Annotated in this window: 52 protein-coding genes, 2 rRNA genes and 1 riboswitch (1 of these 55 only partly in view); of the genes, 49 read left to right on the top strand and 5 right to left on the bottom strand. The window is 39.5% G+C overall.

Features of this window, described 5'->3' with window-relative positions; genetic code table 11:
* Window positions 1–275: 275 nt before the first annotated feature.
* Window positions 276–887: a 30S ribosomal protein S4 gene (rpsD, locus tag IGI46_RS01735; protein WP_429964587.1), complete on the bottom strand. Its 612-nt coding sequence runs from the start codon at window positions 885–887 to the stop codon at window positions 276–278.
* A gap of 377 nt (window positions 888–1,264) precedes the next feature.
* On the opposite strand from rpsD, the gene IGI46_RS01730 reads away from it, so the two are divergent.
* The 11 genes from IGI46_RS01730 to IGI46_RS01680 all read left to right on the top strand — a co-directional run bounded on the left by IGI46_RS01730 (window position 1,265) and on the right by IGI46_RS01680 (window position 13,301).
* Window positions 1,265–2,044 carry a Cof-type HAD-IIB family hydrolase gene (locus IGI46_RS01730; RefSeq protein WP_429964586.1) on the top strand — a complete coding sequence of 260 codons (780 nt, stop codon included), beginning with the start codon at window positions 1,265–1,267 and terminating at the stop codon, window positions 2,042–2,044.
* A 437-nt stretch (window positions 2,045–2,481) separates the two neighbouring features.
* A complete protein-coding gene (locus IGI46_RS01725; RefSeq protein ID WP_429964585.1) occupies window positions 2,482–3,978 on the top strand; it encodes a DUF805 domain-containing protein in 1,497 nt (498 codons plus the stop codon).
* A 170-nt stretch (window positions 3,979–4,148) separates the two neighbouring features.
* The gene (locus IGI46_RS01720; RefSeq protein ID WP_429964584.1) at window positions 4,149–4,943 is read left to right on the top strand and encodes a TIGR00282 family metallophosphoesterase; all 795 of its coding nucleotides are present in this window, start codon (window positions 4,149–4,151) and stop codon (window positions 4,941–4,943) included.
* 13 nt (window positions 4,944–4,956) lie between these two features.
* Window positions 4,957–5,319 carry a YlbF family regulator gene (locus tag IGI46_RS01715; RefSeq protein WP_207701609.1) on the top strand — a complete coding sequence of 121 codons (363 nt, stop codon included), beginning with the start codon at window positions 4,957–4,959 and terminating at the stop codon, window positions 5,317–5,319.
* Window positions 5,319–7,874 (top strand): DNA mismatch repair protein MutS, encoded by a 2,556-nt coding sequence (gene mutS / locus IGI46_RS01710; protein WP_429964583.1) that lies wholly within the window; start codon window positions 5,319–5,321, stop codon window positions 7,872–7,874. The genes IGI46_RS01715 and mutS overlap by 1 nt, the downstream gene beginning before the upstream one ends.
* Window positions 7,875–7,892: 18 nt before the next feature.
* The gene (gene mutL, locus IGI46_RS01705; protein ID WP_429964582.1) at window positions 7,893–9,929 is read left to right on the top strand and encodes a DNA mismatch repair endonuclease MutL; all 2,037 of its coding nucleotides are present in this window, start codon (window positions 7,893–7,895) and stop codon (window positions 9,927–9,929) included.
* A 14-nt stretch (window positions 9,930–9,943) separates the two neighbouring features.
* Window positions 9,944–10,501, top strand: coding sequence for a Maf family protein (locus tag IGI46_RS01700; protein WP_207701569.1), 558 nt, complete (start codon window positions 9,944–9,946; stop codon window positions 10,499–10,501).
* Between the two features lie 62 nt (window positions 10,502–10,563).
* On the top strand, window positions 10,564–10,992 hold the full coding sequence (gene msrB / locus IGI46_RS01695) for a peptide-methionine (R)-S-oxide reductase MsrB (RefSeq protein WP_429964580.1): 429 nt from the start codon (window positions 10,564–10,566) through the stop codon (window positions 10,990–10,992).
* 85 nt (window positions 10,993–11,077) lie between these two features.
* Window positions 11,078–11,671: a Holliday junction branch migration protein RuvA gene (gene ruvA, locus IGI46_RS01690; RefSeq protein ID WP_207701567.1), complete on the top strand. Its 594-nt coding sequence runs from the start codon at window positions 11,078–11,080 to the stop codon at window positions 11,669–11,671.
* A 39-nt stretch (window positions 11,672–11,710) separates the two neighbouring features.
* A complete protein-coding gene (ruvB, locus tag IGI46_RS01685) occupies window positions 11,711–12,727 on the top strand; it encodes a Holliday junction branch migration DNA helicase RuvB (RefSeq protein WP_207701608.1) in 1,017 nt (338 codons plus the stop codon).
* Between the two features lie 4 nt (window positions 12,728–12,731).
* Window positions 12,732–13,301, top strand: a complete 570-nt coding sequence (locus IGI46_RS01680; RefSeq protein WP_207701566.1) for a TetR/AcrR family transcriptional regulator — start codon at window positions 12,732–12,734, stop codon at window positions 13,299–13,301.
* Here the strand turns inward: IGI46_RS01680 and IGI46_RS01675 are convergent.
* Window positions 13,292–14,266, bottom strand: a complete 975-nt coding sequence (locus tag IGI46_RS01675; RefSeq protein ID WP_429964579.1) for a 2-hydroxyacid dehydrogenase family protein — start codon at window positions 14,264–14,266, stop codon at window positions 13,292–13,294. The genes IGI46_RS01680 and IGI46_RS01675 overlap by 10 nt on opposite strands.
* A 70-nt stretch (window positions 14,267–14,336) precedes the next feature.
* Here IGI46_RS01675 and IGI46_RS01670 point away from each other — a divergent pair, with 70 nt between their 5' ends.
* From IGI46_RS01670 to thiT, 3 genes are all read left to right on the top strand, one after another.
* Complete coding sequence (locus IGI46_RS01670; RefSeq protein WP_429964578.1) at window positions 14,337–14,795, top strand: low molecular weight protein-tyrosine-phosphatase; 459 nt, start codon at window positions 14,337–14,339, stop codon at window positions 14,793–14,795.
* Between the two features lie 62 nt (window positions 14,796–14,857).
* Window positions 14,858–15,223, top strand: a complete 366-nt coding sequence (locus IGI46_RS01665) for a hypothetical protein (protein ID WP_429964577.1) — start codon at window positions 14,858–14,860, stop codon at window positions 15,221–15,223.
* Window positions 15,224–15,284: 61 nt separating this feature from the next.
* Window positions 15,285–15,383, top strand: a riboswitch (TPP riboswitch).
* A 49-nt stretch (window positions 15,384–15,432) separates the two neighbouring features.
* Window positions 15,433–16,020 carry an energy-coupled thiamine transporter ThiT gene (gene thiT, locus IGI46_RS01660; RefSeq protein WP_429964576.1) on the top strand — a complete coding sequence of 196 codons (588 nt, stop codon included), beginning with the start codon at window positions 15,433–15,435 and terminating at the stop codon, window positions 16,018–16,020.
* Window positions 16,021–16,061: 41 nt separating this feature from the next.
* Here thiT and IGI46_RS01655 read toward each other — a convergent pair whose 3' ends face one another.
* Window positions 16,062–16,832, bottom strand: coding sequence for a hypothetical protein (locus IGI46_RS01655; RefSeq protein WP_207701561.1), 771 nt, complete (start codon window positions 16,830–16,832; stop codon window positions 16,062–16,064).
* Window positions 16,833–17,099: 267 nt separating this feature from the next.
* Between IGI46_RS01655 and IGI46_RS01650 the strand changes: the two genes are divergently transcribed.
* The 21 genes from IGI46_RS01650 (at window position 17,100) to IGI46_RS01550 (ending at window position 36,941) form a co-directional block, all read left to right on the top strand.
* On the top strand, window positions 17,100–17,813 hold the full coding sequence (locus IGI46_RS01650) for a class A sortase (protein WP_429964575.1): 714 nt from the start codon (window positions 17,100–17,102) through the stop codon (window positions 17,811–17,813).
* Between the two features lie 54 nt (window positions 17,814–17,867).
* The gene (locus IGI46_RS01645; protein ID WP_429964574.1) at window positions 17,868–19,508 is read left to right on the top strand and encodes a patatin-like phospholipase family protein; all 1,641 of its coding nucleotides are present in this window, start codon (window positions 17,868–17,870) and stop codon (window positions 19,506–19,508) included.
* Window positions 19,478–19,696, top strand: a complete 219-nt coding sequence (locus IGI46_RS01640) for a YdbC family protein (protein WP_207701558.1) — start codon at window positions 19,478–19,480, stop codon at window positions 19,694–19,696. The genes IGI46_RS01645 and IGI46_RS01640 overlap by 31 nt, the downstream gene beginning before the upstream one ends.
* Before the next feature lie 9 nt (window positions 19,697–19,705).
* Window positions 19,706–20,590: a YicC/YloC family endoribonuclease gene (locus IGI46_RS01635; protein WP_429964573.1), complete on the top strand. Its 885-nt coding sequence runs from the start codon at window positions 19,706–19,708 to the stop codon at window positions 20,588–20,590.
* 12 nt (window positions 20,591–20,602) lie between these two features.
* Window positions 20,603–20,887, top strand: a complete 285-nt coding sequence (locus IGI46_RS01630) for a hypothetical protein (protein WP_207701556.1) — start codon at window positions 20,603–20,605, stop codon at window positions 20,885–20,887.
* 94 nt (window positions 20,888–20,981) lie between these two features.
* On the top strand, window positions 20,982–21,596 hold the full coding sequence (gene gmk, locus IGI46_RS01625) for a guanylate kinase (protein WP_429964572.1): 615 nt from the start codon (window positions 20,982–20,984) through the stop codon (window positions 21,594–21,596).
* A 4-nt stretch (window positions 21,597–21,600) separates the two neighbouring features.
* Window positions 21,601–21,906 carry a DNA-directed RNA polymerase subunit omega gene (rpoZ, locus tag IGI46_RS01620; protein WP_207701554.1) on the top strand — a complete coding sequence of 102 codons (306 nt, stop codon included), beginning with the start codon at window positions 21,601–21,603 and terminating at the stop codon, window positions 21,904–21,906.
* 98 nt (window positions 21,907–22,004) lie between these two features.
* Window positions 22,005–24,407 (top strand): primosomal protein N', encoded by a 2,403-nt coding sequence (gene priA / locus IGI46_RS01615; protein WP_429964571.1) that lies wholly within the window; start codon window positions 22,005–22,007, stop codon window positions 24,405–24,407.
* Between the two features lie 9 nt (window positions 24,408–24,416).
* Entirely contained in the window at window positions 24,417–24,908 is a 492-nt protein-coding gene (def, locus tag IGI46_RS01610; RefSeq protein ID WP_429964570.1) for a peptide deformylase, read from the top strand.
* Window positions 24,901–25,842, top strand: coding sequence for a methionyl-tRNA formyltransferase (gene fmt / locus IGI46_RS01605; protein ID WP_429964569.1), 942 nt, complete (start codon window positions 24,901–24,903; stop codon window positions 25,840–25,842). The genes def and fmt overlap by 8 nt, the downstream gene beginning before the upstream one ends.
* Window positions 25,842–27,203, top strand: a complete 1,362-nt coding sequence (gene rsmB / locus IGI46_RS01600) for a 16S rRNA (cytosine(967)-C(5))-methyltransferase RsmB (protein ID WP_429964568.1) — start codon at window positions 25,842–25,844, stop codon at window positions 27,201–27,203. The genes fmt and rsmB overlap by 1 nt, the downstream gene beginning before the upstream one ends.
* A gap of 12 nt (window positions 27,204–27,215) precedes the next feature.
* Entirely contained in the window at window positions 27,216–27,959 is a 744-nt protein-coding gene (locus IGI46_RS01595) for a Stp1/IreP family PP2C-type Ser/Thr phosphatase (protein WP_429964567.1), read from the top strand.
* The gene (pknB, locus tag IGI46_RS01590; protein ID WP_429964566.1) at window positions 27,956–30,118 is read left to right on the top strand and encodes a Stk1 family PASTA domain-containing Ser/Thr kinase; all 2,163 of its coding nucleotides are present in this window, start codon (window positions 27,956–27,958) and stop codon (window positions 30,116–30,118) included. The genes IGI46_RS01595 and pknB overlap by 4 nt, the downstream gene beginning before the upstream one ends.
* Window positions 30,119–30,193: 75 nt before the next feature.
* Window positions 30,194–31,111 carry a ribosome small subunit-dependent GTPase A gene (gene rsgA / locus IGI46_RS01585; protein WP_429964997.1) on the top strand — a complete coding sequence of 306 codons (918 nt, stop codon included), beginning with the start codon at window positions 30,194–30,196 and terminating at the stop codon, window positions 31,109–31,111.
* A gap of 30 nt (window positions 31,112–31,141) precedes the next feature.
* Entirely contained in the window at window positions 31,142–31,792 is a 651-nt protein-coding gene (gene rpe / locus IGI46_RS01580) for a ribulose-phosphate 3-epimerase (RefSeq protein ID WP_207701546.1), read from the top strand.
* Window positions 31,792–32,430, top strand: a complete 639-nt coding sequence (locus IGI46_RS01575; protein WP_429964565.1) for a thiamine diphosphokinase — start codon at window positions 31,792–31,794, stop codon at window positions 32,428–32,430. The genes rpe and IGI46_RS01575 overlap by 1 nt, the downstream gene beginning before the upstream one ends.
* Window positions 32,431–32,584: 154 nt before the next feature.
* On the top strand, window positions 32,585–33,445 hold the full coding sequence (gene mreC, locus IGI46_RS01570) for a rod shape-determining protein MreC (RefSeq protein WP_207701544.1): 861 nt from the start codon (window positions 32,585–32,587) through the stop codon (window positions 33,443–33,445).
* Complete coding sequence (gene mreD / locus IGI46_RS01565) at window positions 33,442–33,966, top strand: rod shape-determining protein MreD (protein ID WP_207701543.1); 525 nt, start codon at window positions 33,442–33,444, stop codon at window positions 33,964–33,966. Before mreC ends, mreD begins: the two co-directional genes overlap by 4 nt.
* Before the next feature lie 206 nt (window positions 33,967–34,172).
* On the top strand, window positions 34,173–35,570 hold the full coding sequence (locus IGI46_RS01560) for a PcsB-like coiled-coil domain-containing protein (RefSeq protein ID WP_429972688.1): 1,398 nt from the start codon (window positions 34,173–34,175) through the stop codon (window positions 35,568–35,570).
* A 64-nt stretch (window positions 35,571–35,634) separates the two neighbouring features.
* The gene (locus IGI46_RS01555; protein WP_429964563.1) at window positions 35,635–36,138 is read left to right on the top strand and encodes a VanZ family protein; all 504 of its coding nucleotides are present in this window, start codon (window positions 35,635–35,637) and stop codon (window positions 36,136–36,138) included.
* Window positions 36,139–36,218: 80 nt separating this feature from the next.
* Entirely contained in the window at window positions 36,219–36,941 is a 723-nt protein-coding gene (locus tag IGI46_RS01550) for a YebC/PmpR family DNA-binding transcriptional regulator (RefSeq protein WP_429964562.1), read from the top strand.
* A 41-nt stretch (window positions 36,942–36,982) separates the two neighbouring features.
* Here IGI46_RS01550 and IGI46_RS01545 read toward each other — a convergent pair whose 3' ends face one another.
* Both IGI46_RS01545 and IGI46_RS01540 read right to left on the bottom strand, forming a co-directional pair.
* Window positions 36,983–38,389: a L,D-transpeptidase family protein gene (locus IGI46_RS01545; protein ID WP_429964561.1), complete on the bottom strand. Its 1,407-nt coding sequence runs from the start codon at window positions 38,387–38,389 to the stop codon at window positions 36,983–36,985.
* Window positions 38,390–38,535: 146 nt separating this feature from the next.
* Window positions 38,536–39,519 carry an L-lactate dehydrogenase gene (locus tag IGI46_RS01540; protein WP_429964996.1) on the bottom strand — a complete coding sequence of 328 codons (984 nt, stop codon included), beginning with the start codon at window positions 39,517–39,519 and terminating at the stop codon, window positions 38,536–38,538.
* 303 nt (window positions 39,520–39,822) lie between these two features.
* On the opposite strand from IGI46_RS01540, the gene pth reads away from it, so the two are divergent.
* The 14 genes from pth to IGI46_RS01470 form a co-directional block, all read left to right on the top strand.
* Complete coding sequence (gene pth / locus IGI46_RS01535; RefSeq protein WP_207701539.1) at window positions 39,823–40,380, top strand: aminoacyl-tRNA hydrolase; 558 nt, start codon at window positions 39,823–39,825, stop codon at window positions 40,378–40,380.
* A 15-nt stretch (window positions 40,381–40,395) separates the two neighbouring features.
* Window positions 40,396–43,908: a transcription-repair coupling factor gene (mfd, locus tag IGI46_RS01530; RefSeq protein ID WP_429972687.1), complete on the top strand. Its 3,513-nt coding sequence runs from the start codon at window positions 40,396–40,398 to the stop codon at window positions 43,906–43,908.
* Window positions 43,909–43,920: 12 nt separating this feature from the next.
* Window positions 43,921–45,510, top strand: a complete 1,590-nt coding sequence (locus IGI46_RS01525) for a putative polysaccharide biosynthesis protein (RefSeq protein WP_429964995.1) — start codon at window positions 43,921–43,923, stop codon at window positions 45,508–45,510.
* 4 nt (window positions 45,511–45,514) lie between these two features.
* A complete protein-coding gene (locus IGI46_RS01520; protein WP_207671819.1) occupies window positions 45,515–45,784 on the top strand; it encodes an RNA-binding S4 domain-containing protein in 270 nt (89 codons plus the stop codon).
* Window positions 45,785–45,860: 76 nt separating this feature from the next.
* Window positions 45,861–46,286: an FtsB family cell division protein gene (locus IGI46_RS01515; RefSeq protein ID WP_207701537.1), complete on the top strand. Its 426-nt coding sequence runs from the start codon at window positions 45,861–45,863 to the stop codon at window positions 46,284–46,286.
* A gap of 45 nt (window positions 46,287–46,331) precedes the next feature.
* Window positions 46,332–46,775 (top strand): S1 domain-containing RNA-binding protein, encoded by a 444-nt coding sequence (locus IGI46_RS01510; RefSeq protein ID WP_207701536.1) that lies wholly within the window; start codon window positions 46,332–46,334, stop codon window positions 46,773–46,775.
* 59 nt (window positions 46,776–46,834) lie between these two features.
* Window positions 46,835–48,175 (top strand): tRNA lysidine(34) synthetase TilS, encoded by a 1,341-nt coding sequence (gene tilS / locus IGI46_RS01505; protein WP_429964559.1) that lies wholly within the window; start codon window positions 46,835–46,837, stop codon window positions 48,173–48,175.
* A 12-nt stretch (window positions 48,176–48,187) separates the two neighbouring features.
* Window positions 48,188–48,733, top strand: coding sequence for a hypoxanthine phosphoribosyltransferase (gene hpt / locus IGI46_RS01500; RefSeq protein ID WP_429964558.1), 546 nt, complete (start codon window positions 48,188–48,190; stop codon window positions 48,731–48,733).
* A gap of 85 nt (window positions 48,734–48,818) precedes the next feature.
* The gene (ftsH, locus tag IGI46_RS01495) at window positions 48,819–50,894 is read left to right on the top strand and encodes an ATP-dependent zinc metalloprotease FtsH (RefSeq protein WP_207701533.1); all 2,076 of its coding nucleotides are present in this window, start codon (window positions 48,819–48,821) and stop codon (window positions 50,892–50,894) included.
* A gap of 154 nt (window positions 50,895–51,048) precedes the next feature.
* Window positions 51,049–51,936, top strand: a complete 888-nt coding sequence (hslO, locus tag IGI46_RS01490; RefSeq protein ID WP_429964557.1) for an Hsp33 family molecular chaperone HslO — start codon at window positions 51,049–51,051, stop codon at window positions 51,934–51,936.
* 1 nt (window position 51,937) lies between these two features.
* Window positions 51,938–52,945 carry a tRNA dihydrouridine synthase DusB gene (gene dusB, locus IGI46_RS01485; protein WP_429964556.1) on the top strand — a complete coding sequence of 336 codons (1,008 nt, stop codon included), beginning with the start codon at window positions 51,938–51,940 and terminating at the stop codon, window positions 52,943–52,945.
* 120 nt (window positions 52,946–53,065) lie between these two features.
* On the top strand, window positions 53,066–54,529 hold the full coding sequence (gene lysS, locus IGI46_RS01480; RefSeq protein WP_429964994.1) for a lysine--tRNA ligase: 1,464 nt from the start codon (window positions 53,066–53,068) through the stop codon (window positions 54,527–54,529).
* A 519-nt stretch (window positions 54,530–55,048) separates the two neighbouring features.
* A 16S ribosomal RNA gene (locus tag IGI46_RS01475) occupies window positions 55,049–56,607 on the top strand.
* A 252-nt stretch (window positions 56,608–56,859) separates the two neighbouring features.
* Window positions 56,860–57,671: ribosomal RNA gene (locus IGI46_RS01470) — 23S ribosomal RNA — on the top strand (it continues 2,100 nt past the right edge of the window).
* The 16S and 23S rRNA genes sit together here, the layout of an rRNA operon.

Below are 57,671 nucleotides of genomic sequence, written 5' to 3'. Positions count from 1 at the left end.
CTGGTAAAAGCTGAGAACATGCAATGAGGGATAATCTCTTTCAAAACTTTGCGATGTTGGAGAAAGTTAAAATGATGAGTACAATGGTATATGGATTAATTCATAACGAGGCTTTAGCAGAACAGATAGAGTTAGTCAGTATTTATCTAGGGGTACCGTAGACCGCTACACAGCAAATCACAATGAAGAAATAGCATTAACAGAAAAGAGTTGATTTTTTTAGAAAATAAAAAAGCTCAAAACCCACAAAGAGTTTTGAGCAAACTGTAAAAATCTTACAGTAATTTGTTGTAGTATTCAACGACTAGAGCTTCGTCGATATCTGGGTTCAATTCGTCACGTTCTGGTAAACGAGTTAATGAACCTTCTAATTTTTCATCATCAAAGCTTACGAAAGATGGACGGCCTAAAGCTGATTCAACAGCAGCCTTAACAGTAACCATGTTGCGAGATTTTTCACGGATAGAGATTACTTGACCAACTTCTACTTCGTATGAAGGGATGTCAACACGTTTGCCATCAACCATTACGTGGCCGTGGTTAACTAATTGACGAGCTTGGCGACGAGTTGAAGCCAAACCTAAACGATAAACAACATTGTCCAAACGACGTTCTAGTAAGATCATGAAGTTAACACCGTGTTTACCTTCTTTGATTTTGCTAGCGCGTACGAACATGTTACGGAATTGACGTTCATTTAACCCATAAGTGAAACGTAGTTTTTGTTTTTCAGCCATTTGCAAGCCGTATTCAGATTTTTTTCCACGGCTGTTTGGTCCATGTTGACCTGGTGCATATGGGCGACGTGCTAATTCTTTGCCTGTTCCTGATAGAGAAATACCAAGACGACGAGATTGTTTCCATGATGGTCCTGTATAACGAGACATTTAAAAATTCCTCCAATAAATTATATTTGGAGTAAAATAATCCGTTGAAAAATTCACATCCGTGTAGTTCGTTCTTCAATCTTCACCTTTGCAGCCGCGGTTACGCAATTGAACCTATTTAAGGCAACGAACTGGTGACGGGCTATTATTTTTCTGCTGCATTATTTTACACAAAATTCAGTATAACTGATTTTAATAAGGTAAGTCAAGTCAGAATTAAGGCGTTATCCCTAAGTATCTTTTTAAAATTCCGTAACAATTTTAGGTTTTCATTGCTTTTTCACCAAATTACTTTGCATATTTCACAAACTTTCACTAGAATAGGCATACATGCGTAGTTACTAATAGAAGGCAAATACATAATATGGAGAAGTGGAATGGAAAGAAAACTAATTGCACTAGACATTGATGGTACATTGTTAAACAGTCAAAGAAAACCGTTGGAAAGCACGATGAGGGCGTTAAAAACTCTTCGTAAAGCAGGACACTTGGTTATTATAGCAACTGGGCGTTCACGTTTATTGGCTGGAGAGGTAATTCATCAGCTGGGCTGTACCAACTACATCGTATGCAATGGATCAGCTGCATTTTTAGATCATGAGCAGATTTACAGGCACCTTTTGGATCGTGAAGCATTAGTTCGATTAATCGAATTTGCTAAAGAACGCAAGAAAGATATTTCTTTGTTTAGTTTAGATTCAATTGGTCGAGTGACAGATTTTGATGTCCCATTAGTTGCAGACGCTATGAGTTCTTTCGGTGGTATGATGCCTAATTTCTCACCAAATTTTTTGAGTCGCCATGAAGTTTATCAAGGCTGTGCCTTTTTTGACACTACAATGGATGAGGAATTTTCAACAGCTTTTCCAGAATTTCGCTTTGTTCGTTGGCACTCAAACAGTGTAGATATCGTTCCACGTTACGGGTCTAAAGCACAAACTATTTCAGCCTTAGCTCAAAAAGTAGGTATTAAAGCTGAAAATGTAATCACTTTTGGTGACGGGAATAACGATGTTGAAATGTTGCGTTTAGCAGGTACCGGTGTTGCAATGGGGAATGCAGCTGCTCACGTACAGAAAGCAGCGAATCTTGTAACAGATACAAATGATCATGATGGTATTTACAACGCTTTACGAAAATTAGAATTGGTACACTAAAAAAAATAGGTTAGACCGGCTGATGGCCGGTTTTTTTTTGCATTTTATTTAAATAAGTGTTATTTAAAACGTTCTTTGTCTATAAAAGCTTGTAAAAAAAACTCATAGCTGATAGCATATTAAGTGTGTTTATAAAAGGTTTTTCTAATAATATCTTTATTCTTTTTAATCTATCTGAGTTTAATTTTATTGTTATTATATACAATAGATTAAAAATGTGTTTTTGGTTTTGGGCAGCAAAAACGATTTCTTAATTTTGATTAGAATAATGAGAAAAAGATTACAAACGATAGTTGCTATGGAACGATAAAAGCCTCTTTTGCTACTTAGAAGATGGCTAAACAGTTGCAGTGCTACCATTTTTAACTAAAGCAGCTATTTTTGTTATACGGATAAAGAGCAAGTTAAACGAGTGCAATCAAGAAAGGGTGAGAAAAATGCGTAAAATAAACCAAAAACCAGGTCAAGTGAATTTTATCCGAGCGCTAATGGATTATTTCCAGGGATATGCTGATTTTAAAGGGCATTCTACCAGAGCAGGGTATTGGTGGGTGAAGCTAGTAATCGGATTTTTCCATCTGATTTTTTTCGCGATTCTATTTCAAGCTGATATTCCAGTCATGTGGGATGCAGCAATGCTTTTTAGATACGGCTATCTCGATCAAAGGACACTTAACAAAGAAATCCTAACCTCGCTTTTACGTGTACTGCCGATTATTGTATTTTACTGTTTAATCTGGCTGGGGTTATTCCTGCCCTCGATGGCATTGTTGTGCCGCAGGATGCGAGATGTGGGACTGAGGGGACGAGGATTTGCTGCCTATTATATAACGATTGTTTTGTTATTGGTTTTGCAATACGCACTGCATCTTCAAAAAACAATCATTGGAATGTCCTCACAAGGAGAACTGATTATCGGTCTTTGTATGCTACTTAACGGCTGTTTAACTTTAATTTTGATTGTCTTTACATTACTACCAACCAATCAGTTAGCAACTGCTAGCAACAACTCAGCAGCACGCTTTTTCTTTAGGGAAAAGCGTGCTAAACCGGATAATATCAGTTTGGAGAAAATAGCAAAAAAAAAATCAGTAAAGCAGGTGGAACCAATAAAACCAGAAGAGTCATTGAAAAAAATGGAGTTAGAAAAAAAAGTAAAACCGAAAACTCAATTTCATTCTGCCCAAAAGAAAAAAACGGCGGAAGGTTCGGGTATTCGAACTAAAAAGAAATCGGGAGTACTAGTTGAAATATCAAGGAGATTGGAAATGGGGCGCTATTTAAATGCAGCATTTTATGCTATTTTCTTTTGTTTGAGTGCTATTTTTTTAGGAATTGGTTTTGGAGGAATGGATGATATCAGTGCGGATATCTGTTTTTTCGTAGCCTTGATAACCTATGCGAGTGCTTTACTGCTGTTTCTGCTGCAATTAGTGTTAAATATTGTAGGTAGTTTCCGGTCTTTTCAAATTTCGACAGAGCAGATTGTTTTATTTTGCGCTTGTCTAGGCTTAGTATCCATGTATATTGGTAACGCGACATTTTCATTGATCATTACTCTAGTCGTTTTATTTTTGGATAAGAAAACGTATCAAATGCTTTTGAAAAGTAACATTACTAGAAATTTCGAATACACTTTATCATTTTTCAAATTGATCTGGATAACATTCTACGGAGCAATGTATGCAGTAGGTGAGTTCCACACAGCTATTTACGGATTTGGTGCAAAATGTATGAGTCAACTTTATACTTCACCGTTTTTTGCAGACCTTGCAAGCAATTTATTTCCAACGTTATGCACTTTTGTTCTATGGCCTGTATTACTCTTAGTTCTGCATTTTGTAGTATCCGTTACGGTACAATCCAATAAAAAGCACACAACCAACCGGAAAATCGATGAACGAATTACTTTAACAGAAACAAATGTAGAATAAGTGAAGGAGCTAGAATTCTATTATAGGGTTCTAGTTCTTCTTTTTTAAGACTGAACTATCTTTCGAAAATTAGAAATAAAATATCGGTTCTGTATGTCAAGATAGATTCGCAATTCTGCAAAAAAACTACTATAATAGTACAAGATGTTAACTAGAGAAGGGGAAAAAGTGTGCGGTTATTATTTGTAGGGGATGTTGTTGGCTCGTTAGGTCGAAAGATGATCAGTGATTATTTGCCGCGGTTAAAAAAGAAATATCATCCGCAATTGACCATTGTTAACGGTGAAAATGCAGCTGCTGGTCGCGGGATTACTGAGAAGATTTATAAAGGCTTTTTGCAAGATGGTGTAGACATTGTCACGATGGGCAATCATACCTGGGACAATAAAGCAATCTTTGATTTTATTCAAGATGCAAAAAAAATGGTGCGGCCAGCGAATTTTCCAGAAGGAACTGCAGGACAAGGAATGGTCTTCGTCAAAATAAATAATGAAGAAATTGCGATCATTAATTTGCAGGCTCGTTCATTTATGGTAGATTTGGATGATCCATTCCGCAAGGCTGACCAGCTGATTGCTGAGGCTCGATTACGTACACCGTTTATTTTTGTTGATTTTCATGGGGAAACAACCAGTGAAAAACAAGCCATGGGGTGGTATTTAGATGGTCGGGTATCAGCGGTTGTGGGGACTCACACTCATGTTCAAACCAATGACTCGCGCATTTTGCCTAAGGGGACTGCTTATTTGACTGATGTAGGTATGACCGGCCCCTACGATGGTATCTTAGGAATGAGAAAAGAGCCTGTGATGGAGAAATTCTTAACAGCTTTGCCGCAGCGTTTTGAAGTAATAGAAAGTGGACGTTCACTGCTGTCTGCTTGTGTAATCGATCTGGACAAACAAGGATTGGCCCAAAAGATTGAAGCAGTTCAGATTAGTGAGGATCGTCCGTTTCGTGAATAAGGAGTGATTCACCATTTTAGAAAACGAAACTGAAATTAAAAAAGAATTAAACAATGTAACAGAGCTCTTAGCTGAAAACGACGTGATTCAACGCTATCAGACGATTAAAGGTCGGATAGACGAGAATACGTCTTTACATACGTTACAAGAAGAAATTCAGCAAGCACAAAAGGATGCTGTGCAGTTTGCTCATTATGGCAAACCACTTGCTGAAAAAGAAGCGTTGAAAAAGGCAGATACCTTAACTAATCAGTTAAATCAGCATCCGTTAGTAACAGCTTATCGTGAACAATTAGGAGAAGCAAATGATCTATTGCATCATCTAACATCAATGATTCAAACCGAAATTAATCAAGCACTAGAGGAGGAACAATGATGCCTCAGAAAACCAAAAACACCCCTATGATGGAGCAATATTTAGCCATCAAGAATCAATATAAAGATGCTTTCTTATTTTATCGCTTAGGCGATTTTTATGAATTGTTTTACGAAGACGCGGTTCAGGTAGCTCAGTTATTAGAGCTGACCTTAACAAGTCGTAATCGCAATGCGGATGATCCAATCCCAATGTGTGGGGTTCCGCATCACTCGGCTCAAGGCTATATCGATACTCTGGTGGAACAAGGCTACAAGGTTGCGATTTGTGAACAGATGGAAGATCCTAAAGAAGCCAAAGGTATGGTGAAACGAGAAGTAGTTCAACTAATTACACCAGGAACTTTGATGGAAGGCAAGGGAATTGATGCTAAGGCCAATAACTTCTTAACAGCTGTTGTTCAATCCGGACAACAATTTGGTTTTGCCTACGCCGATCTTTCAACCGGGGAGTTAAAAACTGCTCTGCTTCAGGATGAAGAGGCAGTGATGAATGAAGCTACAGCTTTGCAAACCAAAGAATTGATTTTAGGAAGTGAAATTCCTTCCGAACTGCAAAAGAATTTAGGTGAACGTTTAGGGTTAGTCTTCTCAATCCAAGAAACAATTGAAGACAATGCGGAGTTTAGTTTTTTAACAACTGACATTGAGCACCCTTTAGAAAGAGAAGCAACAGGTAAACTGTTAACTTATTTAGCAGTCACGCAAAAACGTAGCTTAGGACATATTCAAAAGGCTGAAGAATACCAGCCGGAGCATTTCTTAAAGCTGGATTATTTTTCGAAAACCAACTTGGAGCTGACTCGTTCTATTCGAACCGGAAAAAAACAAGGAACTTTACTATGGTTGCTGGATGAAACTAAAACCGCAATGGGTGGCCGGTTATTAAAGCAATGGATTGATCGTCCACTGATCCAAAAGCGACAAATCCAGGCTCGCCAAAGAATGGTTTCTTCTTTGCTGAACGCCTACTTTGAGCGAATGGATTTGAATGAAACTTTGACGAGAGTCTATGATCTGGAGCGTTTGGCTGGCCGAGTTGCCTTTGGGAATGTCAACGGTCGTGACTTAATCCAACTGAAAACGTCACTGGCTCAGGTTCCGCGCATTCGGGAACTGCTGCAAGGAATCAATCAAGGGGAATGGAACGATCTATTAGTTGACATGGAACCCATGAACGACCTTGTTGAATTAATTGATTTAGCAATTAATGAAGATGCTCCGCTGCAAATAACAGAAGGTAACGTTATTAAAGATGGTTACAATGAACAGCTGGATGAATACCGCGAAGCGATGAGGAACGGGAAGACTTGGCTGGCAGAGTTAGAAGCAAGAGAACGAGCAGCAACCGGCATTAAGACTTTGAAGGTTGGCTATAATCGTGTATTTGGATATTATATAGAAATTACTAAAGCGAACTTGGCGAATTTGGAAGAAGGCAAGTACGAGCGTAAACAAACCTTAACTAATGCGGAACGCTTTGTCACTCCAGAATTAAAAAAATTAGAAACTTTGATTTTGGAGGCAGAAGAAAAATCGGTCGCTCTAGAGTACAACCTATTTCTTTCTGTACGGGATGAAGTGAAGAAAGCTATCACTCGATTGCAGAAGCTGGCAAAAAGCTTAAGTTCCACAGATGTACTGCAGAGTTTTGCCACAGTCAGTGAACGCTATCAATACATCCAACCCGAGATTAAAGCTAATAGTCATGATCTGCAAATCAAAGAAGGTCGACATCCAGTTGTGGAGAAGGTTTTAGGACATCAGGAATATATTCCTAATAGTGTTCACATGAATTCAGATGAAATGATTTTGTTAATTACTGGGCCTAATATGTCAGGAAAAAGCACTTACATGCGTCAATTAGCTTTAATGGTTATTATGACTCAAATGGGATGCTTTGTGCCGGCTGAAAGTGCTGAAATGCCGGTTTTTGATCAAATCTTTACCCGGATAGGTGCTAGTGATGATTTAATTGCGGGACAATCTACTTTTATGGTAGAAATGATGGAAGCCAACCAAGCCCTGCGCCACGCGACACCAAACAGCTTAATTCTCTTTGATGAATTAGGACGAGGAACAGCTACTTATGATGGAATGGCCTTAGCTCAAGCGATTATTGAATACATTCATAAAACCGTAAAAGCTAAAACTCTATTCTCCACTCACTATCATGAGTTAACAGTGTTGGAAGAACAGTTGCCAGAACTTAAAAATGTTCATGTTGGTGCTGTTGAGCAAAATGGCGAAGTGGTCTTTTTGCATAAATTAATGGACGGTCCAGCAGATAAAAGTTATGGGATTCATGTAGCGAAGATTGCGGGTATGCCAACGGATTTACTTTCACGAGCAGCTACTATTCTAACCGCACTAGAATCAGATAGTCCGGCACCTCAGGCTGAAATAGTCAAAGAAGATAATGAGCAATTGTCCTTGTTTAATGAAGTTTCAACAGCCGAGTTAGGAGTAATTGATCGTTTGAAGAAAATCAATTTACTAGAAATGACTCCAATGGATGCACTAAACTTGTTATATGAGTTGCAAAAATATATTTAATTAACGAGGAGAGATACGATGGGGAAAATCCAAGAATTATCCGAGCGTCTAGCCAATCAGATCGCCGCTGGTGAAGTAGTTGAGCGGCCGGCGTCAGTGGTAAAAGAGTTAGTGGAAAATGCCATCGATGCCCATGCAACTCAAATCGATATATTAATTGAAGAAGCTGGTTTGAAAAAAATTCAAGTGGTTGATAATGGTGAAGGGATCGCCCAAGACGATGTTGAGAATGCCTTTAAGCGCCATGCAACCAGTAAGATTCATAATCGGGATGACCTTTTTCGTATTCGTACGTTAGGGTTCCGTGGTGAGGCCTTACCTTCAATCGCGTCTGTCTCAGAATTAACCATTGAAACGGCTACTTCTGAAGAAAGTCAAGGTTCGTACTTGCATCTAAAAGGTGGCAAGATTGAAGAAAATCGTCCAACTGCTTTACGAGTTGGAACAAAAATTACTGTTGAAAATTTGTTCTTTAATACTCCAGCTCGTCTGAAATATGTCAAGAGTTTGCAAACAGAATTAGCGAATGTTGGTGACATTGTAAATCGCATGGCTTTAAGCCATCCGAAAGTTGCCTTTCGCCTTGTTCATGATGGACATAAAATGCTGGCTACCAGTGGTAACGGTGATTTAAAGCAGGCGATTGCAGGTATTTACGGAATTGTAATGGCAAAAAAAATGTTGGAAATTACAGCCCAGGATTTAGACTTTGCTTTAAAGGGTTACATCTCTCTTCCAGAGGTCACGCGTGCCAGTCGAAACTACCTTTCAATTATTATTAATGGACGCTATATTAAAAACTTTGCCTTGAACAAAGCTATTGTGAATGGCTATCAATCAAAATTGATGGTAGGACGTTTTCCCATCGCGATAATCGAAATTGAAATGGACCCTTTGTTAGTGGATGTGAATGTCCATCCTACTAAGCAAGAAGTTCGTTTATCAAAAGAAAAAGAACTGATGGCATTAATCAGTCAAACTATTGCCGACAGCTTACGTCAAGTGAATTTGATTCCTGATGCTAGCGAATCGCCCAGCTTTAAACGCAAAGTAGAAACAGCTAAGACCGAACAATTGGATCTGGCTTTGGAGCAACCGACTGGTAAAAATAGCGGATTGACTTTTAATCCAGAAACTGGTCGTTTCTATATTGATCCGCGAGAAGAAAATGAAACTGCCTCAGTAAATGGAAAAAAAATAATTGAACCAGCCGATAGACCCCCAATTTCAATTATTGAGGAATCCTTAGCAAGTTCTTCAACACCTGAAGCTGAGAGCGAAATGATTCTAGAGGATTCCGTTACTAATGAAGCTTTGGGGGCTCCAGCAGAGTTAGTGGCTGACGATGAAGCAGAAGAGTTACACGAAACAATGGAGCATCCAGAATTTGATTTAAGTACCCTGACTGGCGAACGTGAAGTTGAGAAAGCAATAAATAAATTGACGCATGAAAAGCCCAAGGAACGATTTCCAATGCTGGAATATTTCGGCCAAATGCATGGGACCTATTTGTTTGCTCAAAGCAAAGATGGATTGTACATTGTTGACCAGCATGCGGCTCAGGAGCGAATTAAGTATGAATATTTCAGGGAGAAAATCGGAGATGTTTCCAATGATTTACAAGAGATGCTTGTACCTTTTGTTTTAGATTATCCTAGCAACGATGGTATCAAGCTGAAGGAACAAAAGACTTTGCTTGAAGAGGTTGGTATTTATTTAGAAGAATTTGGACCAAACAGCTTTATCGTACGAGCTCACCCAACCTGGTATCCAGCAGGACAAGAAGAGAGCATTATCCGTGAAATGATCGATATGCTTTTAGTTACTGGTTCGGTTAGCGTGAAGAAGTTTCGTGAAGCAACGGCTATTATGATGAGCTGCAAGCGATCTATTAAAGCGAATCATCATTTGAATGAAGCGCAGGCTCGAGTGCTACTGACTGATTTAGCTAAATGCGAAAATCCTTTTAATTGTCCTCATGGTCGACCTGTATTGATTCACTTCAGTAACAGTGATATGGAGCATTTATTTAAACGAATTCAAGATCCGCATTAATAGGAGGAACTGACATGGCAGTTATATTGGCTTCGCAATCACCTCGACGAAAAGAATTGCTGGCTTGGTTGATCCCGGAGTTTACTGTACAGCCCGCTAATGTTGATGAGGAAATCAAATCAGGGCATACACCTAAGGAATATGTGCAGGAAATGGCTCGACAAAAAGCAGCAGCCATTGCTGGATGCAATCCCCAAGATTTGATCATTGCTTCTGATACTATTGTTGTATTAGAGGACAAAATTTTGGGTAAGCCTAAGAATCGTCAGGAAGCATATGAAATGCTGGAATCTATGAATGGTAGTAGTCACAAGGTTTATACGGCTGTGGTTTTAAGGCAAGGTAATCACGTGGAGGAAGCCTTGACCTCTGCGACAGTTACATTCTATTCTTTAAGCGTTGAAGAAATCGAGAACTATTTGAATACTGGTGATTATAAGGATAAAGCTGGGGCTTATGGTATTCAACACCAAGCAGGGGTATTTGTTGAAAAAATTGAAGGTGACTACTACAGCATTGTTGGTTTCCCAGTGGGAAAAGTAAACCAAATGTTAAAAAGCTTCTCTTTTTAAGCAAAGAGTTCGTCTTTTTCAGCTATTGCTCTTATTATGTATGTAGAGGAGCGTGATGAAAGATGGAACAAGAAGATATCAAGAAAAAACTTTCGCAGGTAGAATATGCTGTTACACAGGAAAATGCTACTGAACGACCTTTCACTGGAAAGTATGACAATTTCTATAAAAAAGGAATTTACGTCGATATTGTTAGTGGTGAACCACTTTTTTCATCAAGCGATAAATACGATGCGGGCTGCGGCTGGCCAGCTTTTTCTAAACCATTAGAAAAACGCGGCGTTAAAGAAAATGCTGACTTTTCCCACGGAATGCATAGGGTAGAAGTTCGTAGTAAAGAAGCTGATTCACATTTGGGCCACGTTTTTACTGATGGTCCTGAAGATAAAGGCGGCTTGCGCTACTGTATTAATTCCGCCGCTTTGCGATTTATTCCTTTTGAGGAAATGGATACACAGGGTTATGGCGAATATAAAAATGATGTAGAATAAAAGACTGGGTTAAGTGTACCCGGTCTTTTTTGTCTCGCTCATTTGTGCTAAAATAATGAGAACATATGTGCAGAAAGGAAAAAACATGTACGAATATATTACGGGAAAACTTACATACATCAGTCCAGCCTATGTGGTCTTAGATGTGCAAGGAATTGGCTATCAAATCGCAGTTGGCAATCCATATCGTTACAGCAGCAAATTGGAGCAAATAATTACTATTTATGTTCAGCAAATCATTCGAGAGGATTCCCATGCCTTTTATGGGTTTGAAACCCTGGCAGAAAAACAATTATTTTTACGATTGTTGTCGGTTTCAGGTATCGGACCTAAAAGCGGTTTAGCCATTATGGCTAATGAAGACCATCAAGGCTTGATTCAGGCTATTGAAGCAGGAGATGTTACTTATTTAACGAAATTTCCAGGAGTGGGCAAGAAGACCGCTCAGCAAATGGTGCTGGATTTGAAAGGTAAATTGGCAGAGCTGGTTGAAAATCCTATGTCCTTATTCAATCAAGGTGATAATGAGAATGCACTAGAAGAGGCAATCGAAGCATTACAAGCATTAGGTTACAGTCCTAAAGAGACCAAGCGGGTGGAAAAGGCTTTAGCAAAAGAAACATATCAAAGTACCGACGAATACTTACGCGCGGCTTTAAAACTCATGATGAAAAAATAATTTCGAGATTGACAAGAAATCTTTTACAAGGAGGACGGTATTTTGGAAGAAGAGCGTATTTTATCGCCAGAAACAGACGAAGTAGAAAAAAGTATTGAAAAATCGCTGCGTCCACAGTTCCTCTCGCAATATATTGGTCAAGATAAAGTAAAAATGGAACTAAAAATCTATATTGAGGCGGCGAAAAATCGTGAAGAAGCATTAGACCATGTGTTGCTTTATGGTCCTCCCGGATTAGGGAAAACTACCATGGCTATGGTTATCGCTAATGAAATGAATGTAAAGATCCGGACAACTAGCGGTCCGGCGATAGAACGACCAGGAGATTTAGTAGCGATTCTTAACGAATTGGAACCAGGTGATGTTCTATTTATTGATGAAATTCATCGCTTACCAAGGGTGGCTGAAGAAACCTTATATTCAGCGATGGAGGATTATTATGTTGATATTATGGTGGGACAAGGAGCCACTGCCCACCCAGTTCATTTTCCTCTACCGCCATTTACTTTGGTCGGAGCGACAACACGAGCAGGGATGCTTTCGGCTCCATTACGGGATCGATTTGGTATCATTTCACATATGGAATATTATGAGCAAGATGATTTGCGGGAAATTGTACTGCGTTCAGCCGATATTTTCGCGACAGAAATCGTTGAAGAAGGAGCGATCGAGATTGCCCGCCGTTCACGAGGAACCCCGCGAATTGCCAATCGTTTGTTAAAACGAATCCGTGATTTTGCTCAAGTTCAGTCTAACGGTACAATTGATCGTTCGATTGCAGATCAGGCCTTGCGTCTACTTCAAGTAGATCAGGCAGGCTTGGACCATGTAGATCAGAAATTATTGCGAACCATGATTGAATTATATGGTGGTGGCCCAGTAGGATTGAGCACCTTGGCGGTGAACATTGGTGAAGAACGTGAAACAGTAGAGGATATGTATGAACCGTATTTAATTCAAAAAGGTTTCATGAAGCGTACGCCGCGTGGGCGCGTGGTTACACCGATGGCTTATGAACATTTTAATTATCCAGTCGATCCGATAGAACAGAGGTAAAGATATGGCGGTAAACAATCGAGCCAAAGAACAGTTAGTCAATGCTTTAGTTCAGCTATGTTTAACGCGTCCTTTTGAAAAGCTCACTGTGCAAGAGATTAGTCAGGCGGCTAATGTGAACCGTCAAAACTTCTATTATCATTTCAAAGATAAACGAGCACTGCTGCGCTATGCTTACTATCAATGTGGACTCAATTATTTAATGTCTTCAGGGGTAACTATTGAAAATTGGGAAGAAGCAGTACTAAAGATGTTGAAGGAAATGCAGCAATTTCATCAATTCTATTTAAATACAGTGCAAGCTGATCCGGAGATTCTGTCAAAAGAATTTATCGGATTAGCCAAAAGTTTATTTATTCGACTGTTTGAAGATGTAGATCAAGATGGTGTGCTGTCTAATACAGACAAAGATTTTTATGCGCGATTTTTGGCGTATGGTTGTGGCGGGATTTTAACTGATTGGTTGTTGACTAACGCAAAAGAACAGCCGATCGCCATTGCGGCTCAACTGTTCCGATTTGCTAAAGATATTGAGTTTTTTGCGTATCGTTTGTATGAACAGGATCAATCCTGAGGTAGGTCATTAACAATATATTTTAAAGTTTTACCTTGGATATTGGCAATGGCATTTTTTACTACGATTTCAGCCATTTGATCCCGCGCCTCCACACTAGCATTACCGATATGAGGAGTTAATAATACGTTATCAAATTGTTTTAAAGCCTCTGTTACTTCGGGTTCAAACTCATAAACGTCCAGTGCGGCACCAGCAATTTTATTTTCAGTTAAGGCTTGAACCAGTTCTTCTTCGTCAATTAAAGGGCCGCGAGCAGCATTAATGACAAAGGCCGAGTTTTTCATTTTTTCAAAGGTCTGATAATTTAATAAGTGATGTGTTTCATCTGTTAAAGGTGCGTGCAAAGTGAGAACATCTGCTTGTTGGATGACCTCTTCTTGGGTGCGAAATTGTGCATTAAGAGCTTGTTCTTGTTCAGCGGGTAATTGATGCCGTTGGCTGTAAATAATTTTCATGCCAAAAGCGTTCATTTTCTCTGCAAGTGACTGACCAATTTTTCCCATGCCTATGATGCCTAAAGTTTTGTCTTTTAACTCATGTCCCAAGAAGAAAAGGGGAGCCCAGCCATCAAATCCGATGCCATGCATTAAGCGATCACCTTCAGCAATTCTCCGGGACAAGGAAATAATCAGTCCAGCGGTGAGTTCAGCAGTGGCATTAGTCGAAACAACCGGAGTATTGGTTACATAGATTCCCTTTTCCTTAGCATAAGCGGTATCGATATTATTAAAACCAGCGCCAAAATTGGCAATTAAACGCAAATGTGGTGCTTGATCGATGATGTCTCGGTCTACAGTTGTTGATAACGGACAAATCAATACTTGGCAATCTTGAACTTTTTCTAAGAGTTCTTTTTTTGGAATCACGCCTTCATTTTCAAAAATTTCGTAATCTAAGTCTGCTTCATCCAGTAACTTAGTGCCCCTTGTTGGAATTTTGGCAGAAAGAAAAATACGACTCATAGTATCAACCTCATTTCTATGTATAGAATATAGCACGAAATTATTTTTTTAGCTTGAAGGAGGCAATTTAATGAAATCAATTCTTTTTGTATGTATGGGTAATATTTGTCGCTCACCAATGGCGGAAGCTATGTTTCGGAATCAATTTGAACAACGGAGCGAATCGGCAGAATTTACTGTAGATTCAGCAGCAACTAGTCGTTGGGAAGTTGGTAATTCTCCTCATCACGGTACGCAAAAAATCTTAAAAGCGCACGGTATCAGCTCGAAAGGTATAAGGGCACGTCAAATAACAACGGATGATTTCTACCGCGCGGATTATATCATTGGAATGGATCGTGAAAATGTGGAGGATTTAATGCTCTTAGCACCGGAAGGGACACATAGGAAAATTCATTTGTATTTAGACTTAGTCCCTGAAAAAAAAGGCCAAGGAATTCCTGATCCTTGGTATACTGGTGATTTTGACGAAACCTATAGTTTAATTGAAGAAGGTTTGCCATACTGGTTAACTTTTTTTGGAGAGTAGTTTTTATTGTAATTTTGCTCAATTTTAAGTAAAATCAGAGTACAGCCAAGGAGGAAACTGACATGAAGAAGATACCTGAAAAAGCTAAAAAAAATTTAATTAAGGCCTTTTCTAGTTCATCCTTCCGTTTTTTGTCTGATTTTCTAAATGATTCTGCTGATAAACGTGCACAAGAGCAGGCGAATCAAACGATAATGAGTCAACTCAAAACAGCTGCCTTACACAATAGTTTAGTTGTTTTGCAAGTACAGAATGAAAAAGATTCGGAAAAATATGAAACCGTCTCAGGTTGGCTGCCTAAAGCGATTGGCAATGATTCTTTAGTTGTTCGTACGCAAGATAATCAATTGCAAATGCTGACGGTAGATCGTATAAAGAAGGTGACTACGTTGGCACCTAACGGCGATCAGGAGCGAGTATCACGTTAATTGTTTGTATTAGGTAAATAGTGTGCTATACTATAAGAGTAAAAAATACTAAAAGAATAATACTGTCACAAAGGGGAGCCTTCGGGCTGAGAATGAGGACACTCTAAACCCTAGTACCTGTATCGGTCATGCGAGCGTAGGAATTGTGATGAAGTAAATATATTTACTTCTCCTTTGTGAACTGTATGTTCAAAAGGAGGAGTTTTTTTATGCACAACAAAACGAGAATTATGGTGGAAGGAACAATTGTAGCTGCATTAGCTTTTATGCTTTCGCTGATTCCCACTAACATCGGCAGCAGTTTCACAATCTCATTAGGAATGATCCCATTAACAATTTTTGCTCTGAGACGGGGATTAAGACCCGCTCTGTTATCAGCATTCATTTGGGGAATCCTACATTTTCCAGCAGGAGATGTTTACTATTTAAGTCTCTCACAAGTATTAATTGAATACCCGATAGCATTTACCTTTGCTGGTTTTGCCGGGATTTATGCAACCAAAGTTCAACAAGCTTTACTGAACAATAACTCTCGAGAAGTAACAAAAAATATTATTTTAGGCAGTTTGGCCGGGACTGGGGCTCGATTCTTTTGGCACTTTATTGCCGGCGTAGTCTTTTGGGGTAGCTATGCATTATGGGGAATGAACCCGTGGATGTTTTCTCTTATCATGAATGGTGCCAGTGGGATAGCCACCGGAATTTTTACAGCGACAATTACAATAATTGCTGTAAAAAAGGTACCACAGCTATTTTTACCTCGTGATGCCGCTAAATTGGAAATAAAAAGTAGATAAACGAAAAAACCACTTTTGTCAGTTATGATAAAAGTGGTTTTTTAGCGAAAGGCAAAGGCTAAATCATCTTTCTCCAACGACAAGCTCCATTTTTGGCGACCAAGGTCATAAGTTAATGTCCCCATTTTTTGATCTTGTTTATAAGTAGGTTGGTGTTTGCGCCAACCTTTTTCGTCAGATAAATAAATTGGTACGCGATAAAGTTTATTTTCAAGCTTAGCTTGTGAAAAACAGAAAACAGCTCCTTCTTGAAAGATCGGATACAAATCTTTCAAGATTTCTCCATCTAAGTGAGCAACAGAGGCGCCTTTGCGGAAGAAAGAACGTTTGTCATTGACTTTTTCTAGTGCGATACGAGTAATTTTATTGGCTAGAATTCGGTAAAATTCATCTAAGTAACGGTAATATACTCGCAAAGTTTCGCTGCCCAAATTGAAGTAAACAAAATTATTTTGCAATTTATAAAAGAATGGTGAGTGCAAATGGGTCCGCATATGACCAAAATATAATAATTCAGAGATTTCTAAAGGTGTTAATTCTTTTAATAAAGCTGGATTTGTAAAGTCAATCCATTTATTTGCAGTGGATTGAATAAAGTGTTTATTAGTAAAAAAATGGTGAACGGCCTGTGTTCCACTGATAATTTTTAAGCCACTGTGTGTATCAAATTCACCAATTTCAACTGCTGGATCCAGTAACAGCAAGTGATCTGGTTGATGAACAATGCCCTCCACAAAATCTGATGGAGAAAGTCCTTTTGAAAAAACGGCATTACTGGTTGTATCAATGTATACAAAAAGCATATCTGGCAAACTGTTCACCCTCTCAAATCGTCATCATCATCATTTTAACCTATCAATTAAAAAAAAGCTCGTTTCTTTTATTTTAAAATTACATTACAACTGAAAACGCTTTTGCAATAATTTTCACAAGAAACTTTCAGTATAATAAGATTTCTGAATCGGAAAAATATGAGTGGATTATTTTCCTTAAAATATCTTAAAACTAGTACTTTGAACGGAATGATTTACGCCTTCATTATGGTATGATAAAATCGAGTATAATCTGGAGGACTGTTCATGAAAAGGAAAAGAAAAAAACACAATTGGCTGATTAATTTTTTTTTACTTTTATTATTATTAGTCGGTTTAGCATTAATTTTTAATAATCAAATAAAAAACTTTCTTATTCAGTATAATGGCGACCGTTATTCTGTTGCAAAATTATCTAAAGAAGACATTGATCGAAACTTGCAGGAGGACATGCCTTTTGATTTTGATGCGGTAGTTCCCGCTAGTACCGAAGCAGTTATGCGCGCTCAATTAAGTAATAAACGTTTACCAGTTATTGGTGGTATTGCGATCCCTTCTGTAGCTATTAATTTACCTATTTTCAAGGGTCTATCCAATGAAGCCTTGTTATACGGTGCTGGTACATTAGAACCTGATCAAAAAATGGGCGAAGGAAATTATGGTTTAGCGAGTCATCGGGCAGCAGAAGCAGGATTATTGTTTACACCATTAGATAACATCCAAGAAGGTGATAAGATCTATCTGACAGATCTGAACAATATTTACACTTACCGGACGGCTCTTAAAGTTCGAGTACAGCCTACGGAAGTTAAGTATTTGGATGTGCTTCCTGATAGGCGTCAAGTTACTTTGGTAACATGTGGGGAAATCGATGGAATTACTAGGATTGTTGTACAAGGGGAACTAGAGGCAGTTACACCAGTCGGAAAAGCAACACAACCGATGCGCGATGCTTTCAACATGGAACAACGAACGTATTAATCAAAAACCACAAAGCTATCAGCTTTGTGGCTTTTCTTTTAGGAGAGGATGCTAATGAAGGTACATCACTTATATCCATCAGAACAATTAAATTATAAAGAGGCAATCCAGCAAGCACGATTGCTTTTTCCATTTGATAGTTCTCATCAATGTGCTTCTAAACGAATGGTGCAAGCGATAAAAAAATACCAAGTTTATTCCCTCACTACTCAAAAAATCCAAGTATTTATCGAAGTTCATAAGACTGACGGAAATTGGCAGGTTCATAATTTGCTAACAACGAAAGAAATGACTTGGCAAGAAGGGATTTCCTTAGTGGAGACCGCCGCCCGCCAAGAATTTGTTCAAGAAATAATCTTAATGTTTTCTGCGTCAGATCCGTTAGCACACTGGCTGCGGCGACAAGGTTACACGGAACAACAAAATGGCTGGCTTAAAAACCTAAATTATAAGACTGGTTTAGTATTAGGTGGTGGAGGTGCGCGAGGTGCTTATCAAATTGGTGTTTGGCAAGCACTGTTAGAGAAAAAAATTGATTTCCAGTGTGTCGTCGGCTGTTCCGTAGGTGCTCTAAATGGAGCTTTGATGGTACAAGGTGATTTAACTGCTGCACAAACGCTTTGGCAGGAAATTGCAACAGATAAAGTTTTGGAGGTAAGCTTTGAAGCGCTTGAACAAGCTGATTTTGTGGATCATGTTCAGCAACTGCGACAATTTATTTTTGAGGCTATTAGACAAAAAGGCTTGTCAACAGCACCATTGTACAAATTACTGCAAGAGCATCTGGATGTAGAAAAGATGACCAAGAGCATGCCTCTGTATATTGTAGCTACTCGTGTTCCCACATTTCAGGAAGTCGTGGTAAAATTAAATGACTGCTCGCAAAAGGAAATGCTGTCTTGGTTGCTAGCTTCATCAGCCTTTTTTCCGTTAATGTCTATTGAACAAATTGATGAGCATTTTTATGTTGATGGAGGATATCGTAATAATATACCTATAGATGTTGCACTAAAACAGGGAGCAACTGAATTAATTGTAATTGATGTTCACGGTCCAGGAATAGATAAAACCGTAACGATACCTAGTGATGTTGCTGAAATTCAGTTAGCTACGAGCTGGAATTTGGGCGAGATGATGTTATTCGAAGCCAATCGTGCAAAGGCCAATATTAAATTAGGTTATTTGGAAATGAAGCGATGTCTGAAAGAGAATCAGGGACAGCGATATTTTTTTGAAAACACAGAAGATTTTCCTCGAATGACCCGTAAGTTTGTGGTTTTTATGCGAAGAAAATTGTCAGTTCCACTAAAAGAGTTGGCCGAGATTCAACAGAAAAATTACCACCAGCCCTTAGAGAAATTGAGTCTTTCGTTACTAGAACAGTGGAGCGAATGGTTGCATATTTCTCCGCTAAGCACTTATAGAATCGACGAATTAGCAGCTATCGTTTGTCATAATGTTGAGGAGGATCCAGAGTTGACTTATATTCTGTCAGTTAAGGAGCATTTATCCCAGCGTTGGTTGGAAATGAATCGTTTATCTAATTATAATCGAACCGTGAGATTGTACCGGCAAAAGATTAATAATTGGGAACGGGCCTTTTATATCTGGCCCCTACCCACTTTGCTGGTTATGTTTATAGAATTTATTCAGGAGGAATTTACATGGCAGGAGAATTCAGTTACGAAATTGTAGAAGAAATTGCAGTATTGTCGGAAAATGCAAAAGGTTGGCGCAAGGAGTTAAACTTGGTTAGTTGGAATGGACGTCCCCCAAAATTTGATTTGCGAGATTGGTCACCAGAGCATGAGAAGATGGGCAAAGGTGTGACTTTAACAAATGAAGAATTTGAAGTGTTACAGAAAATTATTAAAGAAATGTAGAGGGTAAATATGAAAAGTATGACTGGTTATGGGCAAGGAACGGCTTTGAACGAAGCATATGAGCTGAGTATTGAGTTGAAAAGTGTAAACAATCGATTTTTAGATTTGCAAATCCGGATGCCCAAAGAACTTAATGCCTATGAGACAATACTACGTAAAATTGCGAAGGAACAGGTTCAACGTGGTCGAGTAGATATGTACATCAATTTAATGCCTTTAAAGACGGGAAATAAAGAAGTTTCTATTCGATGGGAGTTACTGGATCAATTAATTGAGAGTCTAAAAACTGGTGCACAGGAACGTTATGGTGTAATTGATTTTCCGGTAAAAGAGATCTTATTAAAGAGTTTAGAACAAGATGATTATGTAATTCTAGTAGATCATAAAGAATCCGATGAGACATTAGAATTATTAGTGCATGAAGCCGCTCAGAAAGCCTTTGTACAGCTGGTTCAAAGTCGGGAATTTGAAGGAGTAGGAATTCAGGCGGTCTTGTCGGAATATCGAAATAATATTTTTGCGTTGCTTGAAGAGTTAAAACAATTTGTCGATATTTATGAAGCAGACTATCAGAAGCGATATGAAGAAAAACTTCAGGAATACCTTGGGAACACAATTGATCAAGATCGTTTATTAACTGAGATGGCGATCTTGCTGGAACGAGGAGATGTTCACGAAGAGTTAGATCGCTTAAGCATCCATTTGGAAAAAATGGATCATCTTTTGCAGACCGTTGGACCGGTCGGACGGGAACTCGATTTTCTTTTGCAAGAGATGAATCGGGAAGTGAATACCATTGGCTCTAAGTCTAGCCCCATTCAAATTAAGGATATCGTGGTACAATTGAAGACGATCTTAGAAAAAATACGTGAACAAATTCAAAATATAGAATAGGAGCATAGCAAAATGAAGTATTACGACATAACTTTCCACCAAAGTAATGGGCATAGCATCGTTAAACGTGCAGTGCCTTCTGATAAAAAGGGATTTGAAGTTTGGCAAGATGCAGTTGTTTCTTACGATGAAAAGGAGCTGCACATTTTAGTGAATGATGGGACCTATGTTGCACTAAATAGAGCATTTTTAGTGTCAACTACGGCTGAGGAAGTGTCTGATCCAGTGGATAAAGAAATTAAACAGCATGGTGAGTTACGAGATGTTATTAACACATTATCTAATATGGGTTTTTAAGAAATAGCAGGCTGTAGACGAATACCTCTTGAAATCTTCGCAAAAAAAGTGCACAATAAGCGTTAGCGAAAAAAGACCATGAAAGGGCGTTAGTATGTCTGAACGAGGACTGTTGATTGTGTTGTCTGGACCGTCGGGTGTTGGTAAGGGGACTGTTCGTAAAGCGATTTTTGAACGAGATGACAATGAATTTGAATATTCAATTTCCATGACTACCCGTCAAAAACGTGAAGGGGAAGTAGATAGTGTTGATTATTATTTCCGAACTCGCGAAGAATTTGAAGCGATGATTGAGTCTGGTGAAATGCTGGAGTACGCGGAGTATGTAGGCAATTATTATGGTACACCATTAACGTATGTAAACGAGACTTTAGATCGTGGGAAAGATGTATTCCTAGAGATTGAGGTTCAAGGGGCACGTCAAGTCAAAGACAAAGTACCCGATGGCGTTTTCATCTTTCTAACACCGCCAGATCTGGCTGAATTGAAAGCGCGGATTGTTGGACGTGGTACAGATACGCCTGAAGTGATTGATGAACGAATGAAAGTAGCTCGTGAAGAAATTGAAATGATGGCTCTTTATGATTATGCTGTGGTTAATGACAAAGTTCACTTGGCAGTAGATCGAATTAAGGATATTATTGTAAGTGAACATTATCGGGTCGACCGTGTAATAGGAAAATATATAAAAATGTTAAAGGAGATATAAGCTTATGATGTTAAAACCTTCAATTGATACTTTATTGGATCATGTCAATTCTAAATATTCTTTGGTAATTTTGGCAAGCAAACGCGCGCATGAACTAGATTCTGGTGCAAAACCAACATTAAACACTTTTGATTCAGTAAAAAGTGTGGGTCAAGCTTTGGAAGAAATTGATTCTGGAACGGTGATCAATGATCCTCACCCGGAAATTAAACGGGAACGATTGAAACTGGAAGAAGAAGAACGCAAAATGCAAAAAGAACGAGAACAGCGTGAATTGGAAGCACGTATTCGCAACGAACAAAACAACTAGGAACAGGTGTATTTACACCTGTTTCCTTTTTTATGTTGAATTTAATTCATTATTAGGATTTATTTAGTACAATACAGACATTAAGGAGGCGGAGATGGATGAAACTAGCACAAGTAATCGTAGATGTACCGTCGATGCAAACGGATCAGCCCTTTACCTATTTGATTCCGCCCCAAATGGCTGTTGATACTGGAATGCGCGTAGAGGTCAGTTTTGGAAGTCGCCATGTCCAAGGGTTTGTAGTAAATATAGCTGAAACTTCTGAGCTGCCTGCCGACAACTTAAAGGAAATTATTCGTGTTCTCGATTTAACGCCTGTTTTAAATCAGGAGCTTTTGCAGTTGGCAGATTACATGAAGGATACGACCTTTGCATTTAAGATTACCTGTTTGCAAACCATGTTGCCTAGTGTTATGAAGGCCAATTATCAAAAAAAGCTGTATCTATTGTCTGAAGACAGCCAACTAAAGGAACAAGTTTTTGACCGGAAAACTGAAATGACTTGGGATGAAGCTGAGGAACGCGGATTGTTGAAAAAAATGGCTCAGCTAAGAGAGCAGAATTTAGTAGAATTACGCTATGAAGTACATACGAAAAATAAAGTTAAAACAGAGCGATATGTCAAACGAACATTTGCCCAAAAGGATGTTGAATCAATCAAAAGTGGGATACGTAAGAACTCCTCTAAGCAAATTCAATTAGTCGACTATTTGGCAAACTTAGCAAATGACCAATTGATCTCGGTTAAACAGATGAAGGCGGAAGGCTTCACTTTAGCCAATCTGAATCTGGGTCAAGAAAAAGGGTGGTTAACCTTTGAAGAAGTGGAAAAATATCGAGATCCTTTTGCTGAAAGAGAATTTGAACAGACAACGGCTTTGAATCTTAATTCGCAGCAAAAAATCGCTTACCAAGCGATTCATGACAAAGCAGAATCCAAAGACCATGATGTTTTCTTATTAGAAGGTATCACGGGTAGCGGCAAAACAGAGGTTTATTTGCAAGTTATCTCGGATGTTTTGGAAAAAGGACAAACTGCTATGATGTTGGTACCTGAAATTTCGCTGACACCGCAAATGGCTACTCGTTTTAAGTCTCGTTTTGGCAATGAAGTCGCTGTTTTGCATAGCGGCTTGTCTCAAGGTGAGAAATATGATGAGTGGCGCAAGCTAGAACGAAAAGAAGCTCGAGTAGTAGTAGGAGCCCGTTCAGCAGTTTTTGCTCCTTTAGAGGATCTGGGGGTTATTATTATTGATGAAGAGCATGAGACTACGTATAAACAAGAGGAAACTCCTCGTTATCATGCTAGAGATTTGGCTATTTGGCGAGGTCGGTATCATCACTGTCCTGTTGTTTTAGGCAGTGCAACTCCCTCTTTAGAATCTAGAGCAAGAGCTCAAAAAGGCGTATATCAATTACTGACACTGACAGAACGAGCCAACCCAAATGCTGCCCTACCTCCAGTAGAAATTGTTGACATGCGTGACGAAATGCAGCGTCGTTTGAGTTCTTCCTTTTCAGAAAAACTGGAGACAAAATTGCGAGACCGTTTAGTACAAGGGGAACAGAGTGTTTTGCTGTTGAACCGGCGTGGGTATTCGTCTTTCGTGATGTGTCGGGATTGTGGCTTTGTTTTGCCTTGTCCTAATTGTGATATTTCATTGACCTTACATATGGATACCAAAACCATGCGTTGTCACTATTGTGGTCATGAGGAAAATATTCCTCGACGATGTCCAAATTGCGGTAAAGATAAAATCCGTTATTACGGAACCGGGACTGAGAAGGTACAGGAAGAGTTAGCGCAATTAATTCCAGAAGCTAGAGTTCTGCGAATGGATGTTGATACGACTAGACGCAAAGGAGCTCATGAGAAAATTTTGAATGCTTTTGGCAATCATGAAGCAGATATTCTTTTAGGCACTCAGATGATTGCTAAAGGACTAGATTTTGCTAATGTAACTTTAGTGGGAGTTCTTAATGCGGATACAGCGCTAAATTTACCTGATTTTCGTTCCAGTGAGCGAACGTTTCAGCTGCTGACTCAGGTAAGCGGGCGTGCCGGTCGCGGTGAGAAAAAAGGTGAAGTTCTGATTCAGACGTTTAATCCTGAACATTATGCGATTCAATTGGCTAAAGAACATGATTACGAAGGATTTTACCGGATGGAAATGGGGATTCGTCATCAAACGGATTATCCGCCGTATTATTACACGGTGAAGCTGACAGTTTCTCATCAAGAAGAGATGAGGGCTGCTCAAAAAGCGTATCAGCTGGGTGAACAGCTGAAACAGGCTCTAAGTCCGCAAAGTATTTTATTAGGACCAACTCCTGGAGCTATTCTGCGAGTTAAAAACCGTTACTATTACCAATTGATAATTAAATATAAAAAAGAAAACCAGCTTTATCCAACATTAGAAACTATTTTGCAGCAAAGCCAAAAGGAACAACGAAATGGACTTTTGATTGCTATTGACAGCGAACCCATGTATTTTATTTAGGAGGAAACCATGCACTATCCAATTTTGCTTCACCCTGACCACCGCTTGACCCAATCGGCTCAGTCAATTGAATATGTAACAGATGAACTTGTCCAACTACTGGATGATATGTATGAGACGATGGTAGCTCATGATGGTATCGGATTAGCTGCGCCTCAAATTGGTAAAAATTTGCGAATGGCTGTTGTAGAAGTTGATAAGGGTGACCGCTTTGACTTGATTAATCCAGAGATCATTGAGAAGAAAGGTACAACCATTGATGTTGAAGGTTGTCTATCCATTCCTGAAACCTATGGAACAGTTGAGCGAGCAGATGAAATAACTGTACGTTATTATGATCGTGAAGGTGATGAAATGGAAGTAACAGCTTATGGCTATTTATCCCGGGCGTTTCAACATGAAATCGATCATCTCGATGGTAACCTGTTTATCGATCAAGTAATTGATCCAATCGCACCTGAAGATTTAGAACGTTATATGGAGGAACATGCCGATGACTAAAATTGTATTTATGGGAACTCCTGCTTTTTCAGTCCCTATTTTGGAAGGCTTATTAACTGAGAATTATGAAATTGCGGCTGTAGTTACTCAGCCAGACCGTCCAGTTGGGCGAAAAAAGACGATTACACCACCTCCGGTTAAAGCCGCAGCTGTTGAGCACGGTTTATTAGTTTTACAACCTGAAAAAATCAGTGGCTCACCGGAAATGGAAAAAATTGCTGAATTGGCTCCAGATTTAATTGTTACTGCTGCTTTTGGACAATTTTTACCTGAAAAGCTGTTGCAAATTCCACGATTGGGGGCAATTAATGTTCATGCCTCCTTGTTACCAAAATATCGGGGTGGGGCACCTGTCCACTATGCCATTATGAATGGTGAAAAAGAGACTGGGGTAACAATCATGGAAATGATTAAAAAAATGGATGCGGGCGGCATTTACAGCCAACGCAGTATTTCCATTACTAAACAAGATGATGTAGGAACGATGTTCGAAAAATTAAGTCTTGTGGGTAAAGAACTGCTTTTAGAAACCTTGCCCAAAATTATTAACGGTGAAGTAAGTCCGGCTCCACAAAATGAGGCCGAGGTTACCTTCTCACCAAATATAACAAGAGAACAAGAAGCTATTGACTGGAACAAAACTGCTGAAGAGGTCGACAATCAAGTGCGGGGGATGCATCCATGGCCAATTGCTTTTACAACTTATGAAGATGCGCGTTGGAAAATTTTCAAATCTGAGCCAACAGCAGAAACAACCACAGCTGAACCAGGTACTATTATTTTAAGGACTAAAAAGGATTTGCACATTGCTTGTGGTCAAGGAAGTGTCTTAGCTATTCATGAACTTCAGCCAGCCGGAAAAGGCAAACAGGCTGTTCAAGCATTCCTTAATGGCAGTGGTCAGCAAGTTTCAGAAGGTCAAAAGGTGAAATAATGGCGAAAAAAATATCGAAGAAATTATTGCATTCTGTACGTTATACAGCTTTGGAGGCTGTGGAACGGATTAATCATGGCGGTGCTTATTCTAATCTGCTTCTTAATGAATTGATTAAGAAAAATCAAGTAGCTGACAAAGATACAGGACTGTTAACCGAGCTTGTTTATGGTACTGTCAGTCGCAAACGACTTCTAGCATTCTATTTGGCTCCTTTTACAACTCGGGCGAAACGAATCGATAACTGGGTACAAAGTCTTTTAGAACTTTCAGTGTATCAATTGATTTTTTTAGACCGCGTGCCAGATCATGCAATTTTAAATGAAGCGGTGGAAATTGCTAAAGCAAAGGGCAATCCGGGAATTGGTAAATTTGTTAATGGCGTTCTGCGCTCTTTGCAAAGAAATGGCGTTCCATCTTTAACGGATATTGCCAACCCAATAGAAAGATTGGCAACTGAGATTAGTTTACCAGATTACCTGACTGAAAAACTTTTACAAGAACTAGGAGTAGAAGAAACTCGCAAATTAGGTCTTTCATTGCTAGAACCCAGTCATGTAAGTGCACGAGTAGACATACAAAGGATTAGTCGTGAATCCGCCATTGAGCAGTTACAAGAAGAGGGAATTGAAGCAAGACTTAGTGATGTATCTCCCTATGGTATTATTGCTGACAAAGGATTTTTAGCTGGAAGCAAGCTTTATAAAGCAGGACTGCTAACTATACAAGATGAAAGTTCCATGCTGGTAGCACAAGTAATGAGAATTAACCCAGGTGAAAAAATTTTAGATGCTTGCTCAGCACCAGGCGGAAAAACGACACATATGGCAGCATTACTTGAAGGTAAAGGCAAAATTACCGCTTTGGACATCCATGAACACAAATTGAAGCTAGTTCGTGAAAATGCTGAACGGCTCCATGTATCTGAGGTAGTTGAAACCAAAGAGCTGGACGCTCGAACGGTAGATAAGCATTTTGCTCAAGAATTTTTTGACCGAATTTTGATTGATGCACCTTGTTCAGGTTTAGGATTAATGCGTCGGAAACCTGACATTAAATATCAAAAAAGACCGGAAGATTTTAAACAATTGCCGAAAATTCAACGAGAAATTTTAGAAAGTTGTGCACCGACGTTAAAAAAAGGTGGCATATTGGTCTATAGTACATGTACAATAACTTCTGAAGAAAACCAAGAAGTCACAGCAGCTTTTCTAAAGGCTCATCCAGAATTTGAAAAGATCGATTTAGCTGTAAATAATGTTTTACAACCAGCTATTCAGGATAAGATGTTGGTATTATACCCAGAAATGCTGATGACTGACGGCTTTTTCATCTGCGCGATGCGCAAAAATGACAAATGAGGTGGAACAAAATTGGAAATTCAATTTCAATCTGATATCGGTAGACGTCGCCAAATGAATCAGGATTATGCGAATGTTTTTGTGAATCAAACACAAAAGTCATTAGCAATCTTAGCTGACGGTATGGGTGGCCATTTGGCAGGAGATGTGGCCAGTAAAATGGCTGTCAATGGACTTGGTGCCGCTTGGGAAGCTTCAGACATTTCAGACAGTGAAAAAGTTGCGCAGTGGTTCATCCATCAAATTCAAAAAGAAAATCAAAAAATTTATCAAGAAGGCATTGAACACTCCGAGATGCAGGGAATGGGGACAACCATTGTCGGTGCTGCCTTATTTGATGATAATTTTACGTTAGCTCATGTTGGTGATAGCCGTGCCTATTATATTCACGACCATACGATACGTCAGTTGACTGATGATCATTCACTAGTGAACGAATTGGTGAAATCTGGCGAAATCACTGAGGAAATGGCCGCAGTTCATCCACAAAAAAATGTATTGACTCGGTCAGTTGGGGTATACGGTACTGTAGAAGTAGATGTTTCTCATCATACGTGTCATGCTGATGGCTATTTGCTTTTGTGTTCTGATGGTTTAACTAACATGGTAAGCGAAGAAAAAATTATGACCATCATCGAGGATGATCAACCTTTAGCTGATAAGACAAGTCAATTAATCGCTAAAGCCAATGAAGCTGGTGGAGCCGATAACATTACCGTACTATTAATCCACTTTGGGGAGGAGGTACCGGAATGATAGATATCGGGAAAATAATTAATGGCCGATATAAAATCATCGCTAGTATCGGAAGTGGTGGGATGGCCAATGTCTTTTTAGCCCACGATTTAATTTTGGATCGCGATGTTGCTATCAAAGTGTTGCGTTTTAACTTCCAAAATGATCAAACAGCAATACGTCGTTTTCAAAGAGAAGCCTTAGCGGCCACTGAGTTAGTTCACCCTAATATTGTTAGCGTATATGACGTAGGCGAAGAAGAGGATATGCAATATTTAGTAATGGAATATGTACGTGGTATGGATTTGAAGCGATACATTCAGACTCATTACCCAATCCCTTATACTAAAATTGTCGATATCATGCAGCAAATTCTTTCTGCCGTTAGTCTGGCACATGCCCATGGGATTATTCATCGTGACTTAAAACCACAAAATGTACTGATTGATCAAGAAGGTGTGGTGAAGATTACTGATTTCGGGATTGCAATTGCCTTATCGGAAACTTCCCTTACACAAACGAACTCTTTACTAGGCTCAGTTCACTATCTTTCTCCAGAACAAGCACGAGGAAGCATGGCAACGAAACAATCAGATATTTATGCTTTAGGAATTATTTTGTATGAAATGATGACAGGAAATGTTCCTTTTGATGGTGAATCAGCGGTAACGATAGCACTAAAACATTTTCAAGATCCGATTCCTTCGGTGAAAGTATTTGATCCGCAAGCGCCACAGTCACTTGAAAATATTGTTATGAATGCAACAGCGAAAGATCCGGCTGATCGCTATAAAACTGCAGAAGAAATGTCAGAAGATTTAGCGACTGCTTTATCTCCAGGGCGCTTAGATGAACGGCCGTGGGAGCCAACAGTTATGCATGATGAAACAAAAGTTCTGACGCCAATAACAGAGGAACTGCCATTGGAAGAAAAACAACCGGAGATTCCGAAGATGGTAAATAAGCCAGTTGAACCTCCCAAGAAAAAACGGAAGAAGTGGCCATGGATTTTATTGGCACTTTTAGTTTTAGCGATAGGAGGATTTGCAGCGTACATGTTTGCAAGTTCTAATCAAGAGTTAGCTGTTCCAGATGTTAAAAATATGACCGAGGCAGAAGCACGACAAACTTTGCAAGAGGCAAAGTTAAAGGTAGTAGAGCGTGCTGAGTCAATTCCTGATAGCGATGTTGAAGAAGGACATGTTGTTCGAACTGATCCGGAAGCTGGCAGTATGATTCGCCGTAATCGAACTGTTCGCTTATATGTCAGCAGTGGTGTAGGAAAAGTTGAGCTAGATAATTACACCGGTGAACAGATTAGTGATGTTCGAAAGACTTTAAGGGATTTAGGCTTCTCTTCTAGTCAAATCAAGATAAATGAAGATTATAATGACGAGGTTAATAAAGGGACCATTATTAGTCAAGATCCAACCGAAGGCAATGAAGTTGACCCTTCAAAGGACACGATTACCTTTGAAGTATCTAAAGGTCCTCAAACCTTTACTTTGGGAGATTATTCAGGTATGACTTATGAAGCTGCTGAAGCTGCTTTGTTAAATTTGGGAATCGATGGTGAACAAATTCAGCGAATTAATGAAGATAACGAAAGTGTAGCTGCTGGAATGGTAATAGGCCAAGATCCTATTCCGGGGACTAATGTGACAGCTGACAAATTAATCAAATTACAAGTCAGCAAAGGTCCTGCCAAAGTGACTGTGCCTAATCTAAATGGTAAAACACAAGCTGAGGCACAAATTGAATTAGAAAATCTGGGATTAAAAGCGACTGTTACTGAAGAATTCTCTGATAGTATTGAAGCTGGAAAAGTTATTGCAACCAGTCCAGCAAATGGTGAATCTGTAGATAGCGGAAGTACTGTTACCTTGAGAGTTTCAAAAGGTACAGAAGTGAAGCAACAGAATTTCAACGTAACAATTAATGCCAGTTATAAAGGGAATAATGAGCAAACTGAAACAATTACTGTTCTAGTAAAAGATGCGAATAATAGCAGTCTGACAAATAAGGCAACCTTCACTTTAGATTCCAGTACGACCTCCAATAGTCAAGCCGTACCTGTTACAATCAAAGATGGATCAGAAGCGACCATCCAGGTTCAAAGAGATGGTGTGACTGTGGTGACTAGGAACGTAAATGGTGAAACAAGCATTAATGTTCCATGATTTAGAAGATATCTTTTTCCGATTGGAGGAAGGTATCTTTTTTAGGTTTTTTTTACTGATATTTGTTTATTGAATATGGTACAATGGTTGCGAGAGAATGTATCGAAGGGAGTGAGGACCATCGAAGGACAAATTCGTAAAGCATTAAGTGGTTTCTATTATGTATTCAGCGATGGAAAAATGCACCAGACCCGAGCCAGAGGAAACTTTCGTAAACGCGGACTGACCCCGCTAGTTGGGGATGATGTAGTTTTTAGCAGCGAAGAAAACAGTGAGGGATATGTTTTGGAACTGTTGTCGCGAAAAAATGAACTAATCCGTCCACCAGTAGCAAATGTTGATTTAGGCGTCGTTGTAACCAGCTTAGTTGAACCAAAGTTTTCTTATAATTTATTGGATCGATTTTTGGTTACATTGGAAAGTAAATTAATTGATCCAGTCATCTATCTTTCTAAAACTGATTTGATGAAAGATGAAGTACAGGTTGCTGAAATTAAGGCTGTTTATGAATCTCTAGGATATCCTGTAATTGCAGGGCTAGCAGAAAAAGATCGCCTGACGGACTTATTCAGTGATAAATTAACTGTATTTATGGGTCAATCAGGTGCAGGAAAGTCGACATTGTTGAATGAGTTAGCACCAGAATTACAATTAGCAACAGGTGAAATTTCTGAAGCGTTAGGAAGAGGAAAACATACAACCCGCCATGTTGAATTATTGGAACTATTTGATGGATTAGTCGCCGATACCCCTGGGTTTAGTTCAATTGACTTTTTGGAATTATCAGTAGATGAGCTACCGAAAGACTTCCCAGAATTTCTAGCAGCTGCACCATACTGTCGCTTTCGGGAGTGCCGCCATGTAAAAGAGCCGGGTTGTGAAGTAAAAAGAAGAGTAGAATCTGGCGAAATCACTCAATCAAGATATGATAATTATCTGCAGTTTCTACAAGAAATTGAAAACCGACGACCTATTTATAAAAAGAAAAACTAATTTAGTACTAAGAAAAAGGAGTAGAATAAAATGAAAATTGCCCCATCAATTTTAAGTGCGGACTTTGCACGTCTAGGTGAAGAAGTAAAGATGGTTGAAGCAGCAGGTGTCGATTATATTCATATTGATGTAATGGATGGAAACTTTGTACCGAACATTACCTTTGGACCTAGTGTAGTAGCCTCATTGCGCCCAATTACTAAACTGCCGTTGGACGTTCATTTAATGATTGATGCACCAGAAAAGTATATTGAAGATTTTGCTAAAGCTGGATCAGATATTATTATGGCCCACGTTGAAGCAACTCCGCACATTCATCGTGCCGTTCAAATGATCAAACAAGCAGGAGTAAAAGCGGGAGTAGTATTGAACCCAGGAACGCCAGTAGAATCAATTAAATATGTGTTACCTCAAATTGATCAAATCTTGGTGATGACAGTAAATCCAGGATTTGGTGGTCAATCGTTTATCGAAGAAACTGTTGAAAAAATTGCGGAGCTGGATCAGTTGCGAAAAGATAATGGTTATCACTATGAAATTGAGGTTGATGGAGGTATTGTACCAGAAACAGCTGCTAAGTGTCGTGAAGCTGGTGCAGATGTATTTGTAGCAGGTTCGTATATCTATGGATCCGAAGATCCGGAAGCACGAATTGAGGCATTGCGGGAAGTTTTAAATTAATGAATATTCTATTGGTTGCGGGTGGGAATCCCCAGAAATGGCCGGATTTTCAAGTGTCAGATTTTGATTTTTTCGTTGGTATAGATCGTGGAACTCTCTATTTATTGGACGAAGGCATTCATCCTGATTTAGCAGTAGGTGATTTCGATTCTTTGTCCGCTCAAGAGCGTAAACTTGTTTTTGATTCAGTTGGGGAAATAGCTGAATCACCTGCTGAAAAAGATGACACAGATACGCAATTAGCACTAGTTAAGACTTTTGAACGCTATCCCTCTGCTAAAGTAACAATCATTGGTGCTACGGGTGGGCGATTAGATCACCTATTAGCCAATATATGGTTAGGTGTAGAACCTAGATTTCAGCCTTTCCTTCAACAATTTCAATTGAAGGACCAAACAAATACAGTTAGTTATCTGACAGCTGGTGAGCATGTAGTAATTAAGGAATCGGGTATGAAATATCTGGGTTATTGTTGTTTAACACCTATTTCAGCTTTGACATTGCAGGATGTAAAGTACCCACTGGATCATGTTGAAATTTTACAGCCTACTAGTTTAGCCAGTAATGAGTTTTTACAAAGCGAAGCAATAATAAGCTTTAAAACGGGTGTTGTTGCAGTAGTACAAAGTAAAGATTAAGTAAATACTGAGTCAGCAGAAAGCAAAAAAATTACAATTTGCGCTGCTGACTTTTTTAGTTGCTAAAATTCTCTAAAATCGCGCCTCGTTGCTTTTTTAAGCTGACGGTTAGTGGTAGAATTTAGAGTATCTTATTATGTCCCGAGGTGCCTTTGTGAGAAAGTTTAATCCAAATAAAAATATCATTATCCTACTGATTTTAGTTATTATTGTTATCGCGACAATTTCGATTACCGCAGCAAATCGTGCTCGTGAAGGAAAAACTAATATTGTACAATCCATGATTAATGATACTGTAGGAGTAGTGGACAAAGCCATTACTGCGCCAGGTCGCTGGATAACTGGCGGAACGTCAGCAGTATCTAATTTGATCAATGCCTATGAAGAAAATGAGCAATTGAAAAGCAAAATTGATCAATATGACGAAGTAGCGTTAGAAAATGAAAATCATGAAAGAGAAATTGAACAATTGAAAGAGGAGCTGTCGTTGAATCAAACGTTAACCAGCTTTCAAAAAGTAACTGCCAATGTGATTACTCGTTCGCCAGATACTTGGCAAGATATGCTTATAGTTGATAAGGGAAGTGCAGATGGTATAGAAGGAAATATGGCTGTAATGTCACAAAAGGGCTTAATTGGTCGCGTCGTTGAGGTAAATACGCATACGTCTAAAGTAGAGTTGCTTACGTCTGATAACAAAAGTACCAATCATTTTCCTTTAAAGATCACTTCTGATTCTGGTAATTCCTTTGGTATTTTGACCAGCTATGATGAAAAGAAACAACAGTTAGTTGCCACTAAAGTTACCAAAGAAAAAGACATCAAAGAAGGCGATGTTGTCCAAACTTCTGGGTTAGGTGGGAATTCACCAGCAAATTTACCAGTAGGTACAGTTGCAGAAGTTAAAACAAACAGCTTTGGTGTAGAAAGAGAAGTTTATATCAAGCCATATGCTCAAATGTACGATATCTCTGTTGTGACGATTGTGCAACGGATGGTGGAGGCGGGTGAATGATTGAGAAGGGTTATTTAAAGTATGTTGCCCCGCTGTTATTATTTATCTTTATGTTGCTGGATGCGCATGTTAATCGTTTATTTACACTTTTTTTCAGCGACGACTACCAAATGAATGCTCACATCATGATTTTGGTTTTGTTAGTTGTTTCTGAAGTTTTAGATAAACGATTCGCGATTGGTACGATGTTAGTCATAGGCGTTTTGTATGACTTATATTATATCGGTGTAATAGGTATCTATGCGGTTATTTTACCTTTGACAGCGGCATTAATCTATCTGTTTGGTAGGGTTATCCATCAGAGTATGCTAACTCTATTTTTTTCAATGATCATCTTTGTAACTTTTTTTGAGTTGGGTAGTACATTGCTGCAAATGGCCTTTCAACTTGCTCATGTCAACAACCAGTTATTTGTCACGCGTTTCTTGGGGCCAACACTAGGAATGAATATTTTGCTGTTCATCCTCTTGATTTTCCCCTTAAGGAAAGTCTTAATCCAAAAAAATGCTAGCTTAGAATAAATGAAATTTTACTGAAAACAGGAGTCTGAGGCTCCTGTTTTTTTATTGTGACAGAAACTATTTTAATTAGAACGAAAATGAAATGGTTTTGTAACAATGCTATTATACGCATGACATACAGCTATGGTAAACTCATCAATGTGTTAGAAAAAAAGTCTAATAAAATTCATAAACTAAAAACGTAAAAGTAGTCGGAGGATATAAGAGTGAAAAAAAGTTTGTTATCAGCATTAATGGTATGTTCAGTAACATTAAGCGCACTAGCAGCTCCAGCCGCAGCTTCAGCCGATGAATTCGATAATAAAATTGCTGATCAAGATGCGAAAATTTCTAATTTACAAGACCAACAAGTAACTGCAGAATCTCAAATCGGTTCTTTAGAAAATGAAGTTGCTGCAATCAATACAAAGGCACAAGACCTATTAAATGAACAAACGACATTACGTCAAAAATCAGAAGATCTACAAAAACAAATCAGTGCATTGCAAGAGCGAATTGAAAAACGTTCAAAAGCAATTCAAGAGCAAGCACGTGACGTTCAAGTAAAACAAAGCACTTCAAATGTAATTGATGTTGTTTTGAACGCTGAATCATTTAGCGATGCTGTAGGTCGAGTACAAGCAATGAGTACTATCGTGAAAGCTAACAATGACTTAGTTGAACAACAAAAAGCTGATAAACAAGAAGTTGAACAAAAAGAGGCTGAAAACCAAAAACAAATTGAACAAATTGCTGCTAACCAATCACAATTAGAAGGCCAAAAAGGTGAACTAATTGCTAAACAGGCTGACCTAAATGTTCAAAAAGTTTCATTAGCCGCTGAACAAGCAACTGCTGAAAGCGAAAAATCTGCTTTGCAACAGCAAAAAGCAGAAGCAGAAGCTGAACAAGCTCGTATTCAAGAAGAAGCACGTAAAGCTGCAGAAGCTCAGGCTGCTGCCCAAGCTGAGGCTGAAGCACAACGTAAAGCTGATGAAGAAGCTGCTAAACAAGCTGCAAAAACAGTTGCTTCAAGTGAAGTTGCAAGTTCAGAATCAAGCACAGTAGAATCAACAACAACTACTCCTTCGACTGAAGAACAAACAACACAATCAAGTACACAAGAAACACCAAATAGTTCAGAAACACCAGCACCAGCTCCTAATGAAAATGGAAACAATGGCGGTACAGGAACACCTACACCAGCACCAACTCCTGATCCAACGCCAGCACCAGTAGTTCCAACACCGACTCCAACACCAGCACCATCTGGTAATGGTTCGGCAATAGTAGCTGAAGCAATGAAACACATTGGTAAACCATATGTATGGGGGGCTAAAGGGCCTGAATCATTCGATTGCTCAGGATTTACCAGCTACGTATATCGTGTAGCTGCTGGACGTGAAATTGGTGGATGGACTGTTCCTCAAGAATCTGCTGGAACAACAATTTCAATCGATCAAGCGCAACCAGGTGACTTGTTATTCTGGGGTGGTCATGGTGGAACGTATCATGTTGCGATTGCTTTAGGTGGCGGTCAATACGTACATGCTCCTGCACCAGGACAAACAGTTACAACTTCTTCATATGCATACTTCGCACCAAGTTTTGCGGTTCGTATGTAATCAATTAAAATTTGTTGACCGGTACGAAGAAATTCGTATCGGTTTTTATTTTGGAGGCAGTGAAATGAAGAAACATAGTAAAAATGGAAATTTGTACTTAGGAATAGCCTTTGCTATGATCCTTATTTTATTTATTAGTTCTTCTATGACGTATGAGCAGCAAAGTCAAGTATCATTGTTGGATCGACTATTGGGTGGAGAGCCATTAAGAGGAATATTATCTTCTATTTCTTTTACCTATGCAGGGAGTAAAGTAAGCATTCCAGCGTTAGGTTATTCAAAGTTTGTTGAATTCTTCATCCGCAAAGAAGCTCATTTTGGAAGCTACTTTATTTTGGGAGGAAGCTTGTTTCTGGGATTACAACCAAAAATGAAGCAAAAGCAAGTTTTACTTGCGGGATTTTTTGCTTGGTTTTCAGCGACAGGTTATGCAGCTATGGATGAGTTTCATCAAATGCTGACTGGCGGAAGAACTCCATTGTTTCAAGATGTAATGTTGGATTCAACTGGAGCATTAACAGCTTGCTTATTGATTATTCTTTACACTAAAGTACTGAAAAAACGATAGCCCTTCTTTTCCTTGACGAACGATTTTTTAAAGATAAAAATGATAGTAGCGCTTCAACAAAATAGCTAGGGGGAGATACCATGTCAGGACACAGCAAATGGAACAACATTCAAGGTCGAAAAAATGCACAGGATGCAAAGCGGGGGAAAATATTCCAAAAAATTTCTCGTGAAATTTATATGGCTGCCAAAGCCGGTGGTCCCGACTCGAACATAAATCCTGCACTACGCTTAGTAATGGATAAAGCAAAAAGTGCAAATATGCCCAACGACAATATGATGCGGGCAATAAAAAAGGCTACTGCTTTAGGTGAAGGGGAACACTATGATGAGATCACTTATGAAGGTTATGGTCCGGGTGGTGTAGCGATTTTAGTACGTGCTTTAACAGATAATCGTAATCGAACAGCAACTAATGTGCGAGTAGCGTTTACTCGAAATGGTGGGAATTTGGGTGAGACGGGTTCAGTTAACTATATGTTTGATAGACAAGGCTATATTGTAATCGAACGCAAAACTATTTTAATAAACGAGGAGGAAATGTTAGAAAAGGTAATAGATTCTGGAGCGGAAGATATGGTAACCTCGCCAGAATTTTTTGAAATCTATACATCACCTGAAGATTTCACTAATGTTCGCGACCAATTAGAAGCAGAGGGGTTCACGCTAGCTCAAGCAGAGCTGACAATGATTCCTCAAATAACTATAAAATTAGACGAACAGCAAAAGCAACAGTTGGAACATCTAGTGGATAAATTAGAGGATGATGAGGATGTTTCAGAAGTATTTACTTCTGCTGAATAACGTAAAAAAACCGTTTGGAAATTTTCCAAACGGTTTTTGAATTAAAAGACTAATACAGGTGTTCCTAAATCAACTAGTTCAAATACTTGTCCCATTACCCCTGGTGGAGTATTGATACAACCATGTGATCCAACTGTTTGCCATAAGTTTCCACCATAAGCAGGCTGCCAATCAGAATCATGAATTCCAACTCCAGTCCAATCAATTGGCATCCAGTATTTTACAGGACTGGCATATTTACTGCCATCATCGTTGAAGCCACGTAAAGTAGTATTGGTTTCCTTGCTCCATACATAGTTTACCCCTGGAGGAGTAGGTGAAGAAGGTTTCCCGCTGACGATATCAGTTTCTAATGCAACGTTGCCATCTTTGTAAACCCACATGTGTTGGTTTTGTAAATCAACCTCCACATAAGTGTTGCCAATCAGAGCTTTACCTGAATCTGTTGTAGCACCTTCAACAATTGGAGAACGTGTAAAATCTTTTCCTTGAAGGATTTGTTCAGACAATGCTGCAGTTTCATCAGCAGTATTAATTGACCAACTGTAACTGCCAGCAGGAACTTCCACTTCACCACGACGGGTACTATTAAATTTAGTTGGTTGTGTTTTTGTGTTGTAAGTTTGGCCAAGTTCAGTCACATAGGCGGTCACTTTCTCTGGGTCTAAAGTAAGCTTACCTTCTTGATCAACCGTTAGCCAGTCTTGAATTTTATCAGAAGGAATATCAAACGTATTGCCATTAATAGCATACGTCGCTTTTACTTTAGCAACTTTATTCATTTCTTCCAATGATTTCTTCAATTGCGAATCATCTTTTTTAATCGTTGGTTTTGCTAAATATTCATTCATGCTGATTGTATGTTTGCCAGTTGAAACAGCTTCTGCAAATGCATTAGCGGCAGCATCAACATCAATAACAGAACCTTGTTTTTCAGCAACAATCTCAAAACCAGAATCCGTTTGTTTAATCGTTGCATTTTCCGTTGGTGTGCGTGGTCCGTTTACTTGAGCTAGTTCGACCTTCACCTGTTCCTTGATAGCATTCAATTCATTTTCATCTAATGTATTGCCAGCTACATCTTTTGTTTCAGCAGCTGATACCAATTGCATACCCCAACTAAACGGATTTTGCGATTCTTTAATAGAAGTTAATTCATCCGCATAATCTGTTGTCCATCCTAGGTCTTGCCGATTGATTTCTTTCCAATTTTTACCGTCGATTTGAATGACGAATGGTGAGTCAGACAAAGCTTTTTCCATTTTTTTGTTCGCGTCCACTACGGTGAGATTTTCAATCTCAACACCATTGACTACCGTATTAGGTAAAAATCGACTACTAAAATATGTACTACGGAAGGCATAACCCGCAACTAGTAGTACAAGAATACCAAGTACGATAATTAAGCCTGCTTTGGAACGGGAACGCTTTCTATCAGATCTTCGCATCGAAATAACTCCTTAAATTCACAGAATAGATGGTATATCGATAACAAATATACCACAGAACAAGCAAAAAGCGAGCTTTCTCGTACACTTTATAAAAAATATTTAAAAATACCATGAGAAATTCTCTCACGGTATTTTTAATGCTTCTATTTACTTTCGCTATCTAATTCGGCAAAGGCTTTATCCATAACTTCTTTTAATTGACTAGCAGAAGCATTCATTTTATCTTTTTCTGCGTCAGTCAATGGAATTTCAATGATATTTTGGACGCCTTTTGCATTAACAACTGCTGGTGCACCAATATAGATATCACTTTGTCCGTATTGTCCTTCTAAATAGACAGACAATGGGAAAACAGCACTTTCGTCATTTAAAATAGCACGAGTGATACGAGCTAAGGCAACAGCAATACCATAAAATGTTGCTCCTTTTTTCTCGATAATTTCATAAGCTGCGTCGCGTACACCGAAGAAGAGGTTCACTAATGCTTCTTCATCTACTTCGGGATTATCCTTAACCCACTCGTAAATTTGTAAACCGGCTACATTAGCATGTGACCATACCGGGAATTCTGAATCTCCATGTTCGCCTAAAATGTAAGCATGAACGTTACGAGGGTCAACATTAACTAATTCAGAAATTGCTTGACGGAATCGGGCTGTATCTAATGAAGTCCCTGAACCGATAACACGTTCTTTAGGGAAGCCCGAAAACTTCCAAGTAGAATAAGTCAAAATATCTACTGGATTAGCGGCAACTAAGAAAATTCCGTTGAAACCAGAAGCCACTATTTGTTCAACAATACTCTTATTGATCCGTAAATTTTTGTTTACCAGATCCAAACGAGTTTCGCCTGGTTTTTGTGGAGCTCCAGCTGTGATAACCACTAGATCAGCATCATGGGCATCGTCATAAGAAGCTGAGTAAATTTTCTTGGGTGAAGTGAAAGCTAATGCATGAGATAAATCAATTGCATCTCCTTCAGTTCTATTTTTATCGATATCGATAATACCGATTTCTTGGGCGATATTTTGGTTAACTAAAGCGAACGCGTAACTTGATCCTACGGCACCGTCTCCGACTAAAATTACTTTTTGATGGGTTTTAACATTTCCTGCAGCTGCAGTCATTGTGTACCAGTCCCTTCCTTTATTTGTTTTATCGTTGATATCATACCATTGATTTGTAAATTTTGTCACGTATTTCGCTCAAAACTAATACAGTTCTAATCGTTGTTATAGTGGAAAACGGTTTAAAGGATGAGACGAAAGGGAACAGTAAAATGAGAGTTCTTAATGAAATGCCTAACTTTTAACAAGTCTTAAAAGTAGGAATTGACCATTACAGTTTATTTTGTGTTATACTATGTAGGAACACTGGACCGCCTTTTGGCAGTCCAGCATTTTGTCATGCTTAAGGTGAAAGGAAAAAGAATGAAAATGATAGTAGGCCTGGGAAATCCAGGGAAAAAATACGAAAGTACAAAACATAATGTTGGCTTTATGGCCGTTGATTTATTAGCAAAGCAACATGGAGCAACATTTAGGAAACATACATTTGAGGCAGAGGTGGCGGATTTTTTCGTAAATGGCGAAAAAATTCTTTTAGTGAAACCATTAACATTTATGAATGAGTCAGGAAGGGCTGTGGGGCCTTTAATGACTTATTTTGGTGTTTATCCAGAAGAACTAGTGGTTATTCAGGATGATTTGGATTTAGCGTTTGGCAAACTGCGCTTGCGTCAAAAAGGAAGCGCTGGTGGGCATAATGGAATAAAGAGTATTATTTCTCATTTGAATAGTCAAGAATTCAACCGGATCAAAATTGGTATCGGTCGACCAAATGGAAAAACGGTTGTTAATCATGTTTTAAGTACGTTCTCAAAAGAGGAGCAACCAGAAATTTTGGCTTGTGTGGATCGAGCAGCGGAGGCTGCAGAGTTCTTTATTGAAAGTAATGATTTCATTCAAACCATGAATCGATTTAATTAAGGAGGTGGTTCAGCCATGAATTTAATTGAAATAATTAATCATACACCACTAATCAAACAGTGGCATGAGCAGTTAGAACAACAAGCAAAGCGCCAATTGTTAGTTGGGTTATCTGGTTCTGCAAAGGCTTTGGTAATGGCTGGAGCCTATGAGAAATATCAGCGACAGATTATTATAGTCGTTCCAAATCTCTATTATAGCAACCAGTTGGCAGAAGAATTGCGTCAAGTTATGGATGATGTGTATCTTTTTCCAGTTGATGAGGTGCTATCTGCTGAGATGGCTTTTTCTTCACCCGAGGCACGAGCAGAGCGTGTCGAAACTTTAACAGCCTTAAGTCAAGGAAAAAAAGGTATTTATGTTGTGCCCTCAGCAGCTTTACGCAAATATCTACCAGCACCAACAACTTGGCAAAACAACCAGCTGCACTGGCAAATCGGAAGTGAAATTGATTTACAGAATTTAGCTCAACAGTTGGTTTTGATGGGGTACGAACGTCAATCGATGGTAGGCAAACCAGGTGAATTTAGTATGCGTGGAAGCATCGTCGATATTTACCCTCTTACTACGAGTTATCCGATTCGAGTGGAATTATTTGATATAGAAGTTGATTCTATCCGCTACTTTGAGGCTGATACGCAACGTTCAGTTATCAATTTAGAAGAGATATGGATTGGCCCGACGACCGAATTAGTATTTGATCAAACTGATTTGGACCGTGGGATTGAGAAGGTAAGTCAGTTATTAGAAAATCGCTTAGCTGTTACCAAAGAAAAAGCGGATCAAACGTTTTTAAAGGATTACTATGGCCAATTAATGGCTTCATGGAAAGATGGAATTCCAACAGAAGAAGCACGCTATTATACCGATTTGATGTATGGGGGAGAAACTTCTCTACTGCAATATGTAGATAGCAGTGCTTGGCTATTTATCGATGACTACGGTCGAATTATGGAGACCAATCGTGAAATGGAGCGGGAGGAAGCTGAGTGGCATACACAAAAATTAGCTGAGCTTCGAGTCTTTTCCGAGCAGCACTTTGGACTTGATCTGAACAGTCTACTTAAAAAGACAAGTTTGGTTTCGTCTTTCTTTTCACTTTTCCAAAAAGGCATGGGTAATTTAAGATTTGAAGCTATTCATGCGTTTCAGTATCGTTCGATGCAGCAATTTTTTGGTCAGATTCCTTTGTTGAAAACAGAAGTGGATCGTTGGCAAAAGCAGCAGCAAACGGTCATATTTGTTGTTTCAGATCAAGAACGTCAAGAAAAACTGATACAGGAATTTCAAGATGCGGAAATCCAAGCTGTTCAATCGAAGAGTGATCAATTATTAATTGGAAAAACACAAATTATTGAAGGAAATTTATCCTCTGGTTTTGAATTGCCGCAAGATCATGTCGTTGTTGTAACTGAACGCGAAATTTTCCAGAAAGTCACTAAAAAGCGCGCTCGTCGTCAAACTATTTCCAATGCGGAACGATTAAAGAGTTATAACGAATTAAAAGCTGGCGATTATGTAGTTCATGCAAATCATGGTATTGGTAAATACATTGGTATGGAAACTATAGAAATTGATGGTGTCCATCAAGATTACATGACTATTCTCTATCAAAAAGATGATAAATTGTTTATTCCGGTTACGCAATTAAATCTAATCCAAAAATATGTTGCATCAGAAGCAAAACCACCTAAAATCAATAAATTAGGTGGCAGTGAGTGGAGTAAAACAAAACGTAAAGTTTCACAAAAGATTGAAGATATTGCAGATGATTTAATTGAGTTATATGCTAAACGGGAAGCCGAACGTGGGTATGCTTTTGGGCCAGATGATGAGTATCAAAAAGAATTTGAAGATGCATTTCCGTATACTGAAACAGATGACCAATTGCGCAGCTCAGCTGAAATCAAGCATGATATGGAAAAGCCGCGGCCAATGGATCGTCTGCTAGTCGGAGATGTTGGATTTGGGAAAACTGAAGTAGCACTACGAGCAGCTTTTAAAGCAATTAAGGAAAATAAACAAGTTGCCTTTTTAGTTCCAACTACGATTTTAGCTCAACAGCATTATGATACAATGATTGAACGGTTTGAAAATTTCCCTGTTAAAGTTGCTATGCTCAGCCGCTTTAGAACGAAAAAGCAGCAGCAGGAAACGATTGAACAATTACGCACAGGTCAAGTAGATATAGTAGTAGGAACCCACCGTATTCTTTCACAGGATTTGAAATTTGCTGATTTAGGTTTGTTGATAATAGATGAAGAACAACGTTTCGGTGTAAAACACAAGGAGCGACTGAAACAATTGCGCTCTCAAGTAGATGTATTGACACTGACTGCAACGCCGATTCCTCGTACCTTGCACATGTCTATGCTAGGCGTTCGTGATCTATCAGTAATTGAAACACCCCCAGAAAATCGTTATCCTATTCAAACTTATGTCATGGAAACTAATCCAGGAGCTATTCGTGAGGCAATTGAGCGCGAAATGGCTCGTGGTGGGCAAGTTTTTTATCTATATAATCGAGTCGAAACAATTGAACGCAAAGTTGAAGAATTGCAAATGCTTGTGCCGGACGCTCGGATAGGGTTTGCTCATGGACAAATGACGGAGGTTCAACTGGAAAATACTTTGCTGGATTTCATTGAGGGTCAATATGATGTTTTAGTGACTACTACGATTATTGAAACAGGGGTAGATATCCCCAATGTAAATACATTATTTGTAGAAAATGCTGATTATATGGGCTTGTCTACCTTATATCAACTAAGAGGACGGGTTGGTCGGAGCAATCGAATTGCCTATTCGTATTTTATGTATGAACCACAGAAAATATTAAACGAAGTTAGCGAAAAACGATTGCAAGCCATTAAGGATTTTACCGAACTAGGTTCTGGCTTTAAAATTGCGATGCGTGATTTATCTATTCGAGGTGCCGGAAATCTATTGGGGGCACAGCAACATGGCTTTATCGATGCGGTTGGGTTTGATATGTATTCTCAAATGTTGACAGAGGCTGTTGATCGTAAGCAAGGAAAGAATACGCAGACTGAACGAACTTCAGTTGAAATCAATATAGGTATCGATGCATATATTCCGGGAACTTACATTGAAGATGAGCGACAAAAAATTGAGATTTACAAACGAATTCGCGAGTTGGAAAGTCGGGAAATGCTGGATGAGGTGGAGGCTGACTTGGTTGACCGCTTTGGTGATTACCCAGATGAAGTAGCCAATTTACTGAACGTTGGACAAGTGAAAATGGATGGTGATCGCGCACTCATTGAAAGTATTGCTAAACGTGATCAACAATTAATTATCACATTAAGTAAGGTGGGAACCAAAGCTTATGCAGTAGAACAATTGTTTGAAGCCTTGAGTGCTACGAAATTGAAAGCTACTTTAGGTGTTGAGAAAGAGAAGATGGTCATTAAGCTGGTCATACAACCTAAAATGGATCAGGCAGTTTGGTTGCGAGAATTAACGAAATTTGTTAAGGCGCTGCGTGAACAAAAATACAAGGATTAGGAGCTGATGGCACTGGCTAACAAAGAAATGAAAGTCATGATGCGTGGTGCTTTTGTGCTGACTGCAGCTTCCTTTGTTGCAAAAATTTTAAGTGCCATTTATCGCGTACCTTATCAAAATCTGGCTGGAGATGAAGGCTTTTACGTTTATCAGCAGGTGTATCCTATTTATGGGATTGCCATGACCTTGGCACTTTCAGGATTGCCGCAGTTTATTTCAAAATATGTAGCTGAGAAAAATGGACCTAGAGAGCAGCGGGCCGCCCTTACTGAGCTATTTCCATTAGTTACCGGTTTAGGATTAATATTATGGGCAATTACTTTTTTTGGAAGTCGTCAAATTGCTAATGGAATGGGTGACGCAAGGTTAGCCTCGCTCATCCAAGTCGTATCCTTTACTTTTGTATTAATGCCTCTATTGTCAATAACCCGTGGTGAATTCCAAGGGAAATTAATGATGGTTCCTACTGCTGTTTCGCAAGTAGTTGAGCAATTAATTCGAGTGGGGGTTATTTTAATAGCAGCCTGGTCTTTTCAACAGTTTCATTGGAATGTTTACCATACCGGAACCGTTGCTATGGCAGGCGCTTTAGCTGGTGGAGCAGCGGCTGTTTTAATTTTGCAGTATTATCGTCGTAAAGTATTAGGGACTAGTACCCCAATCGTTTTTCTTAAAATTACTGATCGGTCTAAGACTCTCATAAAGAGACTCATTTTAGAGGGCGGTTTAATGACTGTTTACAGTGGCTATCTTATCTTGTTTCAGCTAATTGATTCTTTTACAATAAAAAAAGCGCTGGTTGACTCGGGGCTTACTGAATACGGAGCCAAGGTTGCTAAAGGAGTTTACGATCGTGGACAGCCTCTGGTTCAATTAGGATTGGTTGCAGCGTTAGCTCTGAGTTCTAGTTTCTTACCGGTTTTAACCCGCTATTTAGCTAAACATGACCGTCGCTTGTTCATCAAATCTAGCCAAATATTCCTAAGGTTGACTTGTGGGGTGGCTGCCGCTGCATCATTAGGCCTAGTATTGTTGCTCCCATATGTAAACTTTGCCTTATTTAAAGATTATTCAGGGAATCTCACACTAGTTTTGTTTGTTTTTTCCATTTTCTTGATGGCGATGATCCAAAGCTATCAAAGTATCGCACAGAGTCAGAACCGGTATCAAATTTCACTACAGGCTGCAGGCTGGGGCCTATTATTGAAAGTTTTAACAACCAATTTATTCACTCGAGTGTGGGGAACGGTGGGAGCAAGTATTGCTACTTTAGCGGGATTGACTGTCGCTTTAATTGTTTTGCACCGTGGCAGTGATTCGGCAATAACCAACTATTTAAAGGAAAGAAAATTTGGAAAGAAGTTAACTGTTTGTTTGGGCGGTATGGTAATCAGTTTATTTGGTTATTACACAGTGTTATCAGTATTAGGTAATCCAGTTCAACATCGCAGTCAAGCCTTGTTTGTTGCCTTACTGGGGGTATTAATTGGTGCTAGCATGTTCTTATTTTTATCAATTCGTTTGAAACTGCTAACAACTAGAGAATGGTTAATGCTTCCAATGGGTTCGAAAATATTACGATTAAAGTGGAGAGGAAAATAAATTTATGCGCTTAGACAAATTTTTGAAAATCTCAAGAATTATTAAACGACGTTCGGTAGCGAAAGAAGTAGCTGACAAAGGACGGATTCAAGTAAATGGAAAGCTAGCTAAATCTTCAACTGATGTCAAAATTGGTGATGTCATACGTGTTCAATTTGGGAATAAAATTATGGAAGCAAAGGTAGCTGCGTTGCATGAGTCGACTAAAAAAGAAGACGCTGCTGGAATGTATGAGATTATTCAAGAAACAAGAGTTGAAAATAACCTTAATTAAGGTTATTTCAAATAGACATTAGAATTTGAAATTGCTATAATAGGAAAGAAACTCAAGAAAAGAGGAGCTTGACGAAATGGGTGAAAAAAAGCTGAAGGTAGCCGCACTAGATACGCCTTATGCTAAAGAACAATATAAAAAGTTTCAAAAGCAACAGCGCCAATTGATTTTCAAACGTCGTCGTTTAACTGCACTTTTTTTGATAGCTGCGTTTGTTTTCATTATTATGGGCGTTCAATTATTTGGTGAGCATCAGCATTTAACTGAGCTAAAAGCGATTCAAGCTAAAACAGAAGCAGAATCTGCAAAGCTTGATCAACAGGTATCAACCTTGAAACAGGATGTTTCTTTGTTGCAAGATGACGATTATGTTGCTAAATTAGCGCGTAGCCGCTATTATTATTCCAAAGATGGTGAATTAGTGTTTGTTTTGCCTGACCAAGACAAAACTGCACAAAAATCGTCATCCGACGAAATTGTAAAGTCAGAAACTGCGGAATAAGCGGTTTTAATAAATAGGTAAAAAAATAGGAGGAACAATCTTTTTATGTCAATCGAAGTAGGAGCTAAGCTGCAAGGAAAAGTGTCCGGTATCACCAATTTTGGTGCGTTTATCGATTTAGGGGAAGGGAAAACAGGCTTAGTCCATATCAGTGAAATTTCCAATGGATTTGTTAAAGACATCCATGATGTATTATCTGTAGGCGATGAAGTGACAGTAAAAGTTACCTCTGTAGGTAATGATGGAAAAGTTGGTTTGTCTATTCGTAAAGCCCAAGATCAACCGCAACCTGAAAAGAAACCCTTTGTCCGAGAAAAACGTGAAAGTCGTCCAACTCGTCCGCAACCAAAGGGGAATTTTTCAAAGAACAAAAAAGAAGACTTCGATACATTGATGAGTTCCTTTTTAAAGGATAGCGATGATCGTTTATCATCCTTAAAGCGTAATACAGAAGGCAAACGTGGCGGCCGAGGCGGTCGACGCAACTAAATTAAGTGATTAGCTGAAATTCATCGTGAATTTCAGCTTTTTTCAATAGGAGAGACGAAATGGAACAGAAGTTTTTGCAACGTAATCCTGAACTTCAAACGGTAGAACGAATTTTAGTGGCAGTTTCTACTGGGGTAGATTCTATGGTTCTTTTACGATTGTTAGAAAAATTGAGCACACGTACTGGTTTGAAGATTGGTGTAGCTCACGTGAATCATCAATTAAGAAAGGAATCTGCTAAAGAAGCGATTTTTTTGAAAAACTATTGCTACGAGCATCACCACGAATTTTATGAAAAAAAATGGGAGACGCTACCTGAATCAGGTATTGAAGTTAAAGCTCGTGATTTTCGCTACACCTTTTTTGCCGAAGTGATGAAAGAAGCGGGTTTTCCATTGCTTTTAACGGCTCATCATGGAGACGATCAAATTGAAACGATGTTGATGCGTTTTACTCGAGGTGGAAGTTTATTAAGCCACGCAGGGATGCAGCGGAGACGTTCATTTGGTGATGGAACATTATTTAGGCCGTTATTATCTTTTTCAAAGCAAATGCTAGTTAATTATGCTTTAAAAGAAGAAGTTCCCTATTTTGAGGATTCAAGTAACGCTACTTTACGGTATGCTAGAAATCGTATTAGACATCAAGTGTTGCCTGTATTGAAAGAGGAAAATCCAAAACTTTTAGAACATAGTCAACAATTTCAGCAGCAGTTAACGTGGGCAGAAGATGGACTGCGAGGCGCTCTAAAAGAAAATTTAAACAATGTTGTTTACCAAAAACAACGATGGCGTTTTATACAAAAGGATTTACCATCTGAAGAGGGTTTACGTTATTATTTTTTGGCTTTCTTATTTGAAGAAATTTACCAGGAGACTCAATTGGTGGTCTCACAACGACAGCTTTTCCAATTGGTCCATTTATTCAGTAATGGAGAAGCTCAATGGAGTATGGATTTAGGAGAGAAGTGGCAGTTCTCCGCCAGTTATCAAACATATACGATAGCCAAAGAGAACGTTACTATTCAAGAAATCTATTCATTGAATAGTAACGAAACTATAGAATTATCTCCCAATGAGCAGTTAGTCTTAAAAAAGGATGGAAGTATTGAACGAAATGGGGACTATTCTGCAGTTCTCCCAACAATGGTTCGATTGCCTTTGATTGTAAGAAGAAGAGAACCGGGTGATCGAATTCAGCTTGCTGAAAATTTAAGAAAAAAGGTTAGTCGTTATTTTATCGATGAAAAAATCCCTCGAAATAAAAGAGAGCAAGCGTGGGTCGTCACGGACGCTGGAGGAGAAGTTCTAAGCGTCATCCCCTTTGTTAATTCCTATTTGAGTATTGGGAATGAAACTGATAGAATACACTACATACTGGACTATTATTTGTATCATTGAAAGGAGCCTCTCATGCAAGGAAAGGATATTGAAAGAGTCTTAATAGATCGGGCTGAAATTCAACAACGTTGTGCTGAATTAGGCAAAGAATTAACGAAGGATTATGTAGACAAAAATCCATTAGTGGTTGGTATTTTAAAAGGGGCTGTTCCGTTCATGGCGGACATTGTTCGTGAGATCGACACTTATTTGGAATTAGATTTCATGGATGTATCGAGCTATGGAAATCAAACAGTTTCCTCAGGTGAGGTAAAGATCATCAAAGATTTGGATACGAATGTTGAAGGACGCGATTTGTTGATTGTAGAAGACATCATCGACAGCGGCCGTACACTTCATTATTTGGTTGAATTGTTTAAATACCGCAAAGCCAAATCAGTAAAAATTGTTACACTGTTAGATAAACCGGAAGGTCGTATTGTTGATATTGAAGCTGACTATATTGGTTTTAATGTGCCAAATGAATTTGTAGTAGGATATGGCTTGGATTATGCTGAAATTTATCGTAATTTGCCATATGTCGGTATTTTGAAACCTGAAGTTTATCAATCAAATTAGTGACAGGAACAATTCACATTATGATATACTATAAAGGTCAGGATTGATAAAATTTTAAGAAAGCAACAATACGAGGAGGAAACGTATGAATAAAAACCCAAAGGGGGCTAAAAATGCTCTCTATTATATCCTCGTCATCTTGGCTATGGTCATGGTTGTGTATTTCCTTTTTGGAGACAATCGTACCCAATCGCCAGATATCGAGTATTCCACTTTCACTGAACAGCTAAAAGAAGGAAAAATCAAAGAATTCAGAATTCAGCCAGCGAGTGGGGTTTATAAAATCACTGGGGAATACAATGAACAGCAAGAAGTAGCTAATACTGGTGGTTTGAACATCATTGGTTCAACTGAAAGTTCAACTACACATTTTAGTACTATTGTATTGCCAAATGATTCTACATTAAGTGAAGTGACTAAACTTGCTAGCGAAAATGGAATCAAAACAGAAGTGCAAGAGGAATCCAGCAGTGGCATGTGGGTAACCTTACTTGTGAGCTTCTTACCGATCTTACTGATGGTTTTCTTCTTTTACATGATCATGGGTCAACAAGGTGGCGGCGGTGGCGGCAATGGCCGTGTCATGAACTTTGGCAAGTCAAAAGCTAAAGAAGCTGACAAGAAAGCCAATCGTGTACGCTTCTCCGATGTAGCCGGTGCAGAAGAAGAGAAACAAGAATTAGTAGAAGTAGTAGAATTCCTAAAAGATCCACGACGCTTCGTTGAATTGGGCGCTCGTATTCCAGCAGGTGTACTGTTGGAAGGACCTCCCGGAACAGGTAAAACCTTACTTGCAAAAGCAGTAGCTGGTGAAGCAGGGGTCCCATTCTATTCAATCTCTGGTTCTGATTTTGTGGAGATGTTTGTTGGGGTCGGTGCAAGCCGTGTCCGTGACTTGTTTGAAACTGCGAAGAAAAATGCACCTGCGATCATCTTTATTGATGAAATTGATGCTGTCGGTCGTCAACGTGGAGCTGGCATGGGCGGCGGTCACGATGAACGTGAACAAACTTTGAATCAATTATTAGTTGAAATGGATGGATTTGATGGCAATGAAGGTGTTATTGTTGTTGCTGCAACGAACCGTTCAGATGTATTAGACCCAGCACTGTTGCGCCCAGGGCGTTTTGACCGTCAAATTTTAGTTGGTCGACCTGACGTCAAAGGGCGTGAAGCCATTCTACGAGTGCATTCTCGTAACAAACCATTGGCAGATGACGTTGATTTGAAGGTTGTTGCACAACAAACGCCAGGTTTTGCTGGTGCAGATTTAGAGAATGTCTTGAATGAAGCAGCATTAGTTGCTGCTCGTCGTAATAAGAAGAAAATTGATGCTTCAGACGTGGACGAAGCAGAAGATCGCGTAATTGCAGGACCTGCTAAGAAAGACCGAGTTATTAGTAAGCATGAACGTGAAATGGTGGCTTATCATGAAGCAGGACACACCATTATTGGTATGGTCTTGAATCGCGCTCGTGTTGTTCACAAAGTAACCATTATTCCTCGAGGACGCGCCGGCGGTTACATGATCGCCTTGCCAAAAGAGGATCAAATGTTGATGTCTAAAGAAGATATGTTTGAACAAATTGTTGGTTTACTAGGTGGACGTACTGCCGAAGAAATCGTGTTTGATGCTCAAACAACGGGTGCTTCTAATGACTTTGAACAAGCTACTGCTTTGGCTCGAAGTATGGTGACGGAATATGGAATGAGTGATAAGCTTGGACCAGTTCAATATGAAGGCAATCACCAAGTGTTCGTTGGTCGGGATTACGGTCAAACTAAGGCCTATTCTGAACAAGTAGCTTTTGAAATTGATCAGGAAGTTCGTAAGATTTTGATGGAGGCTCACGATAAGGCTCGTCAGATTATTGAAGAACATCGTGAACAACACAAATTAATTGCTGAAAAACTATTAGAATTTGAAACTTTAGATGCTAAAGCAATTAAGTCATTGTTTGAAACTGGTCAAATGCCAGAAGGACAAGGTAGCCTTTATCCTAGCGAAAGAACTCAAGCCCAAACTTTTGAGGAAGCAAAACGTGCGTTAGAAGAAAAAGATGCTGAAAAGCAAGCTCTGGATGAAAAGAAACATAATGATCCAAATGGCGATGATGAACCAATCGAATCACCTGACGATACAAGCGACAATGAACAATAATTTTTGAGAGAAGCATGCCTTAGCTGGCATGCTTTTTTGTATTTCTTTTAAAGTGGTACTGGGAAGTTGAAAAAAAGTGTAAGTCCTAGTATGATGCAATCACGAGTAAGATTGTCTATAGGAAAGGCAGCAACAAGGATAAGGAGAAAAAGAAATGACTGATTATTTAGTAAAAGCGTTAGCTTATGGAGGCTTTGTGCGGGCTTACGCAGTAGATGCAACGGAGACAGTTGCTGAGATGCAGCGCCGTCATGATACTTGGAATACTGCGTCAGCAGCGCTAGGTCGTACAATGATTGGAGCACTAATGTTGGGTGCTACCTTAAAAGGTGATGACAAATTAACGGTAAAGATAAATGGTAATGGACCTGCTGGTGGAATTATTGTTGACAGTAATGGCAAGGGAGATGTGAAAGGTTATATTAAAAATCCGCATCTTAGTTTGCCATTAAATGAAGTTGGCAAGATTGATGTTCGTGGAGCGGTAGGAAACGAAGGGATGTTTACTGTTATTAAGGATTTGGGTTTAAAGGAACCTTTCTCTGGTCAGACGCCAATTGTTTCTGGAGAAATTGGTGAAGATTTCACCTACTATTTAGCTGTCTCTGAACAAACACCTTCTGCTGTTGGGGTGTCAGTATTAGTTGATACAGATGATTCGATTAAAACGGCTGGTGGATTTATGATTCAGATTATGCCTGGTGCTAATGATGAAGTGATCGATCAAATTGAAGAACAATTAAAAGAAACTGCTCGAATTTCCTCTCTGTTAGATCAAGGTCAAACGCCAGAAGAAATTCTGCAAGGACTTTTGGGGACTAATGATATAGAGTTTCTGGAAAAGATGCCTGTCCGGTTTAAATGCGATTGTTCAAAAGAAAAATTTGGAGCAGCGATAATTAGCTTAGGGCCTGATGAAATTCAAGCAATGGTTGATGAAGATCATGGTGCTGAAGCAGTTTGTGCTTTCTGTAATAATAAATATGAATACAGTGAAGCAGATCTCATGGAATTAAAACGAGAAGCAATGGGGGAAAAATAGAGTGAAGCCGTTAAACGGAACCTGGAAAATCGGTAACGTAGAAATACCCAATCGAATTGTAGTAGCGCCAATGGCTGGTATTACAAATGCTGCATTTCGTGTGACTGTTAAAGAGTTTGGAGCTGGTTTAGTTGTTTGTGAAATGATCAGCGATCAAGGTATTCATTTTCGCAATAAAAAAACGTTAGATATGCTGTACATCGATGAAAGAGAGCATCCCTTGAGTATACAAATCTTTGGTGGAAGTAAAGAATCATTGGTTGAAGCGGCGCTTTTTGTACAAGAGAATACGAAAGCAGATATAATTGATATCAATATGGGATGCCCTGTTAATAAGGTTATTAAAGCCGAAGCTGGAGCCAAATGGTTGCTAGATCCGGACAAAGTCTATGAAATGGTGCACGCGGTTTCTTCAGCTGTTGATATTCCGGTTACTGTCAAAATGCGCATCGGTTGGGATAGTAAACATGTTTTCGCTACTGAGAACGCCCTCGCTGCGCAAAGTGCAGGGGCTTCAGCGATAGCGATGCATGGTCGTACAAGGGTTCAAATGTATGAAGGTCGTGCTGATTGGGATATATTGACAAATGTTGCAAATCAATTGACCATTCCCTTTATTGGGAATGGGGATGTTCGAACACCTGAGGATGCAAAACGCATGATTGAAGAGGTGGGTGCAGATGGCGTAATGATCGGACGTGCTGCGCTAGGGAATCCATGGATGATTCATCGCACGCAACATTATCTAGAAACTGGTGAATTAATTGATGAACCAACACCAAGGGAAAAAATTAATACTGCGAAATTACATTTAGCACGTTTAGCAGATTTGAAAGGTGAGAAAATTGCCTGCCGTGAGTTCCGTCAACATGCGAGCTACTATCTAAAAGGAATTTCACGTGCAGCTAAAGTAAAAGTGGCGATTAATCAAACAGAAGAGAAACAAGTGATTGTGAATATTTTAGACCAATTAGTGGAATCGCTAGAAGCAAAGCAAAAAATTAGTTAATCTTTCAAGCCGAATTCTCTATTCGGCTTGATTTTTTATGGATAGATTGGCATTATAAGGAAGAGTACCTACATTAAAGGAGGAAAATTCGTGACTGATGAACAAAACAGCTTAGCGGAAATGAATGATCAAATGCGTGTCCGCCGCGAAAAAATGGAGGCTATTCGCGAAGAAGGCATGGATCCATTTGGGAAACGCTATGAGCGTACAGCAAATTCACAAGAATTACATGAAAAATATGACAGCAACACAAAAGAAGAATTGCATGAGTTGGCATTAACTGCTAGTGTTGCAGGTCGAATGATGACCAAACGGGGTAAAGGAAAAGCAGGATTTGCACATTTGCAAGATCGTGAGGGTCAGATTCAAATTTATGTTCGTAAAGACGAAGTTGGAGATGAAAATTACGAAGTATTTAAACGTGCAGATTTAGGTGATTTTTTTGGTGTTAGCGGTGAAGTAATGAAGACAAACACAGGTGAGGTCTCAATCAAAGCAAAAGAAATTACATTACTCACAAAGTCTTTACGTCCAATGCCTGAAAAATATCATGGATTGACGAATGTAGAACAGCGGTATCGCCAACGCTATTTAGATTTGATTAGCAACCGTGAAAGTTTTGATCGTTTTATGAGACGGAGTCAAATTATTAGCCAAATTCGACGCTATTTAGATGGTCTAGGTTATATTGAAGTAGAAACTCCAGTTTTGCACAATGAAGCTGGTGGAGCTACTGCGCGTCCATTTATTACACACCATAATGCATTAGATATAGATCTTTATTTGCGTATCGCTTTAGAATTACATCTGAAAAGACTGATTGTCGGCGGTATGGAAAAAGTTTATGAAATTGGGCGTGTTTTCCGTAATGAGGGGATTGATACTACTCACAATCCAGAGTTTACGATGATGGAAGTATATACTGCTTACACTGATTATCAAGATATTATGAACCTGACTGAAGGCATTATTCGTGATGCAGCCAAAAATGTTTTAAATGAAACAACAATTACCTATGACGGAGCATCAATTGATTTGGGTAGTGAGTTCAAACGGATTCACATGGTAGATGCGGTTAAGGAGCGAACAGGTGTAGATTTTTGGAAAGAGATGTCAATTGATGAGGCACGAGCTGCAGCGAAAGAGCATAACGTCGAAATCAATGAAAATATGGAAGTTGGACATATCCTCAATGAATTTTTTGAAACCTTTGTTGAAGAGACTTTGGAACAACCGACTTTTGTGTATGGTCATCCGGTAGAAGTCTCACCACTGGCTAAGAAAAATGACGAAGATCCACGTTTCACTGATCGTTTTGAATTGTTTATTGTGGGGCGCGAGTTTGCTAATGCTTTTACAGAGTTAAATGATCCAATTGATCAAAGAAAACGTTTTGAAGCACAAGAAAAAGAAAAAGAGCAGGGGAATGACGAGGCTCACGGTGTAGATGAAGACTTTCTTGAAGCTTTAGAATATGGAATGCCACCTACTGGAGGTTTGGGAATTGGAATTGATCGCCTAGTTATGCTTTTAACAGATGTGCAATCAATTCGTGACGTTTTACTATTTCCTACAATGCGCTAAAAAATTTAACTGATTTACTTGTAAGCGAGTAGATCAGTTATTTTTTTGTTATTTACGAACGAATATCAAGTTAAATAGTAGTAACGGTCGTTTATGAAAAAAAGTTAAAAAAAGTTGCGTTTTTCGTTGACCAGAGCCAATTATGTTGGTATATTATGTATTGTTCCAAAACGAACAATATACGTTCAAAAAAAAAATAAAAAAGTCGTTGACAGATGACTGTAAATCAGTTATTCTATCAAAGTCGCATCTGAATGACTCAAACAAATCTAAAAAACTTCATCGAAAAAAGTTTAGAAAGTTGTTGACATTGAGTTGGCAACCTGATAAGATTTAAGAGTTGCTGATGCAACAAGAAACAGTTGATTTTATCAAGTAGACCTTTGAAAACTGAACGAATAAAACAAACCAAATGTGTAGGGCGCTTCTATTATTATAGAAGCAAACAACATAGCAAGCAATTGCTAGCGAATCAATTTTTAAATTGAGCTTAACAGTCGCAAGACTGTTTCAAACACTTTTTATGAGAGTTTGATCCTGGCTCAGGACGAACGCTGGCGGCGTGCCTAATACATGCAAGTCGAACGCTTTTTCTTCCACCGGAGCTTGCTCCACCGGAAGAAAAGGAGTGGCGAACGGGTGAGTAACACGTGGGTAACCTACCCTCGAGCGGGGGATAACACTTGGAAACAGGTGCTAATACCGCATAACAAAGAAAACCGCATGGTTTTCTTTTGAAAGGCGCTTTTGCGTCACTCGAGGATGGACCCGCGGTGCATTAGCTAGTTGGTGAGGTAACGGCTCACCAAGGCAACGATGCATAGCCGACCTGAGAGGGTGATCGGCCACATTGGGACTGAGACACGGCCCAAACTCCTACGGGAGGCAGCAGTAGGGAATCTTCGGCAATGGACGAAAGTCTGACCGAGCAACGCCGCGTGAGTGAAGAAGGTTTTCGGATCGTAAAACTCTGTTGTTAGAGAAGAACAAGGGTGAGAGTAAAAAGTTCACCCCTTGACGGTATCTAACCAGAAAGCCACGGCTAACTACGTGCCAGCAGCCGCGGTAATACGTAGGTGGCAAGCGTTGTCCGGATTTATTGGGCGTAAAGCGAGCGCAGGCGGTTTCTTAAGTCTGATGTGAAAGCCCCCGGCTCAACCGGGGAGGGTCATTGGAAACTGGGAAACTTGAGTGCAGAAGAGGAGAGTGGAATTCCATGTGTAGCGGTGAAATGCGTAGATATATGGAGGAACACCAGTGGCGAAGGCGGCTCTCTGGTCTGTAACTGACGCTGAGGCTCGAAAGCGTGGGGAGCAAACAGGATTAGATACCCTGGTAGTCCACGCCGTAAACGATGAGTGCTAAGTGTTGGAGGGTTTCCGCCCTTCAGTGCTGCAGCTAACGCATTAAGCACTCCGCCTGGGGAGTACGACCGCAAGGTTGAAACTCAAAGGAATTGACGGGGGCCCGCACAAGCGGTGGAGCATGTGGTTTAATTCGAAGCAACGCGAAGAACCTTACCAGGTCTTGACATCCTTTGACCACTCTAGAGATAGAGCTTCCCCTTCGGGGGCAAAGTGACAGGTGGTGCATGGTTGTCGTCAGCTCGTGTCGTGAGATGTTGGGTTAAGTCCCGCAACGAGCGCAACCCTTATTGTTAGTTGCCATCATTTAGTTGGGCACTCTAGCGAGACTGCCGGTGACAAACCGGAGGAAGGTGGGGATGACGTCAAATCATCATGCCCCTTATGACCTGGGCTACACACGTGCTACAATGGGAAGTACAACGAGTCGCGAAGTCGCGAGGCTAAGCTAATCTCTTAAAGCTTCTCTCAGTTCGGATTGTAGGCTGCAACTCGCCTACATGAAGCCGGAATCGCTAGTAATCGCGGATCAGCACGCCGCGGTGAATACGTTCCCGGGCCTTGTACACACCGCCCGTCACACCACGAGAGTTTGTAACACCCGAAGTCGGTGAGGTAACCTTTTGGAGCCAGCCGCCTAAGGTGGGATAGATGATTGGGGTGAAGTCGTAACAAGGTAGCCGTATCGGAAGGTGCGGCTGGATCACCTCCTTTCTAAGGATAAGCTAGGATGCAGCAATGCAGCCTAGCGTTACGGAAGACTACACAGGCTTGTTTTTATTCGTTCAGTTTTGAGAGGTTTACTCTCAAAACATTTCGTTCATTGAAAACTGGATACAGAAAATAAACAAACAAACCGAGAAAAAACACCGCGTTGAATGAGTTTTTAATCGTTCAATTGCTTTTTTATTGATCGGACTTCTATCGCTAGAAGAGAAGATCAAGAACCAACCGTAAGGTTGATAAGGTTAAGTGAATAAGGGCGCACGGTGGATGCCTTGGCACTAGGAGCCGATGAAGGACGGGACTAACACCGATATGCTTCGGGGAGCTGTAAGTAAGCTTTGATCCGGAGATTTCCGAATGGGGAAACCCAACATCTTTGATAGGATGTTACTTTTCAGTGAATACATAGCTGATTAGAGGTAGACGCAGAGAACTGAAACATCTAAGTACCTGCAGGAAGAGAAAGAAAATTCGATTCCCTGAGTAGCGGCGAGCGAAACGGGAAAAGCCCAAACCAAGATGCTTGCATCTTGGGGTTGTAGGACTCCGATATGGTAGTTTATTCAAATAATCGAAGGACTTGGAAAAGTCTGCGAGAGAGGGTAAAAGCCCCGTAGATGAAATTTGGATAGCACCTAGGAGGATCCTGAGTACGGCGGAACACGAGGAATTCCGTCGGAATCCGGGAGGACCATCTCCCAAGGCTAAATACTCCCTAGTGACCGATAGTGAACCAGTACCGTGAGGGAAAGGTGAAAAGCACCCCGGAAGGGGAGTGAAATAGATCCTGAAACCGTGTGCCTACAACAAGTCAAAGCCCGTTAATGGGTGATGGCGTGCCTTTTGTAGAATGAACCGGCGAGTTACGATTACTTGCGAGGTTAAGTCGAAAAGACGGAGCCGCAGCGAAAGCGAGTCTGAAATGGGCGAATGAGTAAGTGGTCGTAGACCCGAAACCATGTGATCTACCCATGTCCAGGTTGAAGGTGCGGTAAAACGCACTGGAGGACCGAACCCACGTACGTTGAAAAGTGCGGGGATGAGGTGTGGGT

Origin of the sequence: Enterococcus sp. AZ163 (assembly GCF_050498925.1) — a bacterium.
Lineage (GTDB): Bacteria > Bacillota > Bacilli > Lactobacillales > Enterococcaceae > Enterococcus_A > Enterococcus_A ferrettii.
Note: the sequence above shows the minus strand (reverse complement) of the source record. Positions and strands in the feature narration are given on the sequence as shown.

Coding starts and splice junctions, on each gene's coding strand:
- IGI46_RS01510 (WP_207701536.1), top strand. CDS start 46,332: ATGTCAATCGAAGTAGGAGCTAAGCTGCAAGGAAAAGTGTCCGGTATC.
- IGI46_RS01575 (WP_429964565.1), top strand. CDS start 31,792: ATGAATATTCTATTGGTTGCGGGTGGGAATCCCCAGAAATGGCCGGAT.
- IGI46_RS01670 (WP_429964578.1), top strand. CDS start 14,337: ATGAAATCAATTCTTTTTGTATGTATGGGTAATATTTGTCGCTCACCA.
- IGI46_RS01515 (WP_207701537.1), top strand. CDS start 45,861: ATGGGTGAAAAAAAGCTGAAGGTAGCCGCACTAGATACGCCTTATGCT.
- hslO (WP_429964557.1), top strand. CDS start 51,049: ATGACTGATTATTTAGTAAAAGCGTTAGCTTATGGAGGCTTTGTGCGG.
- mreD (WP_207701543.1), top strand. CDS start 33,442: ATGATTGAGAAGGGTTATTTAAAGTATGTTGCCCCGCTGTTATTATTT.
- ftsH (WP_207701533.1), top strand. CDS start 48,819: ATGAATAAAAACCCAAAGGGGGCTAAAAATGCTCTCTATTATATCCTC.
- IGI46_RS01635 (WP_429964573.1), top strand. CDS start 19,706: ATGAAAAGTATGACTGGTTATGGGCAAGGAACGGCTTTGAACGAAGCA.
- IGI46_RS01650 (WP_429964575.1), top strand. CDS start 17,100: ATGAAAAGGAAAAGAAAAAAACACAATTGGCTGATTAATTTTTTTTTA.
- hpt (WP_429964558.1), top strand. CDS start 48,188: ATGCAAGGAAAGGATATTGAAAGAGTCTTAATAGATCGGGCTGAAATT.
- lysS (WP_429964994.1), top strand. CDS start 53,066: ATGAATGATCAAATGCGTGTCCGCCGCGAAAAAATGGAGGCTATTCGC.
- IGI46_RS01700 (WP_207701569.1), top strand. CDS start 9,944: ATGGCAGTTATATTGGCTTCGCAATCACCTCGACGAAAAGAATTGCTG.
- mfd (WP_429972687.1), top strand. CDS start 40,396: ATGAATTTAATTGAAATAATTAATCATACACCACTAATCAAACAGTGG.
- thiT (WP_429964576.1), top strand. CDS start 15,433: ATGCACAACAAAACGAGAATTATGGTGGAAGGAACAATTGTAGCTGCA.
- IGI46_RS01520 (WP_207671819.1), top strand. CDS start 45,515: ATGCGCTTAGACAAATTTTTGAAAATCTCAAGAATTATTAAACGACGT.
- IGI46_RS01630 (WP_207701556.1), top strand. CDS start 20,603: ATGAAGTATTACGACATAACTTTCCACCAAAGTAATGGGCATAGCATC.
- pknB (WP_429964566.1), top strand. CDS start 27,956: ATGATAGATATCGGGAAAATAATTAATGGCCGATATAAAATCATCGCT.
- mutS (WP_429964583.1), top strand. CDS start 5,319: ATGCCTCAGAAAACCAAAAACACCCCTATGATGGAGCAATATTTAGCC.
- IGI46_RS01640 (WP_207701558.1), top strand. CDS start 19,478: ATGGCAGGAGAATTCAGTTACGAAATTGTAGAAGAAATTGCAGTATTG.
- IGI46_RS01645 (WP_429964574.1), top strand. CDS start 17,868: ATGAAGGTACATCACTTATATCCATCAGAACAATTAAATTATAAAGAG.
- IGI46_RS01540 (WP_429964996.1), bottom strand. CDS start 39,519: ATGACTGCAGCTGCAGGAAATGTTAAAACCCATCAAAAAGTAATTTTA.
- rpsD (WP_429964587.1), bottom strand. CDS start 887: ATGTCTCGTTATACAGGACCATCATGGAAACAATCTCGTCGTCTTGGT.
- rsgA (WP_429964997.1), top strand. CDS start 30,194: ATGGTACAATGGTTGCGAGAGAATGTATCGAAGGGAGTGAGGACCATC.
- fmt (WP_429964569.1), top strand. CDS start 24,901: ATGACTAAAATTGTATTTATGGGAACTCCTGCTTTTTCAGTCCCTATT.
- msrB (WP_429964580.1), top strand. CDS start 10,564: ATGGAACAAGAAGATATCAAGAAAAAACTTTCGCAGGTAGAATATGCT.
- IGI46_RS01665 (WP_429964577.1), top strand. CDS start 14,858: ATGAAGAAGATACCTGAAAAAGCTAAAAAAAATTTAATTAAGGCCTTT.
- IGI46_RS01725 (WP_429964585.1), top strand. CDS start 2,482: ATGCGTAAAATAAACCAAAAACCAGGTCAAGTGAATTTTATCCGAGCG.
- IGI46_RS01730 (WP_429964586.1), top strand. CDS start 1,265: ATGGAAAGAAAACTAATTGCACTAGACATTGATGGTACATTGTTAAAC.
- IGI46_RS01680 (WP_207701566.1), top strand. CDS start 12,732: ATGGCGGTAAACAATCGAGCCAAAGAACAGTTAGTCAATGCTTTAGTT.
- rpe (WP_207701546.1), top strand. CDS start 31,142: ATGAAAATTGCCCCATCAATTTTAAGTGCGGACTTTGCACGTCTAGGT.
- IGI46_RS01555 (WP_429964563.1), top strand. CDS start 35,635: ATGAAGAAACATAGTAAAAATGGAAATTTGTACTTAGGAATAGCCTTT.
- pth (WP_207701539.1), top strand. CDS start 39,823: ATGAAAATGATAGTAGGCCTGGGAAATCCAGGGAAAAAATACGAAAGT.
- tilS (WP_429964559.1), top strand. CDS start 46,835: ATGGAACAGAAGTTTTTGCAACGTAATCCTGAACTTCAAACGGTAGAA.
- priA (WP_429964571.1), top strand. CDS start 22,005: ATGAAACTAGCACAAGTAATCGTAGATGTACCGTCGATGCAAACGGAT.
- IGI46_RS01675 (WP_429964579.1), bottom strand. CDS start 14,266: ATGAGTCGTATTTTTCTTTCTGCCAAAATTCCAACAAGGGGCACTAAG.
- rpoZ (WP_207701554.1), top strand. CDS start 21,601: ATGATGTTAAAACCTTCAATTGATACTTTATTGGATCATGTCAATTCT.
- IGI46_RS01545 (WP_429964561.1), bottom strand. CDS start 38,389: ATGCGAAGATCTGATAGAAAGCGTTCCCGTTCCAAAGCAGGCTTAATT.
- rsmB (WP_429964568.1), top strand. CDS start 25,842: ATGGCGAAAAAAATATCGAAGAAATTATTGCATTCTGTACGTTATACA.
- IGI46_RS01550 (WP_429964562.1), top strand. CDS start 36,219: ATGTCAGGACACAGCAAATGGAACAACATTCAAGGTCGAAAAAATGCA.
- def (WP_429964570.1), top strand. CDS start 24,417: ATGCACTATCCAATTTTGCTTCACCCTGACCACCGCTTGACCCAATCG.
- gmk (WP_429964572.1), top strand. CDS start 20,982: ATGTCTGAACGAGGACTGTTGATTGTGTTGTCTGGACCGTCGGGTGTT.
- mutL (WP_429964582.1), top strand. CDS start 7,893: ATGGGGAAAATCCAAGAATTATCCGAGCGTCTAGCCAATCAGATCGCC.
- ruvA (WP_207701567.1), top strand. CDS start 11,078: ATGTACGAATATATTACGGGAAAACTTACATACATCAGTCCAGCCTAT.